General features: G+C 60.7%; 70 protein-coding genes and 4 tRNA genes (2 of these 74 running past the window's edge). 38 read left to right on the top strand and 36 right to left on the bottom strand.

What is annotated here, in order from left to right; genetic code table 11:
- Positions 1 to 34: the 3' end of a TetR/AcrR family transcriptional regulator C-terminal domain-containing protein gene (locus ACVTFQ_RS10280; protein ID WP_037178795.1), read on the top strand. Its footprint begins 620 nt before the window's first position; the window shows 34 of its 654 coding nt (coding positions 621-654); its start codon lies beyond the left edge, outside the window; the stop codon is at positions 32 to 34.
- 58 nt (positions 35 to 92) lie between these two features.
- Positions 93 to 1,112 (top strand): ketol-acid reductoisomerase, encoded by a 1,020-nt coding sequence (gene ilvC, locus ACVTFQ_RS10275; protein WP_018900336.1) that lies wholly within the window; start codon positions 93 to 95, stop codon positions 1,110 to 1,112.
- Between the two features lie 235 nt (positions 1,113 to 1,347).
- Here ilvC and ACVTFQ_RS10270 read toward each other — a convergent pair whose 3' ends face one another.
- Both ACVTFQ_RS10270 and ACVTFQ_RS10265 read right to left on the bottom strand, forming a co-directional pair.
- Positions 1,348 to 1,935 (bottom strand): SAM-dependent methyltransferase, encoded by a 588-nt coding sequence (locus tag ACVTFQ_RS10270; RefSeq protein WP_111562007.1) that lies wholly within the window; start codon positions 1,933 to 1,935, stop codon positions 1,348 to 1,350.
- A 105-nt stretch (positions 1,936 to 2,040) separates the two neighbouring features.
- Positions 2,041 to 2,298 (bottom strand): GlsB/YeaQ/YmgE family stress response membrane protein, encoded by a 258-nt coding sequence (locus ACVTFQ_RS10265; RefSeq protein WP_047505572.1) that lies wholly within the window; start codon positions 2,296 to 2,298, stop codon positions 2,041 to 2,043.
- 143 nt (positions 2,299 to 2,441) lie between these two features.
- On the opposite strand from ACVTFQ_RS10265, the gene ACVTFQ_RS10260 reads away from it, so the two are divergent.
- On the top strand, positions 2,442 to 2,933 hold the full coding sequence (locus ACVTFQ_RS10260) for a YidB family protein (protein ID WP_111562006.1): 492 nt from the start codon (positions 2,442 to 2,444) through the stop codon (positions 2,931 to 2,933).
- A gap of 74 nt (positions 2,934 to 3,007) precedes the next feature.
- On the opposite strand, the gene ACVTFQ_RS10255 is transcribed toward ACVTFQ_RS10260, so the two are convergent.
- The gene (locus ACVTFQ_RS10255) at positions 3,008 to 4,108 is read right to left on the bottom strand and encodes a branched-chain amino acid aminotransferase (RefSeq protein WP_047505567.1); all 1,101 of its coding nucleotides are present in this window, start codon (positions 4,106 to 4,108) and stop codon (positions 3,008 to 3,010) included.
- A gap of 204 nt (positions 4,109 to 4,312) precedes the next feature.
- Here ACVTFQ_RS10255 and ACVTFQ_RS10250 point away from each other — a divergent pair, with 204 nt between their 5' ends.
- Positions 4,313 to 5,536 (top strand): aminotransferase-like domain-containing protein, encoded by a 1,224-nt coding sequence (locus ACVTFQ_RS10250; RefSeq protein ID WP_111562005.1) that lies wholly within the window; start codon positions 4,313 to 4,315, stop codon positions 5,534 to 5,536.
- 19 nt (positions 5,537 to 5,555) lie between these two features.
- Here the strand turns inward: ACVTFQ_RS10250 and ACVTFQ_RS10245 are convergent, their stop codons facing one another.
- Positions 5,556 to 6,614 carry an aldo/keto reductase gene (locus ACVTFQ_RS10245; protein WP_111562004.1) on the bottom strand — a complete coding sequence of 353 codons (1,059 nt, stop codon included), beginning with the start codon at positions 6,612 to 6,614 and terminating at the stop codon, positions 5,556 to 5,558.
- 166 nt (positions 6,615 to 6,780) lie between these two features.
- On the opposite strand from ACVTFQ_RS10245, the gene ACVTFQ_RS10240 reads away from it, so the two are divergent.
- From ACVTFQ_RS10240 to ACVTFQ_RS10210, 7 genes are all read left to right on the top strand, one after another.
- A complete protein-coding gene (locus ACVTFQ_RS10240) occupies positions 6,781 to 7,758 on the top strand; it encodes an ABC transporter substrate-binding protein (protein ID WP_111562003.1) in 978 nt (325 codons plus the stop codon).
- 10 nt (positions 7,759 to 7,768) lie between these two features.
- Positions 7,769 to 9,463, top strand: coding sequence for an ABC transporter permease (locus ACVTFQ_RS10235; RefSeq protein WP_111562002.1), 1,695 nt, complete (start codon positions 7,769 to 7,771; stop codon positions 9,461 to 9,463).
- Positions 9,451 to 10,479 carry an ABC transporter ATP-binding protein gene (locus tag ACVTFQ_RS10230; protein WP_111562001.1) on the top strand — a complete coding sequence of 343 codons (1,029 nt, stop codon included), beginning with the start codon at positions 9,451 to 9,453 and terminating at the stop codon, positions 10,477 to 10,479. The genes ACVTFQ_RS10235 and ACVTFQ_RS10230 overlap by 13 nt, the downstream gene beginning before the upstream one ends.
- Before the next feature lie 70 nt (positions 10,480 to 10,549).
- On the top strand, positions 10,550 to 11,659 hold the full coding sequence (locus ACVTFQ_RS10225) for an endonuclease/exonuclease/phosphatase family protein (protein WP_470423889.1): 1,110 nt from the start codon (positions 10,550 to 10,552) through the stop codon (positions 11,657 to 11,659).
- An 11-nt stretch (positions 11,660 to 11,670) separates the two neighbouring features.
- Positions 11,671 to 12,411 (top strand): NUDIX hydrolase, encoded by a 741-nt coding sequence (locus ACVTFQ_RS10220; protein WP_313760985.1) that lies wholly within the window; start codon positions 11,671 to 11,673, stop codon positions 12,409 to 12,411.
- Positions 12,412 to 12,476: 65 nt separating this feature from the next.
- Positions 12,477 to 13,388, top strand: coding sequence for a PhzF family phenazine biosynthesis protein (locus tag ACVTFQ_RS10215; RefSeq protein WP_111561998.1), 912 nt, complete (start codon positions 12,477 to 12,479; stop codon positions 13,386 to 13,388).
- A 123-nt stretch (positions 13,389 to 13,511) separates the two neighbouring features.
- A tRNA-Lys gene (locus ACVTFQ_RS10210) sits at positions 13,512 to 13,587 on the top strand.
- A gap of 280 nt (positions 13,588 to 13,867) precedes the next feature.
- Here ACVTFQ_RS10210 and ACVTFQ_RS10205 read toward each other — a convergent pair.
- Positions 13,868 to 15,052: an MFS transporter gene (locus ACVTFQ_RS10205; protein ID WP_111561997.1), complete on the bottom strand. Its 1,185-nt coding sequence runs from the start codon at positions 15,050 to 15,052 to the stop codon at positions 13,868 to 13,870.
- Positions 15,053 to 15,284: 232 nt separating this feature from the next.
- On the opposite strand from ACVTFQ_RS10205, the gene ACVTFQ_RS10200 reads away from it, so the two are divergent.
- The 3 genes from ACVTFQ_RS10200 to ACVTFQ_RS10190 all read left to right on the top strand — a co-directional run bounded on the left by ACVTFQ_RS10200 (position 15,285) and on the right by ACVTFQ_RS10190 (position 18,915).
- The gene (locus ACVTFQ_RS10200; protein WP_111561996.1) at positions 15,285 to 16,049 is read left to right on the top strand and encodes a TIM barrel protein; all 765 of its coding nucleotides are present in this window, start codon (positions 15,285 to 15,287) and stop codon (positions 16,047 to 16,049) included.
- Positions 16,050 to 16,194: 145 nt separating this feature from the next.
- Positions 16,195 to 17,421, top strand: a complete 1,227-nt coding sequence (locus ACVTFQ_RS10195; RefSeq protein WP_111561995.1) for an adenylate/guanylate cyclase domain-containing protein — start codon at positions 16,195 to 16,197, stop codon at positions 17,419 to 17,421.
- 162 nt (positions 17,422 to 17,583) lie between these two features.
- A complete protein-coding gene (locus ACVTFQ_RS10190) occupies positions 17,584 to 18,915 on the top strand; it encodes an NAD(P)/FAD-dependent oxidoreductase (RefSeq protein WP_111561994.1) in 1,332 nt (443 codons plus the stop codon).
- A 65-nt stretch (positions 18,916 to 18,980) separates the two neighbouring features.
- On the opposite strand, the gene ACVTFQ_RS10185 is transcribed toward ACVTFQ_RS10190, so the two are convergent.
- The 4 genes from ACVTFQ_RS10185 to ACVTFQ_RS10170 form a co-directional block, all read right to left on the bottom strand.
- Entirely contained in the window at positions 18,981 to 19,280 is a 300-nt protein-coding gene (locus tag ACVTFQ_RS10185) for a HigA family addiction module antitoxin (protein ID WP_111561993.1), read from the bottom strand.
- 150 nt (positions 19,281 to 19,430) lie between these two features.
- A tRNA-Glu gene (locus tag ACVTFQ_RS10180) sits at positions 19,431 to 19,505 on the bottom strand.
- 197 nt (positions 19,506 to 19,702) lie between these two features.
- Complete coding sequence (locus ACVTFQ_RS10175) at positions 19,703 to 20,797, bottom strand: YcbK family protein (RefSeq protein WP_112437065.1); 1,095 nt, start codon at positions 20,795 to 20,797, stop codon at positions 19,703 to 19,705.
- Between the two features lie 155 nt (positions 20,798 to 20,952).
- Positions 20,953 to 21,393, bottom strand: coding sequence for a VOC family protein (locus tag ACVTFQ_RS10170; protein WP_111561991.1), 441 nt, complete (start codon positions 21,391 to 21,393; stop codon positions 20,953 to 20,955).
- Positions 21,394 to 21,586: 193 nt separating this feature from the next.
- Between ACVTFQ_RS10170 and ACVTFQ_RS10165 the strand changes: the two genes are divergently transcribed.
- Entirely contained in the window at positions 21,587 to 22,165 is a 579-nt protein-coding gene (locus ACVTFQ_RS10165; RefSeq protein WP_018900358.1) for a cold-shock protein, read from the top strand.
- Positions 22,165 to 22,644 (top strand): DUF192 domain-containing protein, encoded by a 480-nt coding sequence (locus tag ACVTFQ_RS10160; protein WP_111561990.1) that lies wholly within the window; start codon positions 22,165 to 22,167, stop codon positions 22,642 to 22,644. Before ACVTFQ_RS10165 ends, ACVTFQ_RS10160 begins: the two co-directional genes overlap by 1 nt.
- Positions 22,645 to 22,831: 187 nt before the next feature.
- Here ACVTFQ_RS10160 and ACVTFQ_RS10155 read toward each other — a convergent pair whose 3' ends face one another.
- Positions 22,832 to 23,056 (bottom strand): alkylphosphonate utilization protein, encoded by a 225-nt coding sequence (locus ACVTFQ_RS10155; RefSeq protein ID WP_018900360.1) that lies wholly within the window; start codon positions 23,054 to 23,056, stop codon positions 22,832 to 22,834.
- Positions 23,057 to 23,425: 369 nt separating this feature from the next.
- Between ACVTFQ_RS10155 and msrA the strand changes: the two genes are divergently transcribed.
- Entirely contained in the window at positions 23,426 to 23,938 is a 513-nt protein-coding gene (msrA, locus tag ACVTFQ_RS10150; protein WP_018900361.1) for a peptide-methionine (S)-S-oxide reductase MsrA, read from the top strand.
- An 82-nt stretch (positions 23,939 to 24,020) separates the two neighbouring features.
- On the opposite strand, the gene ACVTFQ_RS10145 is transcribed toward msrA, so the two are convergent.
- Positions 24,021 to 24,395 (bottom strand): response regulator, encoded by a 375-nt coding sequence (locus ACVTFQ_RS10145; protein WP_111561989.1) that lies wholly within the window; start codon positions 24,393 to 24,395, stop codon positions 24,021 to 24,023.
- Positions 24,396 to 24,568: 173 nt separating this feature from the next.
- A complete protein-coding gene (locus tag ACVTFQ_RS10140; RefSeq protein WP_470423888.1) occupies positions 24,569 to 26,149 on the bottom strand; it encodes a PAS domain-containing sensor histidine kinase in 1,581 nt (526 codons plus the stop codon).
- Between the two features lie 253 nt (positions 26,150 to 26,402).
- Between ACVTFQ_RS10140 and fdhD the strand changes: the two genes are divergently transcribed.
- The 5 genes from fdhD to ACVTFQ_RS10115 all read left to right on the top strand — a co-directional run bounded on the left by fdhD (position 26,403) and on the right by ACVTFQ_RS10115 (position 28,878).
- A complete protein-coding gene (gene fdhD, locus ACVTFQ_RS10135; RefSeq protein ID WP_111561987.1) occupies positions 26,403 to 27,224 on the top strand; it encodes a formate dehydrogenase accessory sulfurtransferase FdhD in 822 nt (273 codons plus the stop codon).
- Positions 27,225 to 27,503: 279 nt separating this feature from the next.
- Entirely contained in the window at positions 27,504 to 27,665 is a 162-nt protein-coding gene (locus ACVTFQ_RS10130) for a hypothetical protein (RefSeq protein ID WP_162718208.1), read from the top strand.
- 39 nt (positions 27,666 to 27,704) lie between these two features.
- Positions 27,705 to 28,223, top strand: coding sequence for a Dps family protein (locus tag ACVTFQ_RS10125; RefSeq protein WP_111561986.1), 519 nt, complete (start codon positions 27,705 to 27,707; stop codon positions 28,221 to 28,223).
- A gap of 255 nt (positions 28,224 to 28,478) precedes the next feature.
- Positions 28,479 to 28,685, top strand: a complete 207-nt coding sequence (locus ACVTFQ_RS10120) for a hypothetical protein (protein ID WP_111561985.1) — start codon at positions 28,479 to 28,481, stop codon at positions 28,683 to 28,685.
- Between the two features lie 13 nt (positions 28,686 to 28,698).
- Positions 28,699 to 28,878 carry a hypothetical protein gene (locus tag ACVTFQ_RS10115; RefSeq protein ID WP_111561984.1) on the top strand — a complete coding sequence of 60 codons (180 nt, stop codon included), beginning with the start codon at positions 28,699 to 28,701 and terminating at the stop codon, positions 28,876 to 28,878.
- Positions 28,879 to 28,967: 89 nt separating this feature from the next.
- Here the strand turns inward: ACVTFQ_RS10115 and ACVTFQ_RS10110 are convergent.
- A tRNA-Pro gene (locus ACVTFQ_RS10110) sits at positions 28,968 to 29,044 on the bottom strand.
- Between the two features lie 94 nt (positions 29,045 to 29,138).
- On the opposite strand from ACVTFQ_RS10110, the gene ACVTFQ_RS10105 reads away from it, so the two are divergent.
- From ACVTFQ_RS10105 to ACVTFQ_RS10095, 3 genes are all read left to right on the top strand, one after another.
- Positions 29,139 to 30,887 (top strand): phosphoethanolamine transferase, encoded by a 1,749-nt coding sequence (locus tag ACVTFQ_RS10105; protein ID WP_470423887.1) that lies wholly within the window; start codon positions 29,139 to 29,141, stop codon positions 30,885 to 30,887.
- A gap of 152 nt (positions 30,888 to 31,039) precedes the next feature.
- Positions 31,040 to 31,345 carry an ETC complex I subunit gene (locus ACVTFQ_RS10100; protein WP_018900450.1) on the top strand — a complete coding sequence of 102 codons (306 nt, stop codon included), beginning with the start codon at positions 31,040 to 31,042 and terminating at the stop codon, positions 31,343 to 31,345.
- A gap of 49 nt (positions 31,346 to 31,394) precedes the next feature.
- Positions 31,395 to 31,471, top strand: a tRNA-Arg gene (locus ACVTFQ_RS10095).
- Positions 31,472 to 31,532: 61 nt separating this feature from the next.
- On the opposite strand, the gene ACVTFQ_RS10090 is transcribed toward ACVTFQ_RS10095, so the two are convergent.
- From ACVTFQ_RS10090 to ACVTFQ_RS09995, 20 genes are all read right to left on the bottom strand, one after another.
- Complete coding sequence (locus tag ACVTFQ_RS10090; RefSeq protein WP_470423886.1) at positions 31,533 to 32,558, bottom strand: tyrosine-type recombinase/integrase; 1,026 nt, start codon at positions 32,556 to 32,558, stop codon at positions 31,533 to 31,535.
- A gap of 8 nt (positions 32,559 to 32,566) precedes the next feature.
- A complete protein-coding gene (locus tag ACVTFQ_RS10085) occupies positions 32,567 to 32,743 on the bottom strand; it encodes a hypothetical protein (protein ID WP_470423885.1) in 177 nt (58 codons plus the stop codon).
- Positions 32,740 to 33,021, bottom strand: a complete 282-nt coding sequence (locus tag ACVTFQ_RS10080; protein ID WP_470423884.1) for a hypothetical protein — start codon at positions 33,019 to 33,021, stop codon at positions 32,740 to 32,742. Before ACVTFQ_RS10080 ends, ACVTFQ_RS10085 begins: the two co-directional genes overlap by 4 nt.
- Complete coding sequence (locus tag ACVTFQ_RS10075) at positions 33,021 to 33,383, bottom strand: hypothetical protein (protein ID WP_470423883.1); 363 nt, start codon at positions 33,381 to 33,383, stop codon at positions 33,021 to 33,023. Before ACVTFQ_RS10075 ends, ACVTFQ_RS10080 begins: the two co-directional genes overlap by 1 nt.
- Positions 33,380 to 33,958, bottom strand: a complete 579-nt coding sequence (locus tag ACVTFQ_RS10070; protein ID WP_470423882.1) for a hypothetical protein — start codon at positions 33,956 to 33,958, stop codon at positions 33,380 to 33,382. Before ACVTFQ_RS10070 ends, ACVTFQ_RS10075 begins: the two co-directional genes overlap by 4 nt.
- 1 nt (position 33,959) lies before the next feature.
- Positions 33,960 to 34,256, bottom strand: a complete 297-nt coding sequence (locus tag ACVTFQ_RS10065) for a hypothetical protein (protein WP_470423881.1) — start codon at positions 34,254 to 34,256, stop codon at positions 33,960 to 33,962.
- Between the two features lies 1 nt (position 34,257).
- On the bottom strand, positions 34,258 to 34,482 hold the full coding sequence (locus tag ACVTFQ_RS10060; RefSeq protein ID WP_470423880.1) for a hypothetical protein: 225 nt from the start codon (positions 34,480 to 34,482) through the stop codon (positions 34,258 to 34,260).
- A 49-nt stretch (positions 34,483 to 34,531) separates the two neighbouring features.
- Complete coding sequence (locus tag ACVTFQ_RS10055) at positions 34,532 to 34,951, bottom strand: DUF968 domain-containing protein (RefSeq protein ID WP_470423879.1); 420 nt, start codon at positions 34,949 to 34,951, stop codon at positions 34,532 to 34,534.
- Positions 34,951 to 35,151 carry a hypothetical protein gene (locus ACVTFQ_RS10050; RefSeq protein WP_470423878.1) on the bottom strand — a complete coding sequence of 67 codons (201 nt, stop codon included), beginning with the start codon at positions 35,149 to 35,151 and terminating at the stop codon, positions 34,951 to 34,953. Before ACVTFQ_RS10050 ends, ACVTFQ_RS10055 begins: the two co-directional genes overlap by 1 nt.
- On the bottom strand, positions 35,148 to 35,453 hold the full coding sequence (locus ACVTFQ_RS10045) for a hypothetical protein (RefSeq protein WP_470423877.1): 306 nt from the start codon (positions 35,451 to 35,453) through the stop codon (positions 35,148 to 35,150). The genes ACVTFQ_RS10050 and ACVTFQ_RS10045 overlap by 4 nt, the downstream gene beginning before the upstream one ends.
- Complete coding sequence (locus tag ACVTFQ_RS10040) at positions 35,450 to 35,722, bottom strand: hypothetical protein (protein ID WP_470423876.1); 273 nt, start codon at positions 35,720 to 35,722, stop codon at positions 35,450 to 35,452. Before ACVTFQ_RS10040 ends, ACVTFQ_RS10045 begins: the two co-directional genes overlap by 4 nt.
- A complete protein-coding gene (locus ACVTFQ_RS10035; protein ID WP_470423875.1) occupies positions 35,719 to 36,174 on the bottom strand; it encodes a hypothetical protein in 456 nt (151 codons plus the stop codon). Before ACVTFQ_RS10035 ends, ACVTFQ_RS10040 begins: the two co-directional genes overlap by 4 nt.
- Positions 36,171 to 36,629 carry a NinB/YbcN family protein gene (locus ACVTFQ_RS10030; RefSeq protein WP_470423874.1) on the bottom strand — a complete coding sequence of 153 codons (459 nt, stop codon included), beginning with the start codon at positions 36,627 to 36,629 and terminating at the stop codon, positions 36,171 to 36,173. The genes ACVTFQ_RS10035 and ACVTFQ_RS10030 overlap by 4 nt, the downstream gene beginning before the upstream one ends.
- 532 nt (positions 36,630 to 37,161) lie before the next feature.
- Positions 37,162 to 38,118, bottom strand: coding sequence for a phage recombination protein Bet (bet, locus tag ACVTFQ_RS10025; protein WP_470423873.1), 957 nt, complete (start codon positions 38,116 to 38,118; stop codon positions 37,162 to 37,164).
- Positions 38,118 to 38,639: a siphovirus Gp157 family protein gene (locus tag ACVTFQ_RS10020; RefSeq protein ID WP_470423872.1), complete on the bottom strand. Its 522-nt coding sequence runs from the start codon at positions 38,637 to 38,639 to the stop codon at positions 38,118 to 38,120. Before ACVTFQ_RS10020 ends, bet begins: the two co-directional genes overlap by 1 nt.
- Positions 38,627 to 38,857, bottom strand: a complete 231-nt coding sequence (locus tag ACVTFQ_RS10015; protein WP_470423871.1) for a hypothetical protein — start codon at positions 38,855 to 38,857, stop codon at positions 38,627 to 38,629. Before ACVTFQ_RS10015 ends, ACVTFQ_RS10020 begins: the two co-directional genes overlap by 13 nt.
- On the bottom strand, positions 38,854 to 39,081 hold the full coding sequence (locus tag ACVTFQ_RS10010) for a hypothetical protein (RefSeq protein WP_470423870.1): 228 nt from the start codon (positions 39,079 to 39,081) through the stop codon (positions 38,854 to 38,856). The genes ACVTFQ_RS10015 and ACVTFQ_RS10010 overlap by 4 nt, the downstream gene beginning before the upstream one ends.
- Before the next feature lie 42 nt (positions 39,082 to 39,123).
- On the bottom strand, positions 39,124 to 39,468 hold the full coding sequence (locus ACVTFQ_RS10005) for a hypothetical protein (protein WP_470423869.1): 345 nt from the start codon (positions 39,466 to 39,468) through the stop codon (positions 39,124 to 39,126).
- Positions 39,465 to 39,716 carry a hypothetical protein gene (locus tag ACVTFQ_RS10000; RefSeq protein ID WP_470423868.1) on the bottom strand — a complete coding sequence of 84 codons (252 nt, stop codon included), beginning with the start codon at positions 39,714 to 39,716 and terminating at the stop codon, positions 39,465 to 39,467. Before ACVTFQ_RS10000 ends, ACVTFQ_RS10005 begins: the two co-directional genes overlap by 4 nt.
- 47 nt (positions 39,717 to 39,763) lie before the next feature.
- Entirely contained in the window at positions 39,764 to 40,111 is a 348-nt protein-coding gene (locus ACVTFQ_RS09995; RefSeq protein WP_470423867.1) for a hypothetical protein, read from the bottom strand.
- Positions 40,112 to 40,517: 406 nt separating this feature from the next.
- Between ACVTFQ_RS09995 and ACVTFQ_RS09990 the strand changes: the two genes are divergently transcribed.
- On the top strand, positions 40,518 to 40,820 hold the full coding sequence (locus tag ACVTFQ_RS09990; protein ID WP_112949760.1) for a hypothetical protein: 303 nt from the start codon (positions 40,518 to 40,520) through the stop codon (positions 40,818 to 40,820).
- A 2-nt stretch (positions 40,821 to 40,822) separates the two neighbouring features.
- Here ACVTFQ_RS09990 and ACVTFQ_RS09985 read toward each other — a convergent pair whose 3' ends face one another.
- The gene (locus tag ACVTFQ_RS09985) at positions 40,823 to 41,518 is read right to left on the bottom strand and encodes a LexA family protein (RefSeq protein WP_470423866.1); all 696 of its coding nucleotides are present in this window, start codon (positions 41,516 to 41,518) and stop codon (positions 40,823 to 40,825) included.
- A gap of 138 nt (positions 41,519 to 41,656) precedes the next feature.
- On the opposite strand from ACVTFQ_RS09985, the gene ACVTFQ_RS09980 reads away from it, so the two are divergent.
- From ACVTFQ_RS09980 to ACVTFQ_RS09955, 6 genes are all read left to right on the top strand, one after another.
- Complete coding sequence (locus ACVTFQ_RS09980) at positions 41,657 to 41,848, top strand: hypothetical protein (protein WP_470423865.1); 192 nt, start codon at positions 41,657 to 41,659, stop codon at positions 41,846 to 41,848.
- Positions 41,845 to 42,711: a DUF2312 domain-containing protein gene (locus ACVTFQ_RS09975; RefSeq protein WP_470423864.1), complete on the top strand. Its 867-nt coding sequence runs from the start codon at positions 41,845 to 41,847 to the stop codon at positions 42,709 to 42,711. Before ACVTFQ_RS09980 ends, ACVTFQ_RS09975 begins: the two co-directional genes overlap by 4 nt.
- Entirely contained in the window at positions 42,708 to 43,067 is a 360-nt protein-coding gene (locus ACVTFQ_RS09970; protein WP_470423863.1) for a hypothetical protein, read from the top strand. The genes ACVTFQ_RS09975 and ACVTFQ_RS09970 overlap by 4 nt, the downstream gene beginning before the upstream one ends.
- A 538-nt stretch (positions 43,068 to 43,605) precedes the next feature.
- Positions 43,606 to 43,980 (top strand): hypothetical protein, encoded by a 375-nt coding sequence (locus ACVTFQ_RS09965; protein ID WP_112949764.1) that lies wholly within the window; start codon positions 43,606 to 43,608, stop codon positions 43,978 to 43,980.
- A gap of 23 nt (positions 43,981 to 44,003) precedes the next feature.
- Positions 44,004 to 46,151, top strand: a complete 2,148-nt coding sequence (locus ACVTFQ_RS09960; RefSeq protein WP_470423862.1) for a DNA cytosine methyltransferase — start codon at positions 44,004 to 44,006, stop codon at positions 46,149 to 46,151.
- Positions 46,148 to 46,333, top strand: a complete 186-nt coding sequence (locus ACVTFQ_RS09955) for a hypothetical protein (protein WP_470423861.1) — start codon at positions 46,148 to 46,150, stop codon at positions 46,331 to 46,333. Before ACVTFQ_RS09960 ends, ACVTFQ_RS09955 begins: the two co-directional genes overlap by 4 nt.
- A gap of 8 nt (positions 46,334 to 46,341) precedes the next feature.
- On the opposite strand, the gene ACVTFQ_RS09950 is transcribed toward ACVTFQ_RS09955, so the two are convergent.
- Positions 46,342 to 46,560: a DUF982 domain-containing protein gene (locus ACVTFQ_RS09950; RefSeq protein ID WP_470423975.1), complete on the bottom strand. Its 219-nt coding sequence runs from the start codon at positions 46,558 to 46,560 to the stop codon at positions 46,342 to 46,344.
- Between the two features lie 152 nt (positions 46,561 to 46,712).
- Between ACVTFQ_RS09950 and ACVTFQ_RS09945 the strand changes: the two genes are divergently transcribed.
- Positions 46,713 to 47,279 (top strand): MT-A70 family methyltransferase, encoded by a 567-nt coding sequence (locus ACVTFQ_RS09945; protein ID WP_470423860.1) that lies wholly within the window; start codon positions 46,713 to 46,715, stop codon positions 47,277 to 47,279.
- A 23-nt stretch (positions 47,280 to 47,302) separates the two neighbouring features.
- On the opposite strand, the gene ACVTFQ_RS09940 is transcribed toward ACVTFQ_RS09945, so the two are convergent.
- Positions 47,303 to 47,548 (bottom strand): DUF982 domain-containing protein, encoded by a 246-nt coding sequence (locus ACVTFQ_RS09940; protein ID WP_112949769.1) that lies wholly within the window; start codon positions 47,546 to 47,548, stop codon positions 47,303 to 47,305.
- 116 nt (positions 47,549 to 47,664) lie between these two features.
- Here ACVTFQ_RS09940 and ACVTFQ_RS09935 point away from each other — a divergent pair, with 116 nt between their 5' ends.
- The 5 genes in view from ACVTFQ_RS09935 to ACVTFQ_RS09915 are tightly spaced (each overlapping or abutting the next) and all read left to right on the top strand, a layout consistent with a single transcriptional unit that may run on beyond the window.
- Positions 47,665 to 47,820 carry a hypothetical protein gene (locus ACVTFQ_RS09935; RefSeq protein WP_165937038.1) on the top strand — a complete coding sequence of 52 codons (156 nt, stop codon included), beginning with the start codon at positions 47,665 to 47,667 and terminating at the stop codon, positions 47,818 to 47,820.
- The gene (locus ACVTFQ_RS09930) at positions 47,817 to 48,248 is read left to right on the top strand and encodes a RusA family crossover junction endodeoxyribonuclease (RefSeq protein ID WP_470423859.1); all 432 of its coding nucleotides are present in this window, start codon (positions 47,817 to 47,819) and stop codon (positions 48,246 to 48,248) included. Before ACVTFQ_RS09935 ends, ACVTFQ_RS09930 begins: the two co-directional genes overlap by 4 nt.
- Positions 48,245 to 48,988, top strand: coding sequence for a YdaU family protein (locus tag ACVTFQ_RS09925; protein ID WP_470423858.1), 744 nt, complete (start codon positions 48,245 to 48,247; stop codon positions 48,986 to 48,988). The genes ACVTFQ_RS09930 and ACVTFQ_RS09925 overlap by 4 nt, the downstream gene beginning before the upstream one ends.
- Positions 48,985 to 49,593 carry a helix-turn-helix domain-containing protein gene (locus tag ACVTFQ_RS09920; protein ID WP_470423857.1) on the top strand — a complete coding sequence of 203 codons (609 nt, stop codon included), beginning with the start codon at positions 48,985 to 48,987 and terminating at the stop codon, positions 49,591 to 49,593. Before ACVTFQ_RS09925 ends, ACVTFQ_RS09920 begins: the two co-directional genes overlap by 4 nt.
- A protein-coding gene (locus ACVTFQ_RS09915) for a hypothetical protein (RefSeq protein ID WP_470423856.1) crosses the window boundary here: on the top strand, positions 49,590 to 49,828 show its 5' portion. Its footprint extends 61 nt past the window's final position; only the first 239 of its 300 coding nucleotides appear in the window; it begins with the start codon at positions 49,590 to 49,592; the stop codon falls past the right edge of the window. The genes ACVTFQ_RS09920 and ACVTFQ_RS09915 overlap by 4 nt, the downstream gene beginning before the upstream one ends.

Genomic DNA, 49,828 nt, shown 5'->3' with positions numbered 1-49,828 from the left:
GAAGGCGCTGGCCGACATGCCGGCCGTCGTCTGACGACAGATTTACCGAATACTGACAGTCTACAAGACAAGCAAAGGGAAGGACAATTCAAATGCGCGTCTATTACGATCGTGATGCAGACCTCAACCTCATCAAGTCCAAGAACGTCGTCATCGTCGGCTACGGCTCCCAGGGTCGCGCCCACGCGCTGAACCTGAAGGACAGCGGTGCTGCCAACGTCGCCATCGCGCTGAAGGCCGGTTCGCCGACCATCAAGAAGGCCGAAGCCGACGGCTTCAAGGTCATGACCGTTGCCGACGCCGCCAAGTGGGGCGACCTGATCATGATGGCGACGCCTGACGAACTGCAGGCCGACATCTACAAGGCCGACATCGCCGGCAACATCCGCGACGGCGCTGCCATCGCATTCGCACACGGCCTCAACGTTCACTTCGGCCTCATCGAGCCGAAGGCTTCGCTCGACGTCGTCATGATCGCGCCGAAGGGCCCGGGCCACACGGTTCGCGGCGAATACCAGAAGGGCGGCGGCGTTCCTTGCCTCGTTGCCGTTCACCAGAACGCTTCGGGCAACGCTCTTGAACTCGCTCTCTCCTACGCTTGCGGCGTCGGCGGCGGCCGTTCGGGCATCATCGAAACCAACTTCCGCGAAGAGTGCGAAACCGACCTCTTCGGCGAACAGGTCGTTCTGTGCGGCGGTCTCGTCGAGCTGATCCGCGCCGGCTTCGAAACGCTGACGGAAGCTGGCTACGCGCCTGAAATGGCCTACTTCGAGTGCCTGCACGAAGTGAAGCTCATCGTCGACCTGATCTATGAAGGCGGTATCGCCAACATGAACTACTCGATCTCGAACACCGCTGAGTGGGGCGAATACGTCACCGGTCCGCGCATCATCACCGAAGAAACCAAGGCCGAGATGAAGCGTGTCCTCAAGGACATTCAGACCGGCAAGTTCACCTCGGACTGGATGCAGGAATACCGTGCCGGCGCTGCTCGCTTCAAGGGTATCCGCCGCGTCAACGACGAGCATCCGATCGAAGAAGTCGGCGCCAAGCTGCGCGGCATGATGCCTTGGATCGGCAAGAACAAGCTCGTCGACAAGGCCGTCAACTAAGCGGCTTGCCGATCCAGTGCATCTTTGTTGATGCGCGCCTGCGGCGACGCGGGGATCGGCAAGAACAAGCTGGTCGACAAGGCTGTCAACTAAGTGGCTTGCCGATCCAGTGCATCTTTGTTGATGCGCGCCTGCGGCGACGCGGGGATCGGCAAGAACAAGCTGGCCGACAAGGCCGTCAACTAAGCTTTTCTGCTATCGCAGATATGGAGGCCGGTGCGAAAGCTCCGGCCTTTTACTTTTGGGCGCGCATCGACAGCCAGCGTGTCGGCTTGCCGTCGTAGCCGCTGCCGTCTCCCTCGCTGATGACGACGCTGTGCCAGCCGGCTGCGCTCAACAGATCGGACAGAAGTTCGGCGGACAGGTAGTTGTAATAGCGGCCGAAGCCGTCGTGTCCCTCGTCGTCGCCGGCCTTGAAGGTGGCGTGGAAGTGTCCGCCGGGCTTCAGTGCGCGCAGGATACGAGCGAAGACATCAGGCAGTTGGGCGCGCGGCACATGCAGGAGGCTCGCCTCGGCCCAGACGCCGTCAAACGCCTCGTACTCGTCCAGCTCCTCGAAACGCATGATCTCGACCGGGCGACCGAGCAGGGTTTCGGCCTCGCTTGCAAGCTCTGCGGAGCCGTCCGTCGGCGTGACGTTGAAGCCCTTGGAGAGCATGTAGGCGCTGTCATGGCCGGCGCCGCAGCCAAGTTCCAGAATGGCTGCACCCGGCTCCAATTTCGAGAGAAAGGCATCGAGACGGCGGATCGGCAGCGTTCTCTCACGGGCGGCGTAGGTCGCGGCGTTTTCTTTGTAGAAGGATGAGGTCGGTTCGTCGGACATGATGCCTTGCCTCGTCAGATGGGAGGCAAAGCATATTGCAAAACGTATATATAAAACGTTGCGACGCGCCACGCACGGCCGGACGCTCCGTCCTAGTTCGAAGCGTCACACCGATCTGCGGCCATTCACGGCATGATACAGCCACAGCACGACGACCGCGCCGATGACGGCGACGACGAGGCTGTAGATGTTGAAGCCGGTGACGCCGGAGGCGCCGAAGAAGGTGAAGATGACGCCGCCGACGATGGCGCCGACGATCCCCAGCACGATGTCCATCAGCATGCCGGAACCGGTCTTGTTGACGATCTTGCTGCCGATGAAGCCGGCGATCAGCCCGAGAATAATCCACCCGATGACAGACATCTTGTTTTCCCCTCCTTGAATGGGCGGACAATCCGACCATCTTTCAGCATCAGCTAAAGTTGTCATGGCGGAATTCAAGGCTCTAGCGGGCCTCATGTTGTGTTTTTGCTCTTCGTTTCAAAACAACACCGAAGGAGAATGACATGGGATTGTTTGATGACGCCGTTCCCGGTGGGAACATCTCGAAGCCGATCATGATCGCGCTCGGCGCGCTTCTCGTCGGCAAGCTGCTTGGCGCTGGTGGCAAGAGCGAGCCGGAACAGCCACAGCAGCCGAACCAGCAGGCCAATACCGGCGCCGACGATGGCGGGCTGCTTGGCAATCTCGGAGGACTGGCGGGCAGCCTTGGTGGTCTCGGCGGATTGGGCGGTTTGCTCGGCAAGCTGGCTGAGGCCGGGCAGGGGTCGGTTGCCGATTCCTGGGTGAAACCCGGGCAGAACCAGCCGATCGCGCCCGGTAATCTGGAAAGCGCGCTCGGCTCGCAGACGATCAGCGATCTGGCGCGCCAGGCCGGGATCAGCGAGCAGGAGCTCTTGGCTCAGCTTTCCAAGGTTCTCCCTGGGGTCGTCGACAAGCTGACGCCGCAGGGGCAGATCCCGAGCCAGGCCCAGATCGCGGCACTTCTGCGCTCCTGATTGTCAGAAATGAAAAGGCCGGCTGAGGTGGAAACCTTGCCGGCCTTTCGTGGTGATCGGATATGTCGGGTGGCTTACGCCATGATGCGGCGGGTCCAGCCGCGCTGGTCGTTGGTGACGCCCTTCTGCAGGCCGACCAGCTCGTTGCGCAATTCCGTCGTCAGCTTGCCGGTCTCACCATTGCCGACCTTGAACTCACCGCCTGCGTGGCGGACGAGGCCGATGCCGGCGAGTACCGCGGCGGTGCCGCAGGCAAAGGCTTCGACCAGCTTGCCGCTGGCCGCATCAGCCTGCCACTCCGCAAACGAGTAGGGGCGCTGCTCGACCTTGAGGCCCTTTTCTTCCGCGAGAACGATGACCGAGGCGCGGGTGATGCCCGGCAGGATCGTGCCGCCGAGCGGCGGGGTGACGACGGTGCCGTCGTTCATCACGAAGAAGACGTTCATGCCGCCGAGTTCTTCGACCCAGCGATGCTCGGCCGCATCGAGGAACACGACCTGATCGCATTCCTTCTTGGCAGCCTCTGCCTGCGCGACGAGGCTGGCTGCATAGTTGCCGCCGCATTTGGCGGCACCCGTGCCGCCGGCGGCAGCGCGCGTGTATTCGGTCTCTACCCAGAGCGATACAGCCTTGGCGCCGCCCTTGAAGTAGGCACCGACAGGCGAGGCGATGACGCAGAAGATATATTCCTGCGCTGGGCGAACGCCAAGGAAGGCCTCGTTGGCGAACATGAAGGGACGCAGGTAGAGGCTGCCGTCGCCCGACGGGATCCAGTTCTTGTCGATACGGACGAGCTCTTCGACCGCCTTGAGGAACAGGTCTTCGGGCACCGGCGGCATGGCCATGCGCTCTGCCGACTGGTTGAAGCGGCTGGCGTTCTGTTCCGGGCGGAAGAGGAGGATGCGGCCATCATCGGCCTTGTACGCCTTCATGCCCTCGAAGATTTCCTGGGCGTAGTGCAGGACAGCACTTGCCGGATCGAGTTCCAGCGGGCGGCGCGGGGTGACCTTGGCATCGTGCCAGCCCTTGTCCGATGTCCACTTCGCCAGCACCATGTGATCGGTGAAGACCTTGCCGAAGCCGGGTGTTTCCAGGGCCTTGATGCGGTCCGCGTCGGAGACCGGCGAGGTATGGAATTCGATCTTGATTTCGGGAGTATTCGACGACGCGGTCATTTCCTGGCACCTTCATAGCCTGTGGGATTTCGGCGGCGACACTACTGCCGCAGCGTGTGCTTTGCAAAGGCCGATTTGGCCTGTTTTCGGATTAAAATTGCGGAAAATTGTCACGGTAGCAAACAAATAGGTCAGTAATGTTGACTTATCATTTATTGCGTGATCTTGTCCAGTAAAGACAAAAAATTACGAGGAAGCGCACCCATGCTCAACTGGGATAACATCTTTGCAACCCGCTCGTCGCGCATGCGCGCTTCGGAAATCCGTGAACTTCTGAAGCTTCTCGACCAGCCCGATATCATTTCGTTCGCGGGCGGAATTCCCGATCCGGCGCTGTTTCCGGACAAGGATTTCAAGCAGGCTTACTCGGACATCTTCGACAGCACGGCGGTCAACTCGGCGCTGCAGTATTCGGTGAGCGAAGGCTACAAGCCTCTGCGCGAATGGCTGGTGGGCGAGATGGGCAAGCTCGGGATTGCCTGCGGCCTCGACAACGTCTTCATCGTTTCCGGCTCGCAGCAGGGGCTCGATTATCTCGGCAAGCTGTTCCTGTCGCCCAACGACACGGCGCTGGTGACGTGGCCGACCTATCTCGGCGCGCTGCAGGCATTCAACGCCTATGAACCCGCCTACGACCAGCTTACGCCCAACGGCAACCGTACGCCGGCCTCCTATCAGGCGCAGGCGAAGGAAGCTGGTGGCCAGGTGAAGTTCGCCTATCTCTCCGCCGACTTCTCCAACCCGACCGGTGAGACCGTCGACCTTGAGGGCCGCCAGAAGCTGATCAAGCTTGCCGACGAGATGGACATCGCCATCATCGAGGACGCGGCATATCAGTCGCTGCGCTATGACGGCGAGGCGGTCGCGCCTATCCTGTCGCTGGAGATCGCCGAGAAGGGCGATATCGACAAGACCAGGACGATCTATTGCGGATCGTTCTCGAAGACGCTGGCGCCGGGCCTGCGCGTCGGCTTCATCGTCGCCAACGCGCCTGTTATCCGCAAGCTGGTGCTGATGAAGCAGGCGGCCGATCTTCATTCCTCGACGATCAACCAGATCGCCATCGCCGAGGTCGCGCGCAAGGGCTTCGACGCCCAAGTCGCCAAGATCAAGGCAGCCTACAGCAAGCGTCGCGACGCGATGCTGGCTGCGCTCGAAAAGCACATGCCCGAGGGTGTGAGCTGGACGAAGCCTGAGGGCGGCATGTTCGTCTGGGTGACGCTGCCGAAGGGGATGGACGGGGCCAAGCTGCTGGCGAAATCGATCGAGACCGTCAAGGTGGCCTTCGTGCCGGGCCGCGCCTTCTTTGCCGATGGTTCGGGCGAGAACACCTTGCGCATGAGCTTCTCGTCGAGCAACGAGGAGAAGATCGAGGAAGGCATCGCGCGGCTCGGAAAGCTGATCGCAGGCGAGATCGGCGGCCACTGAGCCGCCGACCGTCTCGGTCTTATTGATTGAGGTGGGGGCCGAGCAGGGATAGATCGGCCTCGCCAAGCCTGTCGCTGGCGGTGTTGCGCTGGTGCCAGTAGGGATAGAGCAGCTGCGGCAGGCTGACATCGTCGAGCCGTTTGCGCTCTTCCGCCGACAGCTTCAGGTCGGCTGCTGCCAGATTATCCTTGAATTGCGCTTCCGTGCGCCCGCCGATGATCACCGACGTCACCGCCTGGCGACCAAGCAGCCAGGCGAGCGCCACCTGGGCTGCCGAGACGTTGCGGCTTTCAGCGACCGACACCAGCGTTTCCACGATGTTCCAAAGCCGGTCCTCGTCGCGGATCGGCGGCTCGGTCCAGCCGGCGAACTGGCGGGTGCCTTCGGGTGCCGCCTGGTTGCGGCGGTGCTTGCCCGACAGAAGACCGCCGGCGAGCGGGCTCCAGACCAGCACGCCCAACCCCTGGTCGAGGCTGATCGGCAGCAGCTCGAATTCGGCATCGCGGGCTTCCAGCGTGTAGTGGATCTGCTGGCTGACGAAGCGCTCGCGGTGCTCGCGTTCGCTGATCCCCAGCGCCTTCATGATGTGCCAGCCGGAGAAATTGGAGCATCCGACGTAGCGGACCTTGCCCTGCTTCACCAGCGTATCCAGCGCCTCCAGTGTTTCCTCGAGCGGTGTCTGGCCGTCCCATTCGTGCACCTGGTAGAGGTCGATGACATCGGTCTTCATGCGCTTGAGGCTGGCTTCGCAGGCGCTGATGAGGTGGTAGCGCGAATTGCCGGCGTCGTTCGGGCCTTCGCCCATCGGGAAGCGCGCCTTGGTGGCGATCAGCGTGCCGTTCTTCCTGACGCCGCCGAGGATTTCACCGATGATCTCCTCCGAAGCACCGGCCGAATAGACGTCGGCCGTATCGATCAAGTTGACGCCGGCGTCGATGCACATGTCGACCAGGCGACGGGCTTCCGAAACGCCGAGGTCGCCCACGGTCTTTGCCCAGCCCTTGCCGCCGAAGGTCATGGTGCCCATGGTGAGGGTCGAAACTCTGAGGCCCGAACGGCCCAATTGACGATATTCCATAAGACTTCCTCCTGTCCCGAAATCGAAAATCAAAACGCGGGCTAGAAGATAGGGGTGAGGGGAACGGGTCAAGGGCGGACGGCCCGTGATTGGCGAATGCCAACTGTCACAATCGTGTTAATCCAGATGTCTAATGAACGGCCTTCCATCACCGAGGGCATTATCCATGAAGACCATCGTTTCCGCCGCAGCCCTTCTCGCTGCAAGCCTGTTTGCCATTCCCGCATCCGCCGAAAACCTGGTGCTCTACACCAGCCAGCCGAACGAGGATGCGCAGGCAACCGTCGATGGCTTCATGGCCGCCAACCCCGATATCAAGGTCGACTGGGTGCGCGACGGCACGCCGAAGATCATGGCCAAGCTGCAGGCAGAAATCGAAGCCGGCAATCCGGTTGCCGACGTTCTCCTGATTGCGGATACCGTCACGCTCGAGCGCCTCAAGGAAGCCGGCAAGCTGATGGCCTACAAGTCGCCTGAGGCCGCCAACTACGACGCCTCGCTGTTCGACGCCGACGGCTACTACTATTCAACCAAGCTGATCACGACAGGCATCATCTACAACACGTCCGCTTCGCTGAAGCCGACGAGCTGGAAGGACCTGACGAAGCCGGAAGCCAAGGGTCTTGTCACCATGCCGAGCCCGCTGACCTCGGGTGCCGCACTCATCCACGCGCAGACGCTTGCCGGCGTCGATGGCCTCGGCTGGGACTTCTACAAGGATCTCGCCGCAAACGGCGCAACCGCTGCCGGCGGTAACGGCGGCATCCTCAAGGCCGTCGCCTCGGGCGAAAAGGCCTATGGCATGATCGTCGACTACATGCCGATCCGCGAAAAGGCCAAGGGCGCGCCGGTCGAGTTCGTCTTCCCGACGGAAGGCGTGTCCGCCGTGACCGAGCCGGTCGGTATCCTCGCCAGCGCCAAGAACGCCGACGCCGCCAAGAAGTTCGTCGATTACGTGCTCTCCGAAAAGGGCCAGGAAGGCTTCGTCAAGCTCGGCTATATCCCTGCTCGCAACGGCATGAAGCTGCCGGAAGGCTTCCCGGCACGTGACACGATCAAGGTGCTGCCGATCAACGCTGCCGCCGCGCTCAAGAACACCGATGCCGACCTGAAGACCTTCTCGGGCATCTACGGCTCGAACTGATCTCATCTCGATGTACGGATATGTGCGTCCCGGAAACAGCCAGCCCGTCTGGCTGTTTCCTTTTATCGTTCTGATCGTTCTCATTCTCAGCGTGCTGCCGCTTGCGCGGCTGGCGATGACGGGTGTCGCCGCACTCGCCAATGGCGGTGCGATTGCGGTCCTCTCCGATCCCGCTCTCTGGTCGGCGACCTATTACACGCTCGTTACGGCCGTCCTCGGCACGGTCATCTCGCTTGCGATCGGCTGCGCCTTCGCCTTCCTGCTGACGCTCACCGATATCAGGGCCAAGGGGCTGATCAGCTTCCTCTTCGTGCTGCCGATGATGATCCCGCCGCAGGTGACAGCACTTGCCTGGGTGCAGATGTCGGGGCCGTCGAGCCCGCTTCTGAAGGCGCTGCATATAGCGCCGCCGCTGGGCTCGCCGCAGCCGCTCTATTCGATCGGCGGCATTGCGCTGCTTTATGGTGTGCAGCATGCGCCGCTGGTCTATCTGGCGCTGCGGGCGAGCTTGATGTCGCTGCCGCGCGACGGGGTCGAGGCGGCGCGTCTTTCCGGCGCCTCGAGCTTCCGGGTGTTCCGCGACATCATCCTGCCGCTGTCGCTGCCTGGCATTATCGCGGGCGCGGCGATCTCCTTCGTGTCCTGTACCGGCAATTTCGGCATTCCCGCCATTCTCGGCATCCCGGCCTCGATCTATACGCTGCCGACGCTGATCTTCACCAAGTTCTCGGCCTTCACCAGCCGCACCTTCGGCGATGTCGCGCTGCTCTCGGCGATCATCGCGATCATCTCGGTGGCGGGGCTCGCTATCCAGGACCAGGCGTTGCGCGGCCGTGATTATCGCGTGCTCGGTCTTTCCGGCGCGACCGCCACCTTCGAGCTCGGATACTGGAAGCTCCTGTTTGCGCCGCTGCTCTGGATCGTCATCTTCTTCATGCTCGCTGCACCCTTCTTCGCGTTGCTCGCAGGCGCGCTGGTGCCGGCCTATGGCGTGCCTTTGACCTTCAAGACGATGACGTTCCATGCCTTCTCCGAGATCCTGTTCAAGCAGGCGGTGACGCGCACGGCCTTCGTCAATTCGCTGTCGCTTGCGTCGGGCACAGCCTTGTGTCTCCTTGTGGTGACCGTGCTTGCCGCCTATGCGCTGACGCGGCGCAGGGACCTGCTGGGGCGCGTCGTCGCCAGTGTCATCGAGATCCCGTATTCGCTGCCGGGGATCGTCGTCGCGGTGTCGTTCATTCTGGTCTTCGCCGCACCGATCCCGCTGATCAACGTGACGATCTACGGCACCGTCTGGATCATCCTGATCGCCTATCTCTCGAGCTTCTTCGCCGTCAGCCTAAAGCCAGTGGTCAGCGCCTTCCACCAGCTCGATCCGGCGCTGGAAGAGGCGGCGCGGCTGTCGGGGGCGGGGTTCTTCCGGCGGCTGAAGGATATCATCGTGCCGTTGATCGCGCCGGCGGCCGGCGCCTCGGTGATCCTTGTCTTTTTGATTGCCTGCAACGAGCTCACCATCTCGGCGCTGCTCTGGTCGGCGGGTACGCAGACGCTCGGCGTCGCCATCTACAATCTCGATGACAGCGGTAGCTCCGATCTCGCTTCGGCGCTGTCGGTGCTCGTCGTTCTCATGGTCGTTTTCATGATGCTGCTTCTGGAACTGATGGCAAAGCGGCTGCCGAAGGGAGTTGTGCCGTGGCGAAACTGATCCTCAATCGCGTCGCCAAGGATTTCGGCACCGGCCGGGCCGCCGTATCGAACCTCTCGATCGACGTGCGCGAGGGCGGCTTCCTGGCGCTGCTCGGGCCGTCCGGCTGCGGCAAGACGACGGTACTGCGCATGATCGCCGGTTTCGAGACGCCGACGGATGGGGCGCTGCATCTTGGCGAACGGCTGCTTGCCGATGCCTCACAATCGCTGCCGCCGGAAAAGCGCAACATGGCGATGGTGTTCCAGTCCTATGCGCTCTGGCCGCATATGAGCGTCGCCGACAATGTCGGCTATCCACTTAAGGTGCGCGGCATTTCCGGCGAAGCCTATCGCAAAAAGGTTGGCGAGGCGCTTTCGACCGTCAGGCTCGAAGCCTATGCGGAGCGGCGGCCGGCCGATCTCTCGGGCGGGCAGCGGCAGCGCGTGGCTTTGGCGCGCTGCCTCGTCACGTCCCCCGACGTGGTGCTGCTCGATGAGCCGCTCGCCAATCTCGACCGTCACCTGAAGCAGGAGATGGAGGAGACGTTTCGCGAGTTCCACCAGCGCTCCGGCGCGACGATGGTCTACGTCACGCACGACCAGAGCGAGGCGATGGCGCTGGCGACCGATGTCGCGGTGATGTCGGAAGGGCAGCTGCTGCAAGTGGCGCCGCCGGATGAGATCTATGCGCGGCCGGAAGGGCGCGTTGTCGGCGGTTTGATCGGCCGTGGGGCGATCGTTTCACTGAAGTCTCCTGATGGTGACGTCAGGCAACTGGATTGGGCGGCGGTTGAACCGCTGTTTGCGGGCGAGGGTGGTTCGGCCTCGCGGTCGGATATTCTGGTTCGGCAGGAGGATGTCATTCTCGGCGGCGAGGGGATCGCGGCGACGGTCGAATCTGTTCTCTACGAGGGCGAGCGATATGCCGCCCGGCTCAGGCTTGCGGATGGGCAGATCCTCAGGGCTTTCAGCCGGTCGAAGCTTCACGTCGGCGATGAGGTCCGGGCCATCGTGCGCGGCGCCTGGCGTCTATGATCGACGAAGCGGGCTTTCCGAAGCGGCATTTGCTCTCTAGTGTTGGCGCAAAGCCAACCGGAAGTGCCTGATGTCTTTACGCATTGCCACCTTCAACGTCGAAAACCTCATGACGCGGTTCGACTTCACCGGATTTCGAAACCAGCTGCGCCAGGACCGGGTGATCAAGCTCTTTGAGGTCCACAACGAGGGCGTCTACCAGCAGCTGGAACAGGCGCGGGTGATCGCGTCCACCGACGATACCCGGCAGATGACGGCGCTGGCGATTGCCGATGCGGATGCCGATATCCTCTGCCTGCAGGAAATCGACAACATGGAGGCGCTGCAGGCATTCGAATACGGCTATCTGTTCCGCATGGTCGGCAATGGCTACCGGCAGAAATATCTGGTCGACGGCAATGACAGCCGCGGCATCGACGTCGCCGTGCTGATGCGCGAGGAAACCCGCGACGGGCAGAGGATCGAGCTTGTCGAGATCAAGAGCCATGCGATGACGACCTATCGCGATCTTAATCTCTTCAACGACGAGCTCGCGGAGCATGCGCATCTCGATGACAAGATCTTCAAGCGTGACTGCCTGGAGCTCGATCTCAGGATCGGCGGCGTGCCGGTGACGCTTTACGTCGTGCACTTCAAGTCGATGGGCGGGCCGCGCGAGGGTGTGGATGGTCGACGTTACACGATGCCGGTGCGCCGGGCCGAGGCGAAGGCGGTGCGGGGGATTATCGAGGGTCGATTCGGAGCCGGTAACACCGACGGCAAGCGCTTCGTCATCTGCGGCGACATGAACGATTACCAGGAGCGCGTCGACGTGATCGGGCGGCGGCGGACGGGCTATTCGTTCAAACATGAGGACGAGAGCGAAAGCGCGCTCGACGAGTTCAGCCGCGACGGCTTCGCGGAAAACGTCGTGCGCCGCCGCGATCCTCTCGACCGCTGGACGCTCTATCACGCGCGCGGACCGGAGGAGCAGTGGCTTTGCCAGCTCGATTACATCTGGCTGTCGCCGGCGCTGGCTAAGACAAATGCCGGGCGGCTGCCGGAGATCATTCGCAACGGCCAGCCCTATCGCACGGTGTTTCCGCCGGGCCAGGAGGTCGAGCGCTATCCCCGCACCGGCTGGGACCGGCCGAAGGCGTCGGATCATTGCCCTGTTGTCATGGAACTCAATTTGACATGAATGGATTTGAGATGGATTTTTCAGAGGATTTCGCCGGTTGGCCGGAGCCGCGCACGGTGTTTCCGATCGCGGGCGTCGATCTCAGGGTTCTAGCGGGCGACCATCCGTTCTACAGCGCCAACCGTGAGGCGATCGCCGAGAACTGGGTCAGCGAGACGGCGGCGAACCCGCATCTTTTCGATGGCCAGATGATTTTCCAGAAGCGGCTGGCGTTAACCGGCGACGGCCTTGTGGGCGAGGGGCACATGATTCCCTTCTCCACCTTCATGTATTGGCGCCGGCAGCCGGAGCGGCAGGGCGGCATCCATCTCTTCGCCTATCCCGTCATCGAAAGCAGCGATGGAGCGCTGGTGGCGATCCGCATGGGGGCGCATACGGCCAATCCGGGACAGGTCTATTTCGCGGCGGGTTCGCTGGAACCTGAGGATACGTTCGACGGGCGCTGCGACCTAGAGCACAACATGCGCCGCGAGGTGCTGGAGGAAACCGGTCTCGAACTTCACGATGCTCAGGCAGGCGACGGATATTTCGCGACCTATCATCGGCGCACGGTCACCGTGCTCAGGATGTACCGATTCGACCTGACGGCCGACGAGATCGTCGAGCGGATCCACGCGCATATGCTGGTTGCCGACGACAAGGAAATCGCCGGCGCCGTTGCCATCCGTTCGGCCGATCCGGAGGCCTATTCCTATAACTTCGCGATGCTGCCCGTCATCGACTGGTACTTCCATAAGTCTTCGCTCACCTAACGCCTTGCGCTCGCTCAAGCGGTCGGGCAGGTTGGCGACACGAGGATCGATACAAGGAGGCCGATGTGGCGCGCAGCTACAGCGTCTATGACGTATTCACCAATCGCAAGCTGACGGGCAACCCGCTGGCGGTCATCTTCGATGGCGATGATCTGAGCGACGAGGCGATGCAATCCATCGCCAAGGAACTGAATCTCTCCGAGACGGTCTTCGTACAGGCATCCGGCAATCCGGCCCATGTCGCCAAGATCCGCATTTTCACGCCTGGCCGGGAACTGCCCTTTGCCGGGCATCCGACCGTTGGAACCGCGATCGCGCTCGCGGAACGCATCCATGGCGGCGCGACGATCGATCTTGTTTCGGTGCTGGAAGAAAACGTCGGCCCGGTGCGCTGCGCGGTGCGGCTGAACGAGGGGGAGGCGAGCTTCGCGGAATTCGACCTGCCGCGCAAATCGCAGCAGATCACCATGCCGCTCGATCGGATCGGCATCGGCAAGGCGCTGTCGCTGAAGACGAGCGAGATCGGCTTCGAGAATCACGTTCCCTCGCTGTGGACGGCCGGTGTGCCGTTCCTCCTGGTGCCGGTGCGCGATATCGGCGTGGCCGAGCGGCTGGATTTTGATCCGCAGCTCTGGGAGGCGACGGTGCCCTTCGTCGATGGGGCTCTGGCTTCCGCCTACATCTATTGCCGCGGTGGTGTGAACCACGTCGCGAAATTCCATACGCGGATGTTTGCCAGTGGGATGGGGATCGTCGAGGACCCGGCAACGGGATCGGCTGCAGCGGCACTGTCAGGCGCGATCCACCATTTCGACCGGCTGCCGGATGGTCATCACGACGTCATGATCGAGCAGGGGGTGGAGATGGGGCGCCCGTCCTTTATCCACCTGCATATGGATATCGAAGGCGGGACGATTTCGAACGCCCGGATCGGCGGCCAAGCGGTGCGGCTTGCGACCGGTACGCTGGACCTTTGATTTCATTGGATTTCGGCAACGCACAAAAAAATCGCGTTTGTTGAAAGAATTTTCGGAAGGGCGCTAGACAAGCCGAACGATCCTGTTTATACGCCCTCTCACACCACGCAACACAGCGCGGACGGGTGATTAGCTCAGTTGGTAGAGCAGCTGACTCTTAATCAGCGGGTCGTAGGTTCGAGCCCTACATCACCCACCATTCTTTCAAAGAAATCAAAGTATTGCAGATGCAACACTCGCTTCGGCGAGTGCCGCCGGGAAGGCGTGGCCTGCACTTTATCCGACGTTTTTTGATCTTCGTTCAACCGCGCGAATCACAACTCTCGTGCGTGTGTCAGTCATGCTGAAAAGCCTGTTCCAGGCCGATTCGAATCGTGATTTTTTCGCAGTGCATGATTTGCCGGCTCAGCGATTTGCTGTGCCCTAGCGAACGCCAGCGACGGTCGCGAGAATTCTTTTTTCGAGCATGCCGTCGTTATTTAGGCCGCGCTTCCGGCGCTCGCATCGGTCGGCTGGTCGGCGCGTCTGCGGCTGGGCAGCGACTTGATCGACAGCAGCGCGTAGATGATCAGCGGCAGGCAGATGAGGTAGGCGATGCGCATGCCGGCATGGTCGGCGATGAAGCCCAGCAGCGGCGGCGCCAGGAAGAAGACCACGAAGGACATCTGCGCTACGGCCGCGACGTTGACGTGTGACGGGCGATCGGTGCGCTGTGCGGCTGCCGAGACGCTGAGGGGATAGACGGCGCTGCAGCCGGCGCCCATCAGGCCAAAGCCGAGCAATGCCACGAAGGGGTGCGGTGCCGCCCAGACGGCGATGACGCCGGCGGCGGCCAGCACCAGCAGAACCGTCGCCACCGCGCGTGCGCCAAAACGGTCGACCTGCGGGTCGACCAGCAGGCGGGCGGCGGCCATGAAAAAGGTGAACGAGGTGAGGCCCAATCCGCCGATGAATGGTTCGGAATTGAAGACGTCGCGCATGTAGATCGCCGACCAGTCGATGCCGGCGCCCTCGATCAGGAAGGCGGCGATGCCGATGCCGCAGAGCGGCAGCAGGGCTACCGTCGGCAGCGCGATCAACGGCGCTTTCGTCTCTTCATGGTGCGTGACGCGCGCGGGCGCATTGCGCATGCCCGAGATGACCCAGGTGCCGACGATGAGCACGAAAGCGAAGGTGATGCCGAGATGGATATGCATCGGCACGCCTGCCTGGCGGATCCCCGAAGCGGCAAGTGCTGTCAGAAAGAAGCCGAGGCTCCAGAAGCCGTGCGCCCGGTTCATCACGCCGCGACCGAGCTGCGCCTCGATGCGGTCGATCTCGACATTGAGGTTGATTTCCAGCGAGCCGGCCAGCAATCCCTCAAGAATGAGAATGCAGAACACCAAAGGCGCGCTTGCCATCCACGGCACCGTCGCGATCAGCGCCGATGTGCCGAGCACGGTGATGAAGGCTGTCGTGCGGGCGCCCAGGCGCTCGATGATGGGGGAGGCGAAGGTGAGCGCGGTCAGCGCACCCACGGCCGCGCCGATCAGCGTCAGGCCCAGTTCCGAGCGATCGACGCCGAGCGCCAGCTGCAGGTCCGGCATGCGGGCGAGCAGGGCGCCCATCGATACGGCGAAGAGGAAGAAACAGACATAGATTCGGTGCTGCGGCGCGAGCTGCATTGGTGTCTCCAGATGGGTATGCGCAGATCGGCGCTGGCAATATCCTAGTTTGGGATTTCGCCGACACAATCAAAAATAAACATGATGCGTGTATTTTGCATGAAAACTATCGCTGTGGTTTGTAAAATTGCGGCGGCGAGTCTAATGCTGGCGCGGATGGTTTGGCGCGCTTACAGTCCGGGCAAATGGCTCGGATCGCACCGTCTGCCTTGCCGAAACGAAGTGAGATGTCATGAAGCTTTCTGCCTGTATCGAATGGCTTTTCGCCGATGAAGCCGAGACCTTTGCCGATCGTATCAGGCTGGCGCACCGCCATGGTGTCGAGGCCGTCGAGTTCTGGCGGTGGACCAACAAGGATGTCGGCAGCATCGAATGGGCGTTGAACGAGACGGGCATCGAGCTTGCAAGCTTCGTGGCCGAGCCGATGATCCCACTCACGGACCGCGCCAACCAGGCGGCGTTTCTCGAGGGGCTGAAGCGGACGATCGAGGTCGCGCGGCGGCTTGGCGCCAGGACGTTGATCGCACAGGCCGGCGACGATCTCGCCGGTAAGACCCGCGAGGAGCAGCGGGCGGCGCTCACCGAAACCTTGAGCCGCGCCGGCGAGGTGCTTGCGGACAGCGGCGTGCGGCTCGGCGTCGAGCCTTTGAACACGCTGATCGACCATGTCGGCTACTATCTGGAATCGACGCGGGAAGGGCTCGATATCGTCAAGGAGACGGGCAGGCCGGAGATCGGGATCATCTACGATATCTACCACTCGGCCGTCATGGGCGAGGATACGGCCACAGTGATCGGCGGCGATATCGACAAGGTCTTCCACGTTCATATCGCCGATCATCCCGGCCGCAACGAGCCTGGCAGCGGCTCGATCGACCTGAAGGCGCGCGCCGACTGGCTTGTGGCTCAGGGCTATCGTGGCGCCCTGGGGCTGGAGTACCGGCCGACACAGCCAAGCGCGCAAACGATCGAGCAGACACGGCGGTTGCTTGGCTGATCGATAGGACTGGCCGAAACTTTTTCCGTTAGCTGTTGCCGATAAGGCATTCCATTCCACGACCGGCCACCCCATTTAGCTGGCGTAGGAATGATTTTTTGTTTTGATGTTGAGAAGGCCGCGGGATCTCGCGGAGTGTAGGGCGATGCAATTTCAATCAAACCCGGCTCCACAGCCTTCAGAGCTGAGCGTTGGCCAGTGGCCGAGGCAGAGGACAGCCAGCCTCGACTGGCTGGTCAACGAGACCCGCAACGAGCGCTATATCGACAATCTTCTGGTCCAGCTCTGCGACCGGCTGCGCGACGAGGGCATTCCCGTCAGCCGCGCCACGATGCATTTCAGGACGCATCATCCGCAATGGCTGGGTGCGCGTATTCTCTGGCAGACCGGGATGACCGAGGCGAAGATCACCACCTTCGACTATGGTATTGAAAATACGCCGCAGTTTCTGCGAAGCCCCGTCAACGAGATCTTCAGCGGTGCCAGCGAGGTGCGCAAGGATATCGAGGCGCTGCGCCCCGGCGACGGGCATGCCGAATTCTATGACGACCTGAAGCGCGAGGGCGTGACGGAGTATATCGCCTGGCCGATGGAGCATACGCTGGGCAAGCGGCACATCGTGACCTTCGCCAGCGATCGTCCCGGTGGCTTCCTGGAAGAGCATGTCGATTATCTGAAGGACCTGCTGCCGGCGCTGACGCTGGTGACCGAGATCCGGCTGAAGAACATCATGGCGCGCACGCTGTTGCAGACCTATGTCGGCCCGCACGCCAGCGAGCAGATCCTGGCCGGTGCCACGACGCGCGGCAGCGGCGCCACGGTGGAAGCCGCGATTCTCATCTGCGATCTTCGCGATTTCACCACGATTTCCGACCACTGGCCGCGCGACGACGTGATCGAGCTCCTCAACGGCTATTTCGACGCGATGTCGGAACCGATCGAGAAGCATGGCGGCGAAATCCTGAAATTCATGGGTGACGGCATGCTGGCGATCTTCCCGCTCACCAATCCTCAGGCCTGCGAAAACCTGTTGCAGGCGATCAAGACCGCCGAGGCGTCGATGGTCGAGCTCAACGCCGAAAACAAGCGCAAGGGCCGCGAGGTTCTTCGCTATGGGATCGGCGTGCACGTCGGAGAGGTGATGTACGGGAATATCGGATCGCGCCGGCGGCTCGATTTTACCGTGATCGGTCCGGCGGTGAATGTCGCTTCGCGGCTGGAAAGCCTGACGAAGGAGATCAAGCGGCCGGTGCTTCTGTCCCGGGCATTCGTGGAGATGGCGGGCCAGGAAGACGAGATGGATAGCCTGGGTGCCTTTCCGCTCCGCGGGCTTGGCGAACCGGTCGACGTGTTCGCGTTTCCATTGAAATAGCGGGATGGCTTTGGCGGTCACGGCGGGGGCTGCTCGATCCGCGATCGTCGCAAGTTGTTCTTATCCGCGGCAAATTCGCGCTTGCTGCGGATTTTCTGTTTCTAGCGCGTCCCGCCGGCGCTAGACCATCTCGCAAGATAACTACCATCCGCGAGATCCTCTATGCCCGGTCCCTATGTCGTTCCCGTTCATGGCGATGAAACGCTTCCCGATGCCTGCGATGTCGTGGTGATCGGCGGCGGGATCGTCGGGTGCTCGACGGCGCTGGAACTCGCCGAGCGCGGGCTGAAGGTCGTGTTGTGCGAGAAGGGCGGCATCGGGCAGGAGCAGTCGAGCCGCAACTGGGGCTGGGTGCGTATCTCTATGCGCGATCCGCGCGAGGTGCCGCTGATGGCAGAGGCGCTGCGCATATGGGACAATCTCGACGCGCGGACAGGCCGCGATACCGGCTTCAAGCGCGCCGGCATCATCTTTACCTGCGCCAACGAGAAGGAACTGTCGGATCATGACCGCTGGCGCGCCAATCTCCAAGATCATCAGATCGACACGAGGATGCTGAGCGCCCGCGAGTTCGGCGATCTCTTTCCCGGCTCGAAGCTACCCATGGCCGGCGCGCTCTACACACCCGCCGACGGCCGCGCCGAGCCGCAGAAGGCGGCACCCGCGATTGCCGAGGCCGCGCGCGACAAGGGCGCCACCATCCTCACCGCATGCGCGGTACGCGGGATCGAACTGGCTGCGGGCGCGGTCTGCGGCGTGGTGACGGAACGCGGGCCGATCGCCTGCCAGGCGGTGGTTCTCGCCGGTGGGGCCTGGTCCAGCCTGTTTTCGGGCCGCTTCGGGATCGATCTGCCACAATTGAAGGTGATGAACAGCGTTCTGCGGACGAAGCCGCTCGAGGGCGGGCCGGAGCAGACGATCTGGGCCAACGACTTCGCCATCCGCAAGCGCCAGGACGGCGGATATACGGTGGCGTCGGGCTACGACAATATTGTCGACATCGTGCCGGCGTCGTTTCGCCATGCGATGGATTTTCTGCCAGCGCTGCGCTCGGAGTGGAAGGCGCTCTCCTTCCGGCTCGGCCTGCGCTTCCTCGACGAAGCCCGCATCCCGCGCCAGTGGTCGCTCGATGAGGCAAGCCCCTTCGAATATAACAGGGTGCTCGATCCCATCCCATCCAGGCGCAAGCAGGACAAGGCGCTGGCGGAGCTGAAGGCCGCGTTTCCCGTGTTCGAGAAGGCCGAGATCGCGCAGCGCTGGGCGGGCTATATCGACGTGACGCCGGATGCGGTGCCTGTCATCTCCGACGTCGAGGCCATTCCCGGCTTCCACATCGCGACCGGCTTCTCCGGCCACGGCTTCGGCATAGCGCCGGCAGCCGGGCGGCTGATGGCCGATATCGTGACGGGCAGGGCGCCTATCGTCGATCCCAAGGCATTCCGGCTGTCGCGGTTCAGCGATGGGTCGAAGATCGAGTTGATCAGCGGGGTTTGATTGGGGGATACCCGCAGGCTAGTTGTGCGTGATCGGGCATCCGCTGGGCTCTTTGCTATGACGCCTCAAGCTGCTTTCAGAGGAACGATAGCCTCGAGTTCCGCGCCCGCGTTTGCTTCAGCCGTTGAGAGGTCGAACGCGGTCTGCATATTGGTCCAGAACTCCGGCGTCGTGCTGAACAATCTGGCCAAACGCAAAGCGGTGTCGGTTGTAATCGGGTTCTTTTCAGCAACAATCCGTTCGATGCGGGCGCGCTGTACGTTCAATAGCTTAGCCAGCGTATAAGCCTTGAGGCCGTTGGGCACCATGAACTCTTCGCGAAGTATCTCGCCGGGATGAATCGGTGGGTGGAAGCGAGTTACCATTGTAGCTTTCCCTTGCGACGGATTGCACGCGTGTCGTAACCCGATTTTCATTCAGCAATATGGATTGGGAATGGCTGTTCTTGACGATGCAGTTACCGTACATCAATACAGCGGAAATTTCGTATTCATTTCAAATGATTACGAGAGAAGTGGCACGCCCTAGGGGAGTCGAACCCCTCTTCCCAGAATGAAAATCTGGTGTCCTAACCGATAGACGAAGGGCGCTTCCTTCGTGGTGGCGCCCTTATAATCAGGCACTTGGATTCCCGCAAGCGGCAAGAAGTGATTTTTTGCAAAAAAATGACAAGAAAAGTCAGCGTGTGGAAAAACGCGCGTATTGCCTTGAAATCAAACGCCTAAACGCAAGCGTCGTCCGGTGCCGGGAGAGGCAACGGGCGGCTGTGAGTGGAATGAGCTTGATATCAGAGCGCGCGGGCGAGGGTGGCGGCGGCCGGTTTGCCGCCGCAGCCCCAGTTCCAGTCGCGGTTGCGGCCGGTGTCGAGATGGATGGAATCGGTGTGGCAATAGGTGCCGACACCGCCGCGGTCGGGCAGCGACCTGATATAGCTGGCGATATCCCATTTGGAGACGCCGTCGATCTGGATGTCGGCCGCATCGCAGCTCATGTGCATCGATTCCTCGGCGCCGCCGACCATGCGGTTGTGTTCGGGATCGCGGTAGCCCGACGTGACAACCACAGGCTTGCCGAAATGGGTCTCGACCGACTTGATCACCTTCAGAAGGTTCGCCTTGAAGCAGCCGACCTCGACCTTGTCGTTCTGCAGATGCAATCCGTTCGGCGCGATGCGGGTCATGCCGGGGAGTGACGCTTTCTTGATCAGGCCGGAGAGGCTGGTGAGGAGGTTCTGCTTCGGCGCGGCGTAGAGCGCGTTCATGCTCTGGCCGGGAAGAGAGCTTGTCGCCAGCGAGGCGGTCTGCACCGGATCGACCCTGGTGCTGGTGTTCTGCGAGGATTGCTGCGGCTGGAGCGTTTGCTGCTGTGGCGCTTCCTCGACCGGCAGCTGGCTCGAATAGACGCTGGAGCGCGTTGCGCCGACGCCGGTCGAGGGCTGCAATGTGGTCGAGGTCGGGTTGTTCTGGACCTTCGGCTTGACCGAGAAGATGCTCATCGCCTGGGCGTTGATGCCGGTCGATTGCATGGCTAGGCCGCCGATGTTGGCGGGAGCCATAGCTTCCGGCGTTGCCGATGCCGGCTGGCCGGGTGCTTGTGCCAGATTGGCGGCTTGCGCGCCGGGGGCATTGGCCATCCCGGAGACATTCGTCATCCCGGAGACGTTCGTCATCCTGGGGTCGCGGTAGCCGGCCTGCTGGGCGGTCGCTGCAGTCGGCGCAGCGTTTGCGGCCGTCTGCTGATCTTGCGCGGGCACGGGTTCGGCGGCGGCGGATGCGAGCGCGTCTACGGCGGGCTTGTCGGACACGCAGCCCGACAGCGCCAAGGCGGAGGCGGCGATCAGAAGTGCCGCCTTGATGGGCGTGCGCTTTTCAACAGCGAGCAAGCGAGCATTCTCCAAAATGAAGGCGAGGGCTATGCAAAAAGCACGTTTCCCCTCGAGTCATCTGGAGAGTGCCCGCAGCAAAGTTGTGCGGCAAGGACGATCCGGACGCAGTGACCGGAAATCGAAAAAGCCGCAAGCCTCGCAAAAGCCTCGGCTTACCAGGCGCCGGTGTTGCCCATCGATGCCCATGGTTCGGCCGCTTCGAGGCTGCCGCCCTTCTGCAGAATCTCGATCGAGATACTATCAGGCGAGCGCACGAAGGCCATGTGTCCGTCGCGTGGCGGGCGGTTGATGGTGATGCCGTTGTCCATCAGCTTCTGGCAGGTCGCGTAGATGTCGTCGACCTCATAGGCGAGGTGGCCGAAGTTGCGGCCGCCTGTGTAGTCCTCGGGGTCCCAGTTGTAGGTCAGTTCCAGGCATGGCGCGCCCTTGGCGGTGGCGTCGGCCTTGTCGCCCGGGGCTGCCAGGAACACGAGGGTGAAGCGGCCCTTCTCGTTGTCGATGCGGCGGGTTTCTTCGAGCCCGAAGAGGGTCGCGTAGAAATGGAGCGATGCATCCAGATCCTTCACTCGGACCATGGTGTGGAGATAACGCATTCTGTTTCCTCTCTAAATGCTGGCGTGCCCCTTATGTGGCGGAACGTCAGGTTCAGGCAAGACTAGGGGGTAAGATTGGCAGCTGCGAATAAACGAAAAGTAGGGCTTGCGCTAATCCGTTACCAACATGTTAATCTTGATCTCAAGAATCAGTTAACCGTAACAGTGTGACGCGTATTGAGGGGCTGGCGAAATGGCTGACAGGATTTCATCGACGGAATTCACTGACCTCGAACAACTCGCGGGCGATGCGGTTGACCTCATCGAAATCACCGGTGTCGTGAAGTGGTTCGACGTCGCGAAAGGCTTCGGTTTCATCGTTCCTGACAACGGCATGCAGGATGTGCTTCTGCACGTGACCTGCCTGCGCCGCGACGGTTACCAGACCATCCTCGAAGGCACGCGCATCGTCGCTCTCATCCAGCGTCGCGATCGTGGATACCAGGCCTTCAAGATCCTCTCCATGGACCAGTCCACGGCGGTTCATCCGTCGCAGCTGCCGCCGGTTCGCACACATGTGCAGGTCACGGCGACGAGCGGTCTGGAGCGCGCGCTGGTCAAGTGGTTCAACCGCACCAAGGGCTTCGGCTTCCTGACGCGCGGCGAGGGAACCGAGGATATTTTCGTGCATATGGAGACGCTGCGTCGCTTCGGACTTACCGAGCTTCGTCCCGGCCAGGTTGTGCTCGTTCGCTTCGGCGATGGCGACAAGGGGCTGATGGCAGCCGAGATCCATCCGGATGCGCCGACGCCTGTGAGCCGGGCGCACTGATGAACATGGTTTCGCACCGGATCAGAAGCGCCTTTTTGGCGCTTTTTTTCATGCTGGCGCTGCCGGCGTTCGCCCAGTCTGTCGTCAAGTTCGACAAGGAGCCGCTGGTCATCGAGACGACGGCAGGACAGAAGTACAACTTTACCGTCGAGATTGCCGATACCAACGAACAACGCCAGCGCGGGCTGATGTACCGTCAGGACATGGCCGCCGACGAGGGCATGATCTTCGATTTCGGCGCGTCGAAGCGTGTGCAGATGTGGATGGAAAACACGGTCCTGCCGCTCGACATGCTGTTCGTCGATCGGGCGGGTATCGTTCGCGGCGTCAAGCAGAATGCGGTGCCGTATTCCCGCGATATCATCGATTCGGTGACCGCGGTGAAGTACGTGATCGAGCTTAATGCGGGGGCTGCAGCCAAGCTCGGCCTCAAGGCGGGCGACCGCGTGACCAGCCCGACAATCACCAAGTACAAGTAGCCTCAGATCGGCTCCTGTTTCTTCCGTTCCGGCAAAAAAAGGCTCGTCCCGCGGTATCGCCAGGACGAGCCAAGTTGTACGGTTATGAGCGACGTGCATGAAGCTCATGAGCGGACAATAGCGCGGCTCGCCGTCGCCACATTGATCTGCATCAAACGTTGCGATTCGGCACACATATCTCCGCTGCCTACGCCTTTTTGAGGAACTCCGTCTTCAGCACCAGGCCTTTGACCTGCTTGGTGTTGCATTCCACTTCACCGGGGTTTCCGTTGAGCCGGATGTTCTTCACCAGCGTTCCGCGCTTGATCGTTTCCGATGTGCCCTTGACCTTCAGGTCCTTGATGAGCGTGACGGAATCGCCGTCGTTAAGCTCGGCGCCGTTGCTGTCTCTTACAATTGGTTCGTCGGTCATTTTGATCTCGCCTTTCAAAATTGCTTGTTGGATATGAGGGATATGGCGCACCTGCGGTTCCCGTTACGTGATGAACGTCACGTAGGGTTATCGAGCCTGCGCCACGCAACTTATGATGCTTCCCTAGAGGCTGGAGCCGCCAAAGTAAAATCAATTGGTTGGACACGGTCTTTGATCAGCGCTGGCTGAATGTCTCGCTGCTGATATGAGGGCGCTCGATGCTGTGGCACTGGCAAAGATGACGTCGAATCCCTATCTGTAGGCCACGCGGCGAGTTGCCTTTGCAGGTGGCTCAGGCAGGATGGGTGGAGACATTCAGGCTGCTACCCGACGAATTCCGTAACGAACCTCAGGGAATGGAGATATTCGATGACTATCGAACGCGCAGTGCTTGCAGGCGGTTGTTTCTGGGGGATGCAGGATCTGATCAGGCGTATGCCGGGTGTCGAGACGACGCGCGTGGGCTACACCGGCGGCGAGGTCGCCAACGCGACCTATCGCAATCACGGGAACCACGCCGAGGCGATCGAGATCCTCTTCGATCCCGCCAAGACCAGCTATCGCGACATTCTGGAATTCTTCTTCCAGATTCACGATCCCTCGACGCCCAATCGCCAGGGCAACGATCTCGGCCCCAGCTACCGCTCGGCCATCTACTACGCGAACGATGAGCAGAAGCGTGTTGCCGAAGACACGATCGCCGATGTCGATGCATCCGGCCTGTGGCCGGGCAAGGTCGTCACCGAACTCGCGCCAGTCAGCGATTTCTGGGAGGCGGAGCCGGAGCATCAGGATTATCTGGAGCGGATTCCCAACGGCTATACCTGCCACTTCGTCCGCCCAGGCTGGAAGCTGCCGAAGCGGCAGTCTTCCGCGGCTTAAAAGAGAGCCGCTCCTTATCAGCGCCAGGTCGAAAGGCCTGGTGTTTTGCGTTTCGGCCGCGTGCAGACGCGGCTGCCTTCAGTCAAGTCTGGCGTTGAAGCGCCGATTCAAGACAGGCGAGGAGGTGCTTGATATCAACGGGCTTGCCGAGAACGGCGAAGGCGCCGCCATCGAGCGCTGCCGATCTGGTGCGCTCGTCGCGATAGGAGGTCATGAAGATGATCGGCGGTCTCGGCGGTGTCTTGTTCAGTTCGGCTTGCAGCTCGATACCGCTCAGGCCGGGCATGGCGACATCAAGAAGCATGCAGTCAATCGAGGCGCGATCCTCGTAGGCCAGAAACTCCTCGGCGTTGGCGAACAGCTGGCTTTGATAGCCGCAGGACAGGACGAGATCGTCGAGCGCCTCCCGGATGGCTTGGTCGTCGTCGACGATGGCAATGGTGGAAATGTGGGGCAAGAGAAGGGACCTTGATATGGGTATTCCGGTACGTGGGTATTTCGGACTCGGATGCTTGCTTGTTTCCCCTAATATGCGCGTCGACACCGCGAAACGGTATCATACAAGGGTTTAGGTTGTTCACGTCCGCCGCGCGCTGGTCGTGACGCACAACCGGCTGCGGCGGCGGGCGGTTACAGATGTGGATCCTCGATCGGTAGCGTCATCCTGAACACCGCGCCGCCATCGGGATGATTGAAACCATCGAGCCTGCCGCCGCGGCTTTCCAGCGTGCTGCGGCAGATAGACAGCCCCATTCCGAGCCCCGAGGCCTTGGTGGTATAGAAGGGCGTGAACAGCTTCTCCATTCCCTCTGGGCTGATGCCCGGGCCGCTATCCCTGACCGACACACCCACCATGCCATCCGTCGGCTCGATTTCCACGATGATCTCGCGAACAGGGCACTTGGCGCCGTTGATCGCCTGGATGGCGTTGGTCATCAGGTTGATCATCACCTGCTGAATCTCCACCCGCACGCTCTTCACTCGCGGCACGCCTGCGCCCGGGCGAACGGTGACAGTGATGCCATCGCGCTTCAGGTCGTGCTCGACCAGCGAGCGGGTTTCATCGATCAGCGTCGGCAGGTCGATCCACTCGGCCTTGCTTTCCTGCTGGGTGAGGAGGTTGCGGGTGTTGTGGATGATGTCGCTGGCACGCTGGCCGTCGCGGATGATGCGTTCGGCGGAACGGCGAATAGCCGAAAGATCCGGCGGATCGCGATCCAGCCAGCGAAGCAGCGTCTGCGCGTTGACGGCGATGGCGCCGAGCGGCTGGTTCAGTTCATGCGCCAGCGAGGCGGAGAGGGCGCCGATGGTGGCCGCTTTCGACGCCTTGGCGAATTCGGCGCGCGCCTCTATCAACGCGGCCTCCGTCATTTCGCGCTGGGTGATGTCGACCATGCCGACGACGACGCGGTTGAAGGCGGCGATGTCTTCAGGGAAACTGATGCTCAAAAGCACCTGCCTGACTTCGCCGCCGTCGGTTGTGATCGTGCCCTTGCCTTCGAAATAGGATTGGCCGTTGAAAATGGCGTTCATCACGCGCAGGAACGTCTGGTCTCCGGCCGCGATGAAATGGACCATGGAATCCCGCACTTCGCCGCCGGAGGTGGTGCCGAGAAGCTCTCGAGCCGCTTCATTCGCTGCAACGGTGCGCAGCAGGCCTATGCAATCGTCGATGACTTCGGGATGTCGGCTCGCGTGTTCTTCAAGATCGGAGATGCCTGATGCCTTCAGCCCCATCAGGTAGGCGCGCAGCTGCGAGTAATCCCTCTCCCAGAGCGCCACGCGGGCACCGTCGAAAATCGAGCGGTAGCGGGCTTCACTTTCACGGATTTCGGCATTTCTTTCGATCAGTTCGGCGCGGAAGGCGTCGTTTCTCAACAGCAGGGCCATGGTGATGGCGAGCGCGGCCAGAGCCACCGCGAGCCGAATGAAGGTCTGCAGGTCGGGATCGGGACCATGGGTCAGGAAATAGGAGAGGACTGTCAGGAAGATGCAGACGATCGACGTCAGCAGCAGTCCGGTGCGGGTCAGGATCTCCGAGCCGAGCAGAAGAGCCATGACATAGAGAACGGCAATCGCGCCTTCGATATCGGTGAAGGTATCGATCACAAAGACGATCGCCATCAGGAAGGCTGATATCAGCGCGACTGTGACGCGATGGCCCGTGCCGCCACGTTGGTTGAACAGCACACCGGCTCGTTCCGCGCTCATGATATGATCCCCATCTACCTTGGCGCGCATGATAGCGATCGCGACCGTCATTCTAACCTATACATAGGTGTCGTTTGCGCAAAAGGTGGTTTTGCCTTCTGTTTCAAGTGATTGACAGTGTTCGCCGCCGACCCGGCTGGTGCCGGCGCCAAGCCGCCGTTCTTTGACGAGGACAGACCGCCCGGTCCGGGCCTATAGTGCGTGCCGAGCGGAGCGCTACCCGGCTATGCCGCGTTGTTCAGGGAAGAGCAGAGTGAATATCAGTTTCGTCGATAGCCGAGCGAGCCATGAAGCGGTGCAGACGATCGCCTTTCGGGGCGGGGTTGTAGTGCCCGCGACACGCAGCGTTCCCGAGGAAGTGGCGATCGCCTTTTCCTATGGCGGCAGCTCGCATGCGGTGATGATGGCGACGCCGGATGATCTGGTCGACTTTGCAGTCGGCTTCAGCCTCACCGAAGGGCTGATCGATAATGTCTCGCAGATCGAGGCGATCGAGGTGGTTCAGGACGAGATCGGCATCGACGTGCAGATCACGCTTGCCGACGATGTCGAGGAGAAGCTGCGCGCGCGCCGCCGGCATATGATGGGGCCGGTGGGGTGTGGTCTGTGCGGCATCGAATCGCTGGAGCAGGCCGTGCGCACGGTTCGGCCCGTGCTGTCCTCCGATCTCACGGTCACGCCTGACGATATCGCGCGCGCGGTGGCGAGCCTCGGCGATCACCAGCAACTTAACCACAAGACCCGCGCGGTCCATGGCGCGGGATTTTTCGTGCCGGGGAGCGGGCTTCTGGCAGTGCGCGAGGATGTCGGCCGGCACAATGCGCTGGATAAGCTCTGCGGTGCCGTCGTCGCCTCGGGCGTTCCCGGCGGCAGCGGCGCGGTTGTTGTGACCAGCCGGCTTTCGATCGAGATGATCCAGAAAGCCGGGTTCCTCGGCAGCCCGATCCTAATCGCCATTTCGGCGCCGACGGCCTATGCGATACGCACGGCCGAGGATGCCGGAATCACCATGATCGCCGTTGCTCGCGGAGAGGATTTCGAGATCTTCACGCATCCGCAGCGGGTGATTTTCTAACTTCACCCCAAAAAGGAAAGACCGCCCCGGGGTAGGGGGCGGTCTCTGGCGGATCGAGGGGGAGCGATCCGCGGCGTCGATGCGGGGGCGGCATCGACGACAGGTAGCGCTCGGCGCTACCGCCTCACGGAGGGGACGTGAGGCATGAGAGGAAGCTACTCCGTTCCCATCCGCTCCATAACTATACTTAGGTGTGGTCGGACTAGACGACCATAGAATAGGCCGGCCGAAGAAGGCCGCCTAAGCTCCAGCCATATTCACCGGATTGGAGCCAATCCCATGTCGTCGTTCAAGAAGACGTTTTCACTGTCAGCCAAACAAGTTGCAGCCAGCCTGTCGGCGCAGCTGCCTCAGGCGGAGCGGCCGAAGCGGATTGCGATCACCGTCGATCACGACGAGACGCGCCTGCCGGTCCTGCTGATAGCGCCGACCATTCATTGATCCCATCCACGTTCATCACACCATCACCAGGAGACGACCATGACCTATCAGCCCGCATCCAGGATCCAGCGCGCGGCGCTCGCCACCCCGACCGATCTCTCCTCGAACGCTACGACCGATATCGCGGCGGCGCTGACGGCGCTGCTTGCCGATGTGTTCGTGCTCTATCTCAAGACAAAGAATTTTCACTGGCACATGTCCGGCCCGCACTTTCGCGATTATCACCTGATGCTGGACGAGCAGGGCGAGCAGATCTTCGCCATGACCGACGACATCGCCGAGCGCGTCCGCAAGATCGGCGGCACCACGCTGCGCTCCATCGGCCACATTGGACGGCTGCAGCGGCTACTGGACAACGATGCGGATTACGTGACGCCGGAGGATATGCTTGCCGAGTTGCGCGACGACAACAAGCAGCTTGTGGGCCTGATGCGCCAGCTGCATGAACTGACATCCGAGCATAATGATGTCGCAACGACGAGCCTCATCGAAAACTGGATCGACGAAGCCGAGCGCCGCGCCTGGTTCCTGTTCGAAAGCACACGCCGCGGCGCGTAAGCTTATGCGTTTACCCTAGCGCCAGCCATCCCCGACCTTGCCGGTTGGGGATGGTTTTTTGCTTCGCATGCGCCCGGCTATTCGAGCGGATATGCCCCGCGTGCAGCGGAGCCCATATGCGCCTTGGCCGCTTGCGTCTCGTCGACTGAATGGCGAAGACACATACCTTGGTATGGTCGCAGCTACACCCCAATAGGATTTCGAGATCGCGGCCCTGGCCCTAGGCTCCTCTCAGAGAACGAAAGGGGATGCGTCATGACCACCCAGGCATTTCGCGACAGCATCGCATGCCAACCGTCATCCGGGCAGGCACGGCCATTTCCTTCGATGCCGCTCGAGGCGCTGCTCGATATGGATCCGGATGCGTCGCTCTGGGAACGGCTCTACTGGCAATTCACGCTTCCGGCGTTCCTATGCACGGCGCTCGATAGCCTGCGAGAGGATTGCGGCGGACAGTCATAAGGAGGGAACAGGAATGGCGAAAGACTGCATGCCACTTGTCGAGGTGTCAATTCAAAGGGATGGCCGGCTGATTCCGCTCGGGATCATGAGCCTCGCGCAGGCACTCGATCTGCCGCATCATCGGGACTTCGTGTTCGTCCATCTCGCGGGTAAGGCCGACGGCTCTCACGATGAGCGACCGAGACGCCGGTAGCGACGCGCGGCCGGTCGCACGAGGCGTTTGCCTTGTTGTTTCGATCAAATTTTCAGGGAGATTTACAAGCTATTTCAGCGTGGTGATGATGGTCGGAGTGGAGAGATTCGAACTCCCGACCCTCTGGTCCCAAACCAGATGCGCTACCAGACTGCGCTACACTCCGTGCCAACGAGGAGCGCAATACACGGTTCGATCGTGCGCTGCAATAACTAAAATGGTGTTTTCCCACGGATCGTCTTTCCGAGGCTTTCAGGTTGATGTCAGTAAGCAATGCCATCCCCGCCTGGTTGGCGTGGCAGCCTTGGCTGGTGCGCGCTCTGGCATTGGGATGCATTTTGGAAAATACGGGTTCATCGAGTGCGCGGGTCGGCTATCGGCCGAAGATCGGAAGTGTCACGCTGTCGGTTCTGACGGCGGTCTACATTCTGGCGGTGGCGAACCAGACATTCTGGGTGCGGGCTTTCGGCTATCTGGCCGCCACGCCAATGGCGTTCATCGCCTTCGTGCTCGGGATTTTCGCAATCACCATCGCCGCGCTGACCACATTTTCTGTCAAATACCTGACCAAGCCGGCGCTGATCTTCTTCGTTATGGTGGCGGTGGTATCCTCCTGGTTCACGGATCAGTTCGGCGTGATCCTCGACAAGGAGATGATCCGCAACGCCGCAGTGACCACGCGGGCGGAATCGGCGCATCTGATCACCTTTTCCTTCGTGCTTCACATTCTCCTGTTCGGCGTGCTGCCGTCGCTTCTGATTGCCTGGGTCAAGATCGTTCACAGGCCGTTTTTGAAGAAGTTTGCCTGGAACATGGCCGTTATTCTGCCGTGTCTGGCGATTTTCGTCGCTGCCGGTCTCGGCTTTTCGCAGACCTATGCCGCGGTCGGGCGTCTTCACAAGGATATCATGCTCACGCTGAACCCGTTCATTCCGATCGGGAACGCCGCGCGCTTCGTCTTCGCCACTGAGAACGACCGCACCGTCGTGCGCCGGCCGCTGGGGACGGATGCGCATCAGCGCACGGTGAGCGCCAATGGTAAGCCCCGGGTGACGATCATCGTTGCCGGCGAGACGGGCAGGGCGCAGAATTTTTCGCTCGGCGGTTATCCGCGAGAGACCAATCCGGAGATGAAGGCGCGCGGCGTCATCTATTACAAGAACGCGACGAGCTGCGGCACCTCCACGGCGGTGTCCTTGCCCTGCATGTATTCGGTCTATACGCGGGCGGACTACACGCACCGCAAGGGCCTTGAGACTGATAACCTGACGGATATTCTCGGCCACGCCAAGGTCGACGTCGAGTGGTGGGACAATGATACCGGCAGCTATGGTGTCGCCAATCGCATTCCCTATCGCTTCCTGCCCGATGCCGCCGACCCGCGCTTCTGCACGGATGGCGAATGCCTGGACACCGTGCTGCTCGACAAGCTCGGCGACTGGCTTTCGAATGTGAAGAGCGACAGCGTTCTGGTACTACACCAGCTCGGAAGCCACGGGCCGGCCTATTACAGGCGTTATCCGGACGATTTCCGCCGCTTCACGCCGGATTGCCGGACGCCGGAATTCGGCGCCTGCAAGCCGGAAGAGATCGTCAACGCCTATGACAACACGATCCTCTTCACCGATCACGTGGTGGCCAAGGTCATCGATTACCTGAAGAAGCATCAGGACACGATTTCGGCTTCGATGCTCTATGTCTCCGACCATGGCGAATCGCTGGGCGAGAACGGGCTCTATCTTCACGGCGCGCCCTATATCATTGCGCCGGCGGAGCAGACGCGGGCGCCGATCATCGTCTGGCTGTCGCCTGATTTCAGCGCGGCCTCCGGCATTGACACGGCCTGCCTTGCGGCGAGCGCTTCCAATCCGGTGTCGCACGACAATTTCTTCCACAGCGTTCTCGGGCTGATGGATGTCGAAACCAGCGTCTATGACGCGAAGCTCGACCTGTTCTCAGGTTGCCGTAAGGCGCCGGACAAGGCGGTTCAGACGACATCCAAGGGGTAGGCCGCCGGCGAGTGGTCTCCATGGCTTTTCGCTTGAAAAGGAAGGGATTCGCCGCTAAGCAAAATTCATCTATCTGTGCGATCGTAGATGAAGATGCCCCGCACGGGGGTAGTCCATTGATTGCGAAAGCCATAATTCGGAGGCGTGCAGCTATGTCTGCCAAGATCTATCGTCCAGCAAAGACCGCCATGCAATCCGGCAAGGCAAAGACTCATCTCTGGGTGCTGGAGTTCGATCAGGAAACGCCGCGCACGATCGACCCGATCATGGGCTACACATCGTCGTCGGACATGCGCCAGCAGGTGAAGCTGAATTTCGAAACGCAGGAACTGGCCGAAGCCTATGCGCAGCGCAACGGCATCGAATACCGGGTGATCGCGCCGAAAGATCCGCAGCGTCAGACGGTGGCATATCCGGATAATTTCCGCTATACGCGCACGCAGCCCTGGACGCACTGATTTCTTCCAGAGCCCATGCCTTCGATGCGCGCTTGCGCATCGGCAGTGTGGCCCCTTAGCTCAGCTGGATAGAGCACCTGCCTTCTAAGCAGGTGGTCGCAGGTTCGAATCCTGCAGGGGTCGCCAAACCATACTCTAAGTATCTGATTTTATTGTAGGTGGGACCAAGCGGGGACTTGGGTGCGACCTACATTCTGTTCGACAAGCGTTCTGACGCGCCCCGAGCGAGCTTCTTCTTGTCAGCTTCCTTCGTGTAAATCTCAGCCATAGCCAAGCGCGACCACCCGAACATTGCCATCAATTCGTGCGCTGTTGCGCCTTCATCGGCAGCTATCGTCGCACCAGCTTTTCGCAATCCGTGGGCTCTGCACTCATCCGGCAGCTTTGCGGCCTTGCACTGCTTGGCAAACCAATTCCCAAACGATGCTCCTGAACTGAATGGCTTCCCGCGTTCCGTCGTCAGGAAAGCCAAATCTCCGGTCGGCGTTGCCTCGATCGATTCGAGCAGCTGCTTGAAGACGGGCAGGTAGACCCACTGCTTCGTCTTCTCCGTTCGAAGGGAGATTATCCCGTCCTTCAGGTGCTGGCGGCCGACGACGACGGCGTCACCGCGGCGAAGGCCAAGGAAGAGCAGGATATCGATCGCCAGCCGGGGCTTCGTGCCAAGCTTGTGCTTCGCCCGATATTGCTCGACCTGCTCGACCGACCATGTGTGAAAGCCATCCGATTTGACGTTCGTTTTGCTGACGCCGATGACAGGGTTAATTTCCAGGTGCTCGGCCTCGACCGCCCACTTGAACAGGTGGCTCATGGTCTTGAGGAAGTTGTTGGCAGCGTTCGGCGTGGCCGCGCGCTTATCTACCCCGGCCTTGATCTTCGCCTTCGTCAGATCGACGAAGGGACCATCGGCGTTCTTTGGGTCATCGAGAACCTTCTTCAGGATGTTGTCGCGTGCGCGCCTGGTGCCAGGCGCCAACTCCGCCCAAGCGGCACTACGCTTGTATTGGTCGACGAGCCACTTCAGGGAGCCTGATTTTGCCTTGGGTGCCTGGGGCGCGGTTTCGGAGCCACTCAGCGCTTTCTCATAGGCGGCAGTGAACTCCGCGGTCCCATAAACGTCGGGCAGCCGGACGCGCTTCCCCTTCCGCTTGAAGTACCAAGCCTTCTTTCCGTGGCGAGTTGTCTCGTGCGAGAGGAATGGTTTGCGCGGCATGTCCTCCATCAGAGGTCAAAGTCCTCGTACCGCGCAACCGACGCCGGCCTGTGATTATCGGGGATATCGGGGGAAACGCGAACGATTTTCCCATTGACCTCCACCTCGACCCGAACGCCATCGCGCTTGGCAATCTTCGCCATGCGGTGCAGGTCGGATTCCTTGACGAGTGCTGCTCTGGTCATTCGCTGCCCTCCCTCGAAACGGGCGCTGGTGACCTAGCATCCATCATCTCGCGGGTTTCAAACATGGGATGCTGCAGGCGCGGGAAGAAATCACGCTGCCAGCCAGCGCTGTTGATGGGGTCGAACTCGATCTGCTGGCGGCAGTCATCGCAGTACCAGGAGAACGAGCCGTGGTTATACCAGCGGGCCGGGGCGCACTGGCAGCGCGTGCGGTTGCAGCTTCCGCCTTCGTGACCCTTGTCGGGCTTGTTCGGTCCGTCGTAGTCGCCGTAGGCCATTATGCTACCTCTCCAACTTCGTTGACGTACTCGGAGGCGATCAGCTTGGTGGCTGCGGCTGTCCATTCGTAGCCGGGTGTCCCATAAGGAACCTCGATGTAGTCGAGCAGCCAGCGAATGGCCTCGGCGTTACTCACGTCGGGCCAGATAGCGCGCAATGAGAGCGCCAGCGCCCAATTGAATCCAATCTGCGTAAGGGGCTCGTCCGGCTTGTTCTTGAACCGGTCGATCAGGATATCTTCGATGATCGCGGGCAGACGCTTATCAAGCTCGCGCTCAATCCCGGCCTTGACCAGATCCGACATTGACTGCCGAACGGCTGTTTTCGCGATGCTCTGGCCTATGCGGCGGAAAATATTCATTCCCCGCCTCCCATAGGAGAGGACAGAGCGGCGGGGAGGTCGGCGGCTATCTTATCCGTGTTGTCGAGAATGAATTTGAGGACGGCAGCGTTCTCGCCGTAGGCGCGGATAGCCTCGTTGCCCTGCCAATCTCGCGCTTCCCACGAAAAGCCCCTGTCGGTACGCGGCATAGCATCGATCAGCTTGAGAAGTTTTTGCAGGGTTACAGCCCCAACCGAAAGCTCAGCGGGAGCTTGGGGAGAGGCGTACAACGGCACACTGATCGTCAAGCCGGAGGGCAAGCCCCACATGTAGCGCGCCTCTTTTGGGGTAGATGCCAGCGTTTCGAGGTTGCCCTTGGTCGTCCAGGCGACGGGCTCGCTCCCCACCGAAAGCTCTGAGGGCGATGGGGTGCCGTCAGCGCGAGAAAGTCCGCGGACATCATCGACGAACTTGACGCAAGTGGCTTTCTGGCCGGGTGTACGGCTATCCCAGAAGTCCATAGAGCCGCCTTTTTGGTCATAGGCGTACTCGTGGCTCCATATAGCCATAGCGACACGGGCTTCAGCGTGCGGGTTGAGGTTGCGGTCGCTCATATCACTTGCCTTTCTGCTGGGGAGGGAAAATCAGACGATGGGCCTCGATAAGAGCTATTTCCTGTTCCGACAAAATTGGCTGCAGAATTTCTGCCTCGACCTGTCCTGCATCGATGTCATCAGCGCGAGGAAGCTTGCGGATCTTGTCAACAAAATCGACGCATGCAGCTTTTTGGTCTGTCGTAAGGCTATCCCAGAAGTCGAGTGAATTACCCGTTTGCCGGTATGAATACTCCAGGCTCCAGATGGCTTTAGCTGCCAATGCCTCAGCGTGAGGGTTAAAATTGCGCTCGATCATATCACTTGCCTTTCTGCTGGGGTTGATCGGAGAGGTACCAGTCGACGATCACGTTGAACTGCTCGCGCGGGATTTCGACCCAGCCGACCCACTCGCTGTTTGCTGGCGGGTGCAATGAAACCTTGTCTTCGAAGTTGAGGATCGACCACCGCTCAGGATCTTGCGGGTGGTTGTCATTGGTCATAGCCAGAAGGTCAGTCTCATTGGAGACATCGTAAGGTCTCATCGTCTCGTCTCCTGTATCGGGGCGTAAAGCTGGGCGGGTGGCAAAATCGTCATAGCGTGTCCCTCGAAGGAAGGCGGTCGTTGGCAGCGAGGCCGGAAAGTATCCGCGACGTTGCGCGCTCTGTCGCCTCATATTCCTCGTAGTCGCTCCATAGGCCGAACAAGGTGTTGGCCAGCTCGTGCGGGTTTATGCCTACGGAGTTCCAATATGCGGGTTCGTTCATGGAATGCTGGCGGGTATGCTCGGCCTCACAGAGAGGAAGAGCGAAGCGGTCTGGCGCCTTCGTGCCTTTCCCTCGGCCATAGTGGCCATGCCAAGGAGACGCGAAGGAGACATGGGCCGCCTGCACCGTTGACTGGCCGGTCACAACGCAAGGCAGCGTGTGTATCCAAGACAGGTAGCCTTTGCGCTTCTGTGGCCGGCGCGACGGGATAGGGTTGAGTGGGCGCGGGGCGATCTGGAAAGCCATCAGCCGATCCTCGCCATCAGCGCCGCGATCCCTCGCATCATCTTCCGCACGGTGGTCTCGCTCCTCGGGCGGGAGGCCATCCCCTTGGCGGCTATCTCGCGCTGAAGCTGCTCGACGGTGGCGGCTACCTTTTCCCGGTGGGCTATGGTTGCCGGACGAGCATGCGGTCGTTTCTGTAGATATTCGGCGGCGGTCCTCATGCCGCGCCTCCCTCTTTCTCTACGATCTTGAAGGTGATGGAATTGAGCTGCGACTCGACAGCAGCGCGGAACTTGTCCTTGTCCGGAACGCCTCCTGCTTCAACCACGGCTATGGATGCGATCGTCCAGGCGGAGCGGATCAGCATATTTGCGACGATCGAAGTTGCTTCGCGAGTGGACTGGCCGGCAGTGATGAATTCGCCAGCCTGATCGAAAGCGAAGTCGTCGATGATCTTCGCCATGGTCGGGATGCGGACGCGAGCCTTCTCGGTCGGCTCGATTGTTTCGGCGGTATCGGTCATGGGTTCGCTTCCTTCGCCTTTGCCATCATCCGCTCAAGCGGAGACAGGTGATTTTCGGCAGCCTTCGCCTTCTTTGGCGGCAGGCCGAACTTTTCGAGGTAGGTACGGGAGTGTTTTGCCCATACCTTGCGGCCCCAGCTGGTTGATGCGAATTCCCAAGGCCGAGCAGCACGCAAGGCACGCTTGCGGGTGGAAAGGTCGGCGTCGGGCGGCAGGTTCCGGTGAACCTCGCCTATGGTGTGAGAGGCGGTGGCTTGCCAGTTGATCATGAACGGCCCTCCGCCTTCGCAATAACCGGCGTGGCCATCTCAATTGCCGAGACCATGGCCCGATGAAAAATCTCCGGCGTGTCGCCGTTGTTCATCCCGTAGACGTAGACGATACGGACGAGAGCTTCCAAAAGCTCGGGCGCGGCGGCTATGAGACGAGCGTCTGCGCAGTCGATACCGCGAACATTGTAGCGATAGACGCTCCCATCCTTGCGAGCCTCCTTCATACCCAAGATAGACCTGTCTCCCACCTCAAACTGCAGAAGATCCTCCGCCTTGGTCATGATCCCTTTCCCGGGTTGGAACCGCGGCTGCGCGCCGCGCATACCCCAGCGAACGAAGTCCATGACGTAGCGACGGCCGCTGTGAGTGGTTGCTAGATAAAGGTCGTTGTGGTCGGCACTACCAAACCAAGCCCAAGGGCCTGGTGTGTGCTTCGGGCTTTCGGTCATGCCGCCCTCCGGTTCTTCAAGTCTTCGGGATTGGTGAGGATGACGCCCATCTCGGAGTAGTGCCGGTGGATGGTATCGAGGTAGGCCGTCTTCTGGCGCGTCGTCATGATGGACGTGATGGGAAGGCTGATAGGCTCCATCATCAGCGCAAGCTTGCTGGTGTAGGGCAGAGGCTTGATGTGCGCGTCGTATTCCAGCCGGAACGCCTCGTTCTCGGCGCGGAGGATCGGCACGCCGAACATCAGCTTGCACTCGCCTCGCGCTTCCTCAGGCGTCCGATCTCCAAGCTGGGCGGCAATCTCCGTCATCCATAGCCGCTGCAGCTTGTTCTGCGGATTACTCCGGTGGGCGCCATCCGTAATGCTGCAGGTGAATGGCATGGTCTTACCCATGATGAACTTCACCAGCATGTCGCGGGCTTGCTCGGTGTCGACGATGCGGTTGTTGGTCGCCATCAACGAGGCCTCCTATTCGCGGCCTGCTCCTTGGCGGTCGCCCAGCGGCAATTCCCCGGCTCGTAGTTGCCGTTGACATTGATGCGATCGATCGAGTGCGATGGCGATGGCTTAGGACCCATGTCCGAAAGGAACCGTTCGAAGGACTCCCAAGCCTCGCTTACTTTGATGCCCCGACCGCCGTAGTAAGCATACGACACGTCATCAGGGTAGTTGCATCGCTTCCGCATCCCCATCCACGTTCGGTATTCAGGCGACGTGGTGACCTTCCTGCTTCTGGCCCCATGTGTCGTATGACCGCGCTTCCCGCTGGATTTCTGGTACTCAATGCGCGCGCAGCCGCAGCTGACTGTTTTGCCGATAGTGACGTTCCGGCGCTGCACCTCAGCCGTTGCGCCGCAAGTGCACAAGCAGATCAAAGTCCCGCGCTTTTGTCCCGATGCGGACACGCGGCACCCAAGGCGAAGAACGGTTAGCTTGCCGAATGTATCGCCGGGTGAAATCTTGGAGGGAGTGAGTTTGTCCATGATCATCAGACCGCCAGAGCATGATCGATGAACTTCGTATCGGCATTGGCCGCGCGCTTCTGGCGGGCTGCTTCCAGCCGCTTCTTCAATTCGTGAGCATCGCCTGGATGGCGGGCCCAGAAGAGCCTGAGGCTGTCGCGGTTGGTGTCTTCCCACTTCGCTACGGCGATTGGGTCCAGACCGGCGATGTGCTCGACGACAGCGTCGAAGAACCGGCCATCCGGCACATTCTCGAGCGAAAAGTCGTTGCTCCACCAAACAGTGATCGCATCCTTGCCGCCGACCGCGCGCAGCCGGCTCTCCTGCTGTTCCTGATGGACCATTTCGGTAGCCGTTAAGTCGATCGCCTTGGCGCGGTCGAGCTCCGCCTCGTCATAAAGACCGGTGAACTGCTCGGGCCAGCCGGCCCGAAGCGCCTGCATCTCGGCACACTTCGCGATCATCAGGCGCGGCATGCGGCACCAGTTGCCGGAATCGTCGAGCGTCTGCTTGCCGGTCTTGTAGTTTTTGCCCGTCTGGTCGTTTGTCGCCCACTCATCCTTGATCGGCGCGAATTCGTCCCAGAACGATTGTCCGGCGACTTCGTACCACTCGCCGGACTTCTGATCCTGCTTCCAGAGATAGGTGGTTGCGGAGATGATGCCCTGCGGGTTGAGCGGGCTCATAAGGTCTCGGTCGACCTCATAGACCGGTGGCTTGCTGGCTGGGCGATAGTCGCCGCAACGCTGCGCGATGACGCGCTGGCCGTCGCGGCTGATAATGATCGTCATATTCCGCTTGGCGGCGTTGTTCTTCGAGAAGACCATTGGAATGATCTGCTTGAGGAACGGGTCAAGCCCTTTTGCCTTGGCGACTTCGCAGAAAAGGTTGAACTCCTCGTCATTGCAGTCCTTCGCGATCGTCTGCTTGACGAGCGTGAGCTGCTTGGGCGTGAGGTCGAATTTTGTGGCGACAGAGTTCATTACTTCCTCCGAACTGTGAGAGACAGCGAGCCGTTGTCGAGCGTCGCGCCGGGAACTTCTTCATTTTCCTTGAGGGCGGCGGCGAGCGCCTTCTTGTCGAGTTTCGGAGCTGGGCGCTCCTGCTCGACCCAGAAGCGGGCCGGGATGTCCGCTTCATTGGTGACCACAAGACCGGGCGCTCGCTTGGTCAGTGACAGCGTTGCCGTGGCGAGCCGGAGCGACGTCTGGTCGGTCATGACCATGGCCTGCTCGATCATGGCGCGGATGCGATCGGAGCCGTCCTTCATCATCTTCTTGCGGGCGTCGAAGGTCTTGATCTTCTCATCAAGGCCAGCGATCAGGATGTCGCGCTCGTCTAGTTCAGCGAGGGCCGCCTCGATGGCTTCGAGAAAGTTGGTTTCGCCCTCGATGCTGTCCGCGACGAGATCGGCGTCACCGTCGACACCCTGATCGCGAAGCGACGAGATGAGAGATTTTGCTGCCTCGGACTGGCGGCGAAGGTCGTATTCTACTTCTGCCATGTGACGCTGGCCTCCTGGTTGATGAACGCGTCCGCCTTGAGCTTCTGCTCTGTCGGCGCGATTGAGATGATGGTGAGGACGCCGACGAGGGCGATCGACAGGATGACGACCACAGCCTGATTGAGGCCGGCGATCATCTGCTGGCGGGCTGCTTCGTGCTTGGCGTTGATGGCCTTGGCGCGATCGACGAAGGACTGGGCGGCTTCGAGGTCGGTCATGACCTTCCCTCCGCCTTGGCGATGATCTCGGCAACAGCGGCACGATCAAGCCAGACCACGATGCCTAGCTTTTCCATGCCATTTGGCCCCGGCATGGCGTCGGTGCCAAACTTGATTGTGGTCCCCTTTTTGTGGTGGTAGTCGATCGCGCTGGCGCATTGATCAAGGTTCTGGAACTGAACCTTGTCGTCGCCATAGGCCGCAAGCAATTCAGACAGTTTCATCGTCGCTACTCCGCAGCTTGGGAAAAGTGGGCGGCTTCGAGGTCAGAAGGGGAGGTCACGATCGAGATCCCTTTCTGACCGCTTGGCGTCGGCGGCATCTTCGAGGCCAACCACGTGCTGGTCATGAGCATTGTCCATCAGCCAAGCCTTGAAACTGTCGGTGCTGGTGATGCGATCCTCGATCGACCACGGAAGGTCGATCGGCCCGCTGCCATCCTCGAACGAGACCCTGTTGACCTCGACGCTCGGCTCTTCACCCGGATCAGTCAGCGTCTGCTTGCAGCCCGGATGAACCGTGAAGGCGACCGACATCTTGAGGTTCACCTCAGTGCCGCAGCTATCGCCGGTGATGGTGACGGTCTGGGAGGTGTGGAATTTGCGGGTCATGACCGGCCCTCCGCCTTGGCCCGAACCGCATTGACGCGCCGCATCACTTCGATGCTGGCTTCGTCCTGCTTGTTCCAGAGAAGGCAACCGACAACGATATCCAGCGCTTCCAGCATCTCGGGAGCGGCCGCGATCAGACGAGCATTGGCTTCTTGCTCAGGGTAATTTTCGGAAACCTTTGCAACTTCTGCCCACCTTCCAAAGCTTGGAGGTTCGGACTTCGTTGGATAGACTTCGAGGTCGCCCATGAACGAATGCTCATCGACAGCCCAAGGGCCCGGAGTGTGCTTGCTCATCAGTACGCTCCCACAAGAGCGGCCAGACCGGCGCGGCGCTTGAACATAGGAACGACAGGCGTGTTGCCCTCGACGAAGTCGCCCCACTCAAGGGCAGCTTGGCGCCCGTGGACAGTCTTCTCGTCGTAGAGAACCTTCTCGATCGCAGCGTAGAGCATCTGCTCGAATGTGCCGCCGCCGCCCCGGGGCGAGCGGGGAAGCCACTTGCCGCCGATCTGGATATCCTCGACGCGGAACTCATCCGGATAGCGCTCGTCATTGGCGACCAGTTCGGCCTTGCCGTAAAGGAGCATGCCCTCGCCGAGGCCGGGGATTTTCAGTTCTTCGAAATGGTAGGTGCAGGTCATTTCCGTCCTCATCCTCGTCGCCGGGGGCGTTTCGTTGATGAGGAGAATGTACGCAAATCATACATTACCGTCAAGTGGGAATGAACGAAAAACGTACATTCAGTTTTTTAACCGTATGACTGAGAAACGACTCGACTCACGCCTTCCATTCTGGCTTCATGAGAACAGAAGGAGAACAAAATGGGCTTGGGAATGTTGAAAGAGCGGTCGCCGCTGCGGCTGCACATCCGTTGCGAAAACTGCATGCGGGAGAGTTCGAGAGAGCTCGAAGTCCCGAGCGGCGAATATGTCCCAAACGACCCGCTGGAATTGGCCGGCGAGGGGTACTTGGATGGAATGAGGTTTCACTGCGGCCATTGCGACAGCTCGATTGGCCGTTTGTTCGCGATCAGCGGAGGATCACGCTATGAGTAAAGATGTCCTAGAATTCATTATCGTCCCGCCCTACCAGAAGCGGGAAGAGGTCGATGCCGCTAAAGAGCGGCTGGCGGCATACCTGGGCTATAGGTTTCCCGGCTACACGTTCAAAATCGGTCGTTTTGTTCCGATCGGCGATGAAGACAGGTTTTGCGTCCTGCCCGTCATGAACTTCGTGGGTGATGACGGCAAAAGCTATATGTGCGATGCCCCGAAGCGCTGGTTTCTGCAAGAGATAGCCGACGCTTGCGCGATGTTTGACCTCAAGGGCAAACGTAGTTTCGCTGCGTAGGTCTAGAAGCCAGGCATGGTGTTCATCACCATGCGCACCACTCCAATCACCTCCACCGACACGCCGTCGTCTGCATCGAATTGCCGAGTGACGATGATGGGTTTGTGCTTCGGATTGCTTGAGCGGGGATGGAATTCCGTTCGATCTTCATAGATCTCGATTTGCTTCACGGACCATTCCCGCATCATGCCGGCGTCACGCGACCGTTGAACCACAACGACCATGCCGTCGCGCAGCACGACGCGATGGGCAATATCTTCGTAGGCAGTACAAACCACCGTGTCCCCAGGCAGGATAGGGCGCGGCCGCAGCTCGTTCATGCTGTCGCCTTCTACCTCGAACGTCATCTGCCTGGCGCTCGGAAAGTTCTCGTCGACTGGAACGGTGATCTCTTCGTGCTCTGACTGGTCGAATTCGTCGACCTCGCGGAAGAGGCCAGCAGCGACAATCCCCACCTTGCGTGCCTGAACCCACTTCGCCTGCGATGGCCTGACCTCGCCACCTGGCGGCTCCACTTCCAGATAGGCCGCGATCTTCGGGATCTCATTGACCTTCAGCTTGCGCTTGCCCTTGAGCAACTGGGTTATCTGCGGATGAGCGATGCCAAGGTGTGCCGCCAAGCCGACCTGCGTCTTGCCCGGCTGTTTCAGCGCTTCCCGGATCCAGTCCAGGTACATGTCAGAAGGTGCGTCATTCATTGTACAATTTTCGCACGGCGCGTTGAAAGATGCATTTAGCAAAATCGTACATTTGCTATTGCATTGGCTGTATGAATATCGTACATTGCCCACATGAGATGCGAACCCGCCAACACGATCATCAAGAAGTTCAAAGGCTTGAAGCCGCTGGCTGAGGTCACGAACGTCAAGGCCCACACGGTCATGCGCTGGCGCATGCCGAAAGAGAAAGGTGGGACCGGCGGCGTCGTGCCCCACTGGCACATCCCGGCGATCATAGAAGCCGCCAAAGAGCGCGGGCTCGACATCCGTCCATCTGATTTTGCCCCGGTCATGGAGACCGCAGCATGAGCGCCGACACCCAGATCAAAGCTATCTTCGCGCGTTGGGAACGCCTCGAAGGCGAGAAGAAGGCTATCAGCGATGACCTCAAGGAGCTTTTCTCCGAGGCGAAGCATGCCGGATACGACGGCAAGGCTCTGCGCGCTGCGTTCAATCGCAAGGTCAAGCAGGATGCCGCGACCCCTGAGGATGCGCATTTCGATGCTGTCGTTGATGTCTACCTCGACGCGTTGAACGGTGTAGCGCGCGATGCGCGCATGCACGCACGAGAAAACATTGAGAAATTTGACGCCGAAACCGGCGAAATCCTCGAAGACAAATCCGAAGCGAAAGCATCCGGCGAACAAACGGAGGGGACTACCGGCCTTCAGGCTGCCGGCCCTCGACGGGAGATGCGAGTAGGCGAGGCACCCGCGCGAGTGTCTGCAACGTCTGATGATGGACGTGACAGCGTGGAGAGACACGCACCAAATTCCGAGATGGACCGCGCCACGGAAGGCTCTTTCGAGACCGGAAGTGAGGCAGCGGAAAAGGGGCGGAAGGCAACTGCGACTGTAGCAGCACCCGCTGACCTGAACCATGCTGGAGGCGGTGAAAGCCCGGCAACCCTTTCCGAGATCGATCCGTCTGAGGATCGCAGCGAAGGCCAAAGCCTCGGCGGGGGAATGAATTCCGTCGACGCCAACATAGTAGGCGATCATGTAACCGCACCCGAGTACGCCGCAACACATCAGGCCGGGGCCTCGTTCAAAGCACCCCCGGCCAAATCCATCCGACCGAACTGCTTGAGACCTGACAACTGTGCCGGGTTTGGTTCCAACCATTGTTATTCCTGCGGGAAGGCCGCGAAGGCGGACGAGGTGGCGGCATGAACGCGAAAGAATTCCGTGAGGCTCTGATCAAGATCATGCCGGGTTACGACTGGACGGTGCACAAGACGCCGAAAGGCTTCACGTACCTGTCCGCTACCGGAACCCAAAGCAGCGGCTTCAACCGTCTTTCCACCGTGTCGGTCGTCCGACGCGATAAGGATGGCGTTGTCACTTTCGAGGCCAAATCTGCTGGATTTGGGACGCGAGCGAAATGGCTTCACACCCACAGCGACGGAACCTTGGCCCGCGCGCTTCGAGGACTTCAAGACCATTACGAGCATATGGCGAACACCTACGGCGGCCATGCTCGAGCTCTCCAGAACGCACGAAAGACGTCTGTCGAGGAGGCCGCATGACCAGACCTTCATCAGGAGAAGACCGTATCGCTCAGAACGCGATTGAGCATCGCACCGGTCATGACCGGGCGATGGTGGCAAGGCCGGGGAGGGATCAATGACAATCGCAATCGGCATCATCGCCCTCATTCTTATCTCGCTTCCGCTCGCCTTTCTCGTGGCCCGAGTGGCTCGATACGCCCCTTGACGGCGCGGCACCCCCAAGCCCCGTCAAAGCCGGTCCCGGCCTACTCCTCCCGGTCGGGACCGGCAACCTTCAACCTCAGGCGCTTATTCGCCGTCCTCAATACGACGGCTTGAGTGAGCGTCCCGAGGGAATGAAACGCTGACGGCAACGGCGGATTGCCGTCAGCTACCGTCCCTGACGAAGCGGCGGAACGGGGTCGGAATGGAATTACTGCGGTTGGCCCAGGCGGACCGGAGACCAAGGGCGGGAGCCCGGCAAGGCTGCTTTGCCCTTGGTCTTTCTCATCATCTCTCCGGTGCATCTGAAGGCTCCTACTGAACAAGGAGATTCATCGCACAGGAGATTTCGGAAATGTCCGAAAAGGGTTCGGAGAAATCAGAAATGAGTACAGTCGAGTTTTGTCAGAAAGCTTTGAAGGAGGAAATTGCGCCTCCGTCCATCGGGAGCGTGTCAGCGCGCATCCGAGCTGCGGCCCGTGAGCTTGGCTGGTCTTACACCAGAACCAAAGACACTTGGTACGCCGATCCACGAATTTCGATCAAGCCCCAAGAGCTGTTCCGCGTCGAGGCGGTCAGCGGGCTCACCTACGACGCAAGGCAGGAGATGCGCAAAAATGACCAAGCAATTGAAAGAGCCGACGCTCTCCTTGGTGGGCCAGATACGCGTCTCGTTCGCACGCTGGTTGCTGCGGTACGCGAGGCATTTGGCCTACGCGATCGCGCCTGAGATCCGAGAAGAGGGGAAGTGAAATGCAGAACAGCGTTCCTTTGATCGTGGATAGCTTTGCCGGTGGTGGCGGTGCTTCGACCGGCATTGAGATGGCACTTGGCCGGTCGCCTGACATCGCGATCAACCACAACGCCGACGCGCTGGCGCTGCATGCTGCAAATCACCCCGAAACTCTCCATTTGTCTGAGAACATCTTCAAGGTCGATCCGCTCGACTACGTCGCCGGAAAGCACGTCGGCCTCGCCTGGTTCTCGCCAGATTGCAAGCACTTCTCCAAAGCCAAGGGCGGTAAGCCGGTCGAGCGCAATATCCGCGACCTCGCATGGGTAATCGTCCTCTGGGCAGAACGCGCCAAGCCTGACGTTATCATCATGGAAAACGTCGAGGAGTGGAAGGAGTGGGGGCCGCTGATCGAGACCGATCGGGGCCTGATGCCTTGCCCCGATAGCCGTGGCCAGACTTTTCAGAAGTGGTGCAAGGCCATGAAGCGGGCAGGTTACAAGCTGCAGCATCGCGAGCTTCGCGCCTGCGACTACGGCGCGCCGACCATCCGCAAGCGCCTCTTCGTCATCGCCCGCCGCGATGGGCAGCCGATCGTCTGGCCCGAGCCGACGCACGGCGCACCGACGGATCTCGAGGTAATCGCCGGTCGTAAGCAGCCTTGGCGGACGGCGGCCGAGATCATTGATTGGTCGCTGCCATGCCCTTCAATCTTCGATACCTCATCCGAGATCATGGCGAAACACGGCTTGCGGGCGATCCGCCCACTGGCGGATGCTACGATGGCACGCGTGGCGCGCGGTACGAAGAGATATGTTCTCGACGCGGCCCGCCCATTCCTCGTCCAAACCGGATATGGCGAGCGGAAGGGGCAGGAACCGCGGTGCCTTGATGCCGATGCTCCTCTCGGCACTGTCGTCGCTGGCGGCGTCAAGCATGCGATCATCTCACCCTCAGTGACGCGCTTCAACACCGGCGCGACCGGCTCCGCGATGGATGAGCCTACGCCCACCGTCACGGCCAACAGCTACATAAAGAAGCCAGGCGATGCAGCGCCACTCGGGATCATCGCCCCCAGCCTAAACGCTTTCTATGGTCCCGGTGCTGGCGGCAAAGATCGCTCGGCGAGCATCGAAGAGCCGGTTCGCGTCGTCACCACTGAAAACCGCCATGCCGTCGTCGCGCCGCATCTGATGACGATGCGTAATTCCGGCAAGCCGTTCAATGGTGCGGACGAGCCAACCCATACCATCACCGCCGGCGGCGCTGGGCTTTCTATCGTTGCGCCTGTCCTGACCTACGCTCAGCAGGGAGGCGCAAATCGTTCGGTCGAGGATCCGCACCACACGATCACAGCCAGCAAGAAGGATCAGAACGCGGTCATCATCCCGACGCTTGTCGGATGCGGCGGGCGTGCCGGTCAGAGCCGCCCCCGTGGCGGCGATGAGCCAATGGCAACGGTAACGGCCAAAGCCGACGTCTGCACTGCAGCCGTTTTTATTGCTCAGCACAACGGTGATCCTCGCAAGGATGGCCAAGACGTCGCGAGGCCCGGGCGTTCAATGGACGAGCCGATTTCGACCGTCACGGCTACCGGTGCCCAACAGGGCGTCGTCTCTGCCTTTGTATCCCGCCAGTTCGGTGCAAGTGTCGGCCATGGCGCAGAAGAGCCGTCGGCCACGGTCACCGCAGGCGTTAACAAGTCGGCGCTCGTAGCCCCACACCTGCATGCCTATTACGGTTCCGATCAGGACACACCCGAAGACGAGCCGTTCCACACCATAACTACAAAGCCGCGCTTCAGTCACGTTGAGGCAGCCATCGGTGCGCCTCCTTTCACGCCAGATCAGTACGAACGCGCCCGCGAGGTTGCCGCCTTCCTCCGCTCCTACGGCTTTTGGGATGAGCGGGAGTTCGTAACACTCACCATAGGCGAGGCAGATTTCGTTATCGTCGATATCGGCATGCGCATGCTTACCCCGCGCGAGCTTTATTCCGCTCAAGGTTTCCCGGCAGATTACAAGATCGATGCGGATGCAGATGGCCGGCCGTTCCCGAAAAACGTTCAGGTGTCCTGCGTCGGCAATTCGGTGTCTCCGCCGGTGGCCGCTGCCATCGTGGCGGCAAACTGCCAGCACCTGGTCGAGTATCGCGAGGCGGCTGAATGACCGAGCCCGATCTCCTCCGCGAAGAAATCACCGTCCAGACGGACATAGCCGAAGGCCTGCGTTCTCGAATGGCCACCCAGGACAACGGCTACCAGCAGCACAAGCTCAGATGCGTCACACGGACGCTCGATCGCCTAAAGCGGTCGCTGGCAGCGCATGAGCGAAAAGGGGATGCGGCATGACCGGTCCTTTACTCGCGAGCAGTGACCAATTCGACCGCCTTCCTTGCGTCTTCAGGCCGAGTTCGACCGTCAATGACGTCTCGACAGGCCTTCCATGCGCGCTTCCATTTGGGAGTGTCCTGGTTGGGCTCGTGGATGAGCCAGTTGATAGCCTCCTCAGGGGAGCCGACTACAATCCGTATGCGGCTGTCTCCCAAGACAAGGGGGACATTCCACCGATGAACCATCATGGCCGTTCTCCATTAGCTGGGGCCCCAAAGAAGGTTAATTCTCGGGTGCCTTTCATCGTTCCGGGCCGATCGAGAAATACTTTCGATGCGGCTGTCTATCTCCGAGCCTGCGCCAAACGGCAGGAAGATCAGCGCGACGAGGTGGCGGCATGACGTGGTTCTTCGACCCACTCCTCCCGCTCCACTACGAGCATATCGTTATCGATCCGCCGTGGGGTTTCGATCTCTACAGCAGGGAAGGCGCGAAGAAGTCGGCGCTGGCGAAATATGAGCTAATGACGGACGCCGATATCCTCGCTCTTCCGGTCGGTGAGCTCGCCAGCATGGACTGCCTCCTCTATTGCTGGGCCACGGCACCTCAGTTGCCGCTCGCGATCGAGTGCGTGAAGACATGGGGTTTCGAATACAAGTCACTGCTCGTGTGGCGGAAGACGACCGTCGGCGGCAAGATCCGCATGGGTACAGGTTACCGCGTTCGCACGACCGGCGAGGTGGTCGTCGTCGCCACGCTCGGCAACCCCAAGCAGGGAGCGATCCCCCAGACCATCTTCGACGGCATAGCCCGCGAGCACAGCCGCAAGCCAGACGAGTTCTATGCCCTCTGCGATCGCGTGATGCCGTATGCGCGCCGCGCTGACGTCTTCGCTCGGGAAACCCGCGCCGGATGGCACTCGTTCGGTAACGAGGCAACCAAGTTCGACGAGGTGGCCGCATGATGTCAATGAATGCTCAAGAGCGATCAACGCCTAAGGATGCCAGCTTCCTCGGCCGCACGAATGAAGGCGATCTGTGCTTGTTCTCTGGCGACCTTCCCATCGATCGCGCCGAGACAGGCTCGCCGAGCAGCAGAAAAGGATTTGCCTCCTTTTGTGGGCCAAGAGGTCATCAGACACGCCAATGCGTCCCGCGTGCCGGTGACGCTCCGGAAATGATCGGAGTTTTCGATCATCAATTCGATTGGCTTGTCCCACAGATCGTCGCTCATTTTGTCACCTCACGCGTGGTCGTCGCGGATGATGAAATACGCTGCCTACCCACTTGTTCCGGCTATCGGACTGAGGTCCGGGGTGTGCCTGCGACTGAAGTCCACGAGGTGTGCCTATGACCTTCCTCGAAGCCTTCACCAAGTACGGGCCTGACGTCGAGCGTGTCGCCGAGGCTCTCGGCATCACCCCACCCGAAGCCGATCGCCTCATCAACGAGGCAATGGACCGTCGGCACCAGAAGCGCATGGCTTATCGCAGGAGACCTGCATGACGGAGCGCATGTCAGCAAAGCAATATCGCGAGCAGTTCGTCGAGCCGAAGGCCGTCTCGTCCGCGCGCATCCTCATCAGCACCATGCCGCCATCGGCAAACGGCCTCCGCAAGAGTTTCATCAAGGAAGGCAAGGTCGTCAGCGTGAAAAGCGACGGCTACACCGACTGGCGTAAGGCCGCGGTTTCAGAGATCAAGTCTCAGACCGTCGGCAAGGTCGAGGGATCGTATCGCCTTTCGATCGTCGCCCAGCGCCATTGGCGGTCAAAGCGTGCCCGCGACATCGACAACATCATCAAACCCATTTCGGATGCGTTGGTGAAGGCCGGCGTCGTGGTTGACGACAGCCTGGCCGAGTGTGTCACCGCCCGGTGGGTTGATGATCTGCAGGGCCATGCCGTCGTCGTTGATGTCGAGGTGTGCCCATGAACGATTGGTTTCGCTCATGGCATGGCGCTCCGACAGATCCGAAGTGGCTTGGCATTGCCCGCCGCGCCGGGGTCGCGCCTGGAATCGCCGTTGCTGTTGCATGGGCGCTCATGGATCGCGCGTCTCAGTCTTCCGATCGTGGCTCGATCGCCGGCTATGATGCCGAGGGCCTTGCGTATTTCTACGGCTGCGAGCCGGAGCAGGTAGAGGCAATCGTCTCTGCCATGGCCGACAAGGGCATGATCACCGACGGAAGGTTTTCAAGCTGGGAAAAGCGCCAGCCAAAGCGCGAGGACGGCGCGGCCGAACGCGCCAGAGAGTGGCGCGAACGCAAACGAACGCAAGCGAACGCATCTGCAACAACAGATACAGAGACAGATACAGATCCTTCGGAAGACGCGAGCGCGCCCGAAGCCAATCCTGATTTCGAAAGATTTTGGGATGCCTACCCCAACAAGACCGGCAGGCCTTCGGCGGAGAAGGCTTTCTCCCAAGCCATCAGGCGCACCAGCCTCGGCGAGATCATGGCAGGTGTCGCGGCATATGCGGCCAAGACCGACGATCGCCAGTGGTGCTCGCCTGTCCGCTGGCTGTCCGATGACCGGTGGAAGGACCAGCCGGCAAAGCCGCCTGACAAGCGCCCTCAGAGCCCATCCGGCTTGTCTCACCTGACCAAGCCTCAATCCCGAGAAGAGTACCTAGCCGCCGAGAAGGCAAGATCCGAAAGGAGTTTCAGATGATCGTCACAGCAAAGGAATTCGAACCACAGTCGGGGCGCGCCGCCCAGATCTCCCATTATGCGGAGGTCCGCAATCGGATAGCGCGCCTCGATGCGAAGCCGGTTGCCACAGCGGCTAAGACGGCGGCGTCAGATGCGCTGATCATCGGAGAGCTCCGCGAAGAGAACGCTGGACTGAAACGCGATCTGGCACGGGCACGGAACAGCCTACGGTTTGTAGCTGACCGAGAGCGTAGACACCGCGAGATCGATGCACGGCTTCAGCGCTTGGAGCTTGACCTGGCTGACGCTCGAGCGCGGATCCTTACGCAAGCCGAGATGCTTCGGTCTATCGACGATGATGGAGACCAGCCGGTAGATCATCGCCGGTCGGTTCCCGAAATCGTCGCAGAGGTTCTGCAGGACTATCCAGATGTGACATGGGAAGACATCAAGGGCATCCGCCGCACGCGCAACCTTATTGCGCCTCGTCATGCCTGCATGAAGGCAGTTTACGAAGAGCGGAAGGATCTGTCTCTTCCTCGCATCGGTAAAATCTTCCACCGGGACCATTCCACGATTCTGAACTCTGTCCAGAAGACGGATGCGAAGCGGGGTGAAGCATGACCAACCGCTACAACGCTTATCCGTATCGGATTCCAGGTGGCGTCGGCTTCTACGCCATGATCCGCCTCTGCCGCGATAGCGAGCCATCTCCGGTCATGGGCACGGGCGATCGCCCCAAGGTCTTCGGCAGTGAAGGCGAGGCGGCCAAGGAATGCCTCAAGCACATGGTTGCCTTCATGAACGGCCGCGAGATCCGCGGCGAGACGTTCGACTTGGTGAAGCCGATGACAGCGGC

The organism is Rhizobium sp. O111 (genome assembly GCF_055616315.1).
This window is presented reverse-complemented; position numbering and strand designations above follow the sequence as displayed.

What these genes read in the sequence shown, in the direction of transcription:
- ACVTFQ_RS09950 (WP_470423975.1), bottom strand. Translation starts at nt 46,560, where the DNA reads ATGGTTCATCGGTGGAATGTCCCCCTTGTCTTGGGAGACAGCCGCATA.
- ACVTFQ_RS09965 (WP_112949764.1), top strand. Translation starts at nt 43,606, where the DNA reads ATGTCCGAAAAGGGTTCGGAGAAATCAGAAATGAGTACAGTCGAGTTT.
- ACVTFQ_RS10085 (WP_470423885.1), bottom strand. Translation starts at nt 32,743, where the DNA reads ATGACCAGAGCAGCACTCGTCAAGGAATCCGACCTGCACCGCATGGCG.
- ACVTFQ_RS10030 (WP_470423874.1), bottom strand. Translation starts at nt 36,629, where the DNA reads ATGGCGACCAACAACCGCATCGTCGACACCGAGCAAGCCCGCGACATG.
- ACVTFQ_RS10105 (WP_470423887.1), top strand. Translation starts at nt 29,139, where the DNA reads ATGTCAGTAAGCAATGCCATCCCCGCCTGGTTGGCGTGGCAGCCTTGG.
- ACVTFQ_RS10265 (WP_047505572.1), bottom strand. Translation starts at nt 2,298, where the DNA reads ATGTCTGTCATCGGGTGGATTATTCTCGGGCTGATCGCCGGCTTCATC.
- ACVTFQ_RS09955 (WP_470423861.1), top strand. Translation starts at nt 46,148, where the DNA reads ATGACCGAGCCCGATCTCCTCCGCGAAGAAATCACCGTCCAGACGGAC.
- ACVTFQ_RS10060 (WP_470423880.1), bottom strand. Translation starts at nt 34,482, where the DNA reads ATGAGACCTTACGATGTCTCCAATGAGACTGACCTTCTGGCTATGACC.
- ACVTFQ_RS10000 (WP_470423868.1), bottom strand. Translation starts at nt 39,716, where the DNA reads ATGGGCGACCTCGAAGTCTATCCAACGAAGTCCGAACCTCCAAGCTTT.
- ACVTFQ_RS10115 (WP_111561984.1), top strand. Translation starts at nt 28,699, where the DNA reads ATGGCGAAAGACTGCATGCCACTTGTCGAGGTGTCAATTCAAAGGGAT.
- ACVTFQ_RS09960 (WP_470423862.1), top strand. Translation starts at nt 44,004, where the DNA reads ATGCAGAACAGCGTTCCTTTGATCGTGGATAGCTTTGCCGGTGGTGGC.
- ACVTFQ_RS10250 (WP_111562005.1), top strand. Translation starts at nt 4,313, where the DNA reads ATGCTCAACTGGGATAACATCTTTGCAACCCGCTCGTCGCGCATGCGC.
- ACVTFQ_RS10120 (WP_111561985.1), top strand. Translation starts at nt 28,479, where the DNA reads ATGACCACCCAGGCATTTCGCGACAGCATCGCATGCCAACCGTCATCC.
- ACVTFQ_RS09985 (WP_470423866.1), bottom strand. Translation starts at nt 41,518, where the DNA reads ATGAATGACGCACCTTCTGACATGTACCTGGACTGGATCCGGGAAGCG.
- ACVTFQ_RS10255 (WP_047505567.1), bottom strand. Translation starts at nt 4,108, where the DNA reads ATGACCGCGTCGTCGAATACTCCCGAAATCAAGATCGAATTCCATACC.
- ACVTFQ_RS10235 (WP_111562002.1), top strand. Translation starts at nt 7,769, where the DNA reads ATGTACGGATATGTGCGTCCCGGAAACAGCCAGCCCGTCTGGCTGTTT.
- ACVTFQ_RS09920 (WP_470423857.1), top strand. Translation starts at nt 48,985, where the DNA reads ATGATCGTCACAGCAAAGGAATTCGAACCACAGTCGGGGCGCGCCGCC.
- ACVTFQ_RS10100 (WP_018900450.1), top strand. Translation starts at nt 31,040, where the DNA reads ATGTCTGCCAAGATCTATCGTCCAGCAAAGACCGCCATGCAATCCGGC.
- ACVTFQ_RS10055 (WP_470423879.1), bottom strand. Translation starts at nt 34,951, where the DNA reads ATGGCTTTCCAGATCGCCCCGCGCCCACTCAACCCTATCCCGTCGCGC.
- ACVTFQ_RS10260 (WP_111562006.1), top strand. Translation starts at nt 2,442, where the DNA reads ATGGGATTGTTTGATGACGCCGTTCCCGGTGGGAACATCTCGAAGCCG.
- ACVTFQ_RS10165 (WP_018900358.1), top strand. Translation starts at nt 21,587, where the DNA reads ATGGCTGACAGGATTTCATCGACGGAATTCACTGACCTCGAACAACTC.
- ACVTFQ_RS10240 (WP_111562003.1), top strand. Translation starts at nt 6,781, where the DNA reads ATGAAGACCATCGTTTCCGCCGCAGCCCTTCTCGCTGCAAGCCTGTTT.
- ACVTFQ_RS10245 (WP_111562004.1), bottom strand. Translation starts at nt 6,614, where the DNA reads ATGGAATATCGTCAATTGGGCCGTTCGGGCCTCAGAGTTTCGACCCTC.
- ACVTFQ_RS10225 (WP_470423889.1), top strand. Translation starts at nt 10,550, where the DNA reads ATGTCTTTACGCATTGCCACCTTCAACGTCGAAAACCTCATGACGCGG.
- ACVTFQ_RS10010 (WP_470423870.1), bottom strand. Translation starts at nt 39,081, where the DNA reads ATGAAACTGTCTGAATTGCTTGCGGCCTATGGCGACGACAAGGTTCAG.
- ACVTFQ_RS10020 (WP_470423872.1), bottom strand. Translation starts at nt 38,639, where the DNA reads ATGGCAGAAGTAGAATACGACCTTCGCCGCCAGTCCGAGGCAGCAAAA.
- ACVTFQ_RS10170 (WP_111561991.1), bottom strand. Translation starts at nt 21,393, where the DNA reads ATGCGTTATCTCCACACCATGGTCCGAGTGAAGGATCTGGATGCATCG.
- ACVTFQ_RS10155 (WP_018900360.1), bottom strand. Translation starts at nt 23,056, where the DNA reads ATGACCGACGAACCAATTGTAAGAGACAGCAACGGCGCCGAGCTTAAC.
- ACVTFQ_RS10130 (WP_162718208.1), top strand. Translation starts at nt 27,504, where the DNA reads ATGTCGTCGTTCAAGAAGACGTTTTCACTGTCAGCCAAACAAGTTGCA.
- ACVTFQ_RS09975 (WP_470423864.1), top strand. Translation starts at nt 41,845, where the DNA reads ATGAGCGCCGACACCCAGATCAAAGCTATCTTCGCGCGTTGGGAACGC.
- ACVTFQ_RS10040 (WP_470423876.1), bottom strand. Translation starts at nt 35,722, where the DNA reads ATGATCAACTGGCAAGCCACCGCCTCTCACACCATAGGCGAGGTTCAC.
- ACVTFQ_RS09995 (WP_470423867.1), bottom strand. Translation starts at nt 40,111, where the DNA reads ATGACCTGCACCTACCATTTCGAAGAACTGAAAATCCCCGGCCTCGGC.
- ACVTFQ_RS09925 (WP_470423858.1), top strand. Translation starts at nt 48,245, where the DNA reads ATGAACGATTGGTTTCGCTCATGGCATGGCGCTCCGACAGATCCGAAG.
- ACVTFQ_RS10160 (WP_111561990.1), top strand. Translation starts at nt 22,165, where the DNA reads ATGAACATGGTTTCGCACCGGATCAGAAGCGCCTTTTTGGCGCTTTTT.
- ACVTFQ_RS10125 (WP_111561986.1), top strand. Translation starts at nt 27,705, where the DNA reads ATGACCTATCAGCCCGCATCCAGGATCCAGCGCGCGGCGCTCGCCACC.
- ACVTFQ_RS09940 (WP_112949769.1), bottom strand. Translation starts at nt 47,548, where the DNA reads ATGAGCGACGATCTGTGGGACAAGCCAATCGAATTGATGATCGAAAAC.
- ilvC (WP_018900336.1), top strand. Translation starts at nt 93, where the DNA reads ATGCGCGTCTATTACGATCGTGATGCAGACCTCAACCTCATCAAGTCC.
- ACVTFQ_RS10065 (WP_470423881.1), bottom strand. Translation starts at nt 34,256, where the DNA reads ATGATCGAGCGCAATTTTAACCCTCACGCTGAGGCATTGGCAGCTAAA.
- ACVTFQ_RS09990 (WP_112949760.1), top strand. Translation starts at nt 40,518, where the DNA reads ATGAGTAAAGATGTCCTAGAATTCATTATCGTCCCGCCCTACCAGAAG.
- ACVTFQ_RS10090 (WP_470423886.1), bottom strand. Translation starts at nt 32,558, where the DNA reads ATGCCGCGCAAACCATTCCTCTCGCACGAGACAACTCGCCACGGAAAG.
- ACVTFQ_RS10220 (WP_313760985.1), top strand. Translation starts at nt 11,671, where the DNA reads ATGGATTTTTCAGAGGATTTCGCCGGTTGGCCGGAGCCGCGCACGGTG.
- ACVTFQ_RS09935 (WP_165937038.1), top strand. Translation starts at nt 47,665, where the DNA reads ATGACCTTCCTCGAAGCCTTCACCAAGTACGGGCCTGACGTCGAGCGT.
- ACVTFQ_RS10140 (WP_470423888.1), bottom strand. Translation starts at nt 26,149, where the DNA reads ATGAGCGCGGAACGAGCCGGTGTGCTGTTCAACCAACGTGGCGGCACG.
- msrA (WP_018900361.1), top strand. Translation starts at nt 23,426, where the DNA reads ATGACTATCGAACGCGCAGTGCTTGCAGGCGGTTGTTTCTGGGGGATG.
- ACVTFQ_RS10035 (WP_470423875.1), bottom strand. Translation starts at nt 36,174, where the DNA reads ATGACCGAAAGCCCGAAGCACACACCAGGCCCTTGGGCTTGGTTTGGT.
- ACVTFQ_RS10015 (WP_470423871.1), bottom strand. Translation starts at nt 38,857, where the DNA reads ATGACCGACCTCGAAGCCGCCCAGTCCTTCGTCGATCGCGCCAAGGCC.
- ACVTFQ_RS10070 (WP_470423882.1), bottom strand. Translation starts at nt 33,958, where the DNA reads ATGAGCGACCGCAACCTCAACCCGCACGCTGAAGCCCGTGTCGCTATG.
- ACVTFQ_RS09930 (WP_470423859.1), top strand. Translation starts at nt 47,817, where the DNA reads ATGACGGAGCGCATGTCAGCAAAGCAATATCGCGAGCAGTTCGTCGAG.
- bet (WP_470423873.1), bottom strand. Translation starts at nt 38,118, where the DNA reads ATGAACTCTGTCGCCACAAAATTCGACCTCACGCCCAAGCAGCTCACG.
- ACVTFQ_RS10050 (WP_470423878.1), bottom strand. Translation starts at nt 35,151, where the DNA reads ATGAGGACCGCCGCCGAATATCTACAGAAACGACCGCATGCTCGTCCG.
- ACVTFQ_RS10005 (WP_470423869.1), bottom strand. Translation starts at nt 39,468, where the DNA reads ATGACCCGCAAATTCCACACCTCCCAGACCGTCACCATCACCGGCGAT.
- ACVTFQ_RS10045 (WP_470423877.1), bottom strand. Translation starts at nt 35,453, where the DNA reads ATGACCGATACCGCCGAAACAATCGAGCCGACCGAGAAGGCTCGCGTC.
- ACVTFQ_RS10200 (WP_111561996.1), top strand. Translation starts at nt 15,285, where the DNA reads ATGAAGCTTTCTGCCTGTATCGAATGGCTTTTCGCCGATGAAGCCGAG.
- ACVTFQ_RS10075 (WP_470423883.1), bottom strand. Translation starts at nt 33,383, where the DNA reads ATGAATATTTTCCGCCGCATAGGCCAGAGCATCGCGAAAACAGCCGTT.
- ACVTFQ_RS10270 (WP_111562007.1), bottom strand. Translation starts at nt 1,935, where the DNA reads ATGTCCGACGAACCGACCTCATCCTTCTACAAAGAAAACGCCGCGACC.
- ACVTFQ_RS09970 (WP_470423863.1), top strand. Translation starts at nt 42,708, where the DNA reads ATGAACGCGAAAGAATTCCGTGAGGCTCTGATCAAGATCATGCCGGGT.
- ACVTFQ_RS09945 (WP_470423860.1), top strand. Translation starts at nt 46,713, where the DNA reads ATGACGTGGTTCTTCGACCCACTCCTCCCGCTCCACTACGAGCATATC.
- ACVTFQ_RS10185 (WP_111561993.1), bottom strand. Translation starts at nt 19,280, where the DNA reads ATGGTAACTCGCTTCCACCCACCGATTCATCCCGGCGAGATACTTCGC.
- ACVTFQ_RS10080 (WP_470423884.1), bottom strand. Translation starts at nt 33,021, where the DNA reads ATGGCCTACGGCGACTACGACGGACCGAACAAGCCCGACAAGGGTCAC.
- ACVTFQ_RS10205 (WP_111561997.1), bottom strand. Translation starts at nt 15,052, where the DNA reads ATGCAGCTCGCGCCGCAGCACCGAATCTATGTCTGTTTCTTCCTCTTC.
- ACVTFQ_RS10190 (WP_111561994.1), top strand. Translation starts at nt 17,584, where the DNA reads ATGCCCGGTCCCTATGTCGTTCCCGTTCATGGCGATGAAACGCTTCCC.
- ACVTFQ_RS10195 (WP_111561995.1), top strand. Translation starts at nt 16,195, where the DNA reads ATGCAATTTCAATCAAACCCGGCTCCACAGCCTTCAGAGCTGAGCGTT.